This window comes from Bordetella muralis, assembly GCF_965139205.1.
Classification (GTDB): Bacteria; Pseudomonadota; Gammaproteobacteria; order Burkholderiales; family Burkholderiaceae_B; genus Bordetella_A; species Bordetella_A muralis.
On the sequence record NZ_CBCSIU010000004.1, the window covers coordinates 141,356 to 196,374 of the forward strand.

Genomic DNA, 55,019 nt, shown 5'->3' on the forward strand with positions numbered 1-55,019 from the left:
TGAAAGAACATGCGCCGGTCGCGGTCCGGGGAGCGCGACGTGGCCAACAGCTTCATGATTTGGCGTACGCCGGGCCCGCCATCGGACTCGTACTTCAGGTGCGGCGGGGTGCCCGTCGCCTGGCACATGTCTTCCTGGGGCAGGCGGATGAGCCAGCGCTTGCCTTCTTCGGTCTCCCACCACATCCGGTCGAACCGCTCGACTGCCAGCACCTTCATATCCTCGAACATCAGGGGCTTGGTGCGCGCCACCGGCATTTGGTAGGCGTGCAGGATTTCCGAGCATAGCCACTCGTTTTCGACCGAGTCGCGCATGTCGAACTTCATGTTCGCAACCAGGCCCAGAGGTAATTTAAAGATGTGGGTGGTCGGCGTCGAACCATGCGGCCGGCACCATCGGCCGTCGTACCAGAGCAGGGCTGACTTCTCCTGCGCGCCGGCGATGGAAATGCGGAAGTCATCATCGTCGGCGGCTTCTCGGCCGCCCAGCGGCGCTGACGCCAGGGTGTTGCGTAGCAGACGTGCGACCTCGGCATCGGTCATTGGAACCGCGTTCACTTCCTGCGTTCCGCCTGGTGCTTCCGTGCCGGGCATTACCTGTAGTGCGCCGACACAATCCCGGCCGACTTCGGCAAGCAGTGCGAACGCATTGGTCGAGCCGGCCTGAAACCGCCGGGCGACGCGCTCCCGGATTTCTTTACTGTCCGGCAGCAGGTTCTCGAAGTAGGTACGCACGGCATCGCCGCGGAGCAACTGATTGCCCGGGGTGAAGGGGAGGGAGAGCGACAGCGGGCGTCCTAGGCTGGAGGCCACCCAGGCGTCGTCGTACTGCAGGACCTCCCCGATATGAGGTTGCACGCTCCAGGTGCCGACGAATTCGCCGTTCATCCAGAGATTCAGGGAGCGTGTGTGCGAGCGTCGCCCCATGGCTCACCAGTTCGGGCTGGCTGGCGGCTTGATCGCCGCCGATTCGTTGGTCTTGCGCAGGACGAGCTCCACGCCCAGGATGCTCAGGAGTTCCAGCAAGCGGTCGGCGCTGACCTTTTCGGCGTTGCGTTCCAATGAGGAGAGTGTTTGCTGAGTGACACCCAGGCGCATGGCCGTAGCCGCCTGTGTCAAGCCGGCCTGCTTACGAAACGCCTGGAGCAGTGTGGGCAGTTGCTCTGCAGTGCGGACGGTGAAGTCGGGCATACAAACCTCGTGCTATATCGGTGTTTTACAAACTATAGGGTGTAAATACGAAATACGCAATGTGGTTTGTAAAACGAAAATACAAATTATGAACTGTATTTTTGATTTACAGCTTCTAGGCTGTGAAGCGATCGGGCAGTGAAGGCAGCGCGTGGCCGTAGGTAGATAGCAGACATCACTGGACGAAAAAAAGGCCGAAACACGAAGTTTTCGGCCTTTTTCAATCATCTATGAACTTTGGTGGGTGTTCATGGATAAAAATCTTGGAGCGGGAGACGAGTCTCGAACTCGCGACCTCAACCTTGGCAAGGTTGCGCTCTACCAACTGAGCTACTCCCGCATTTTGGTAACACCGGTGTCCGGCACCAAAGAAAAAAATTATAGCAGGATTTTTTCGGGTTGTGCAACTGTGACCATGCTGCGGGCGCCAGGTGCATAATTCTCCCGTTTTTAGATCTGACTTCATTGCTTCATGCCATATCTCGGACTTGGCCTTCATGTGGCCATCGCCCTGTTTTTCGCCGTTCATGCGGTGCGTAGCCAGCAAAACACCTATTGGTTGTTCATCCTGTTTTCATTCCCCGGGCTTGGCAGCATCGTGTACTTTTTCGCGATCTATCTGCCGGAAATGCGTCATTCCCGCGGGTTTCGCACGACGGCAAAGGCAGCGTCACGCTTGATCGATCCCAATCAAGCCGTCCGCAAAGCTCGGCAGGACCTGGAGCGTGCGCCGACGATCCAGCATCGCATGCGGCTGGCAGACTTACTGCTCGAGGCGGGGCAGGCTGCCGAGGCATGCGAGCAGTATCAACAGGCTGCCAATGGCCCGTTTTCGGATGACCCGGATTTGTTGAAGGGCTTGGCACAGGCGCAATATGCCATCGGCGACGTGGCGGGCGCGAAAGCGTCTTTGGAAAAGCTCTTTGTCGCGCAGCCTTCCGCGAAAGAGCAGTCAGGGCCCACATTGCTCTATGCCCGCGTATTGGCACAAACCGGCTCGGAGCAGGCGCGCGAGGCATTCGCTCGGGCTGTCACCTATGGCACCGACGCCGCGGCTCGTTGTCTGTATGCGGATTGGCTGGTCCAGCAAAACAACGAGGCGGATCGCAAACAGGCACACATGCTGTACAGCGATGTTTTGCAGGACGCAAAGCATGGTCCGCGATACGCGCGCCAACATAATCGCGAGTGGATAGATCGCGCCAAGACCGGTTTGGCCGAGATGACGCAGCGATAGCAGCGGAACCAAGCTCAGCAGACTGTCATGTGTCCCATGGAATAATCAGGCAAACGCTCGGCCGCCTTGCCCTGGAACGCAAGTGTTCTCTCGGAATCTGGCGCGGCCGTGCTGCGTGGTTTTCTTTAGGAACAACATGAGTTCAGGTGATTTTCAGCTGCTTGCGACGGCGCTTGCGAGTGTCTTGATTCTGGTGGCATTGATCGTCTCGCGCATCAAGATGCATCCGTTGCTGGCGCTGCTGGTGGTGTCTATCGGGGTCGGCCTCGTGACCGGTATGCCGATTGATCACCTGGTCAAATCGATCACCAATGGCGCGGGCAAGACCTTGGGCGCAGTAGGCCTGGTGGTCGCTCTGGGCGCCATGCTGGGCAAGGTCCTGGCCGATACCGGCGTGACCGAGAGTATTTCGAACTTCATCCTGAACCGTACGTCGGTGCGGGGCCTGCCCTGGGCGATGGCGTTGGTGGCTTTCATCATCGGCATCCCGATGTTTTTCGAAGTCGGCCTGGTGGTATTGCTGCCGCTGATTTTCAGCGTGGCACGCAAAGTCGAGGAAACCTCGACACGACGCGGTTCGGCCTATGTGTACGTGGGTGTGCCTGTCATCGCGGCGTTGGCGTCGATGCACGGCATGGTGCCTCCGCATCCCGGCCCGCTGACGGCGATTGCGACACTCAATACCAGTGTCGGCGCTACGTTGATCTATGGCTTTATCGCCGCCATTCCTGCGATTGTGCTGTCGGGACCGCTATATGCGGCGTTCATCGCGCCTCGTTTGACGGTGCGTCCGGACGAGTCATTGATTGCGCAGTTCTCGCCGCAAACCGATACCGCTGCGAATGCCTCGTCTCGCCCTGGGTTGGGTTTGGGGTTGCTGGCCGCGCTATTGCCGGCACTGTTGATGTTATGTCATGCGTTGGGTGAATTGTTGTTTTCCAAAACGTCGGCCGTCGCGCAGGTGACGGCGTTCTTGGGGAACCCAGTGATCGCCATGTTGATCGGCCTGTTGTTCGCCACCATTGCCTTGGTTTACGCCCGACGCGGCGACGCGGAACATCTGCAGAAATCATTGACCGCGAGTCTGAAGCCGATCGCGGGCGTGTTGTTGATCATCGCTGGCGGCGGTGCCTTTCAGCAAGTGCTGACCGATGCAAAAGTCGGCGATGCGATTGTCCATCTGACGCATCAGTTCGCGCTGTCACCGCTGATTCTGGGCTGGATCATTTCCATGCTGTTGTCCGTATCCACCGGTTCTGCGACGGTCGGGATTGTCGGGGCGGCAGGGTTGTTGGCGCCACTGGCTGGCACTGATGCTGCGTTGAATCTGCCGTTGCTGGCCTTGTCGATCGGTTGCGGTTCGTTGTTTTTCAACTATGCCAATCATGCCGGATTCTGGCTGGTCAAAGAGTCCTTTGGCATGACCATGGGCGAGGCGACCAAGACCATTTCGGTGGTGCAGTCGATTGTGGCGGTAGTGGGCCTGGTCATGGTGTTGTTGTTGAATCTATTGCCGCCGCTGGTGTGACGCGATCCGACGAGAGTGGAACCTCACGATCGCTTCATTACCAGATAGATTCCGGCCGCGGCGAGTGCCATGCCGGGGATCGCCAGCGCCGGCAGCGTTTCCCGCAAGACCACAAACGCAATGATTGCGGTCATCGGCGGCACGAGGAAAAACAGCGCGGACACGCGCGATGCCTCACCGCGCCGGATCATGGCCAGCAGCAATGAGATTGCCAGCAGCGAGTTGCACACGACCAGATAGGCCAGCGATCCGAACAGGCCCGCCGTCCATTGCACCTGCATGGGCTCGAGCCAGAATGCCAATGGAGCTGTGACGGCCAGGCCGACGCTGTACTGCACGGTGTTGGCCGTCAGCACATCGGCTTGCGTGCCAAAACGCTTTTCCCATAATGTGCCTCCCGCGAGGGTGAGCAACGCCAGGACCGCGAATCCCAGCCCCAGTGTCGACGTCAGCGCGATGGATGATTTAGAAAGGATCACAACGATTGCGCCGGTCACGCCCAGGATCAAACCGATCCATCTGCGTAGCCCCACGCTTTCTTTGGCGACCCAGGGCGCGAGCAGCCCGATCAGAATAGGTTGTTGCGAGGTGATCAGCGCAATCGTCCCGGCAGACGTGCCGAGTTTCAGGCTGAGGTACGTGAACGCAAAATAACCGGCCTGGATCAAGAGGCCGGTGCCGATCAGGCTGACCCATTCATGGGCTGTTAACCGAAAGCTCGGCCGGCGCCAGCAACACGCGACTAGAAGCAGCCCTACCACGCACACGTAACGCAATGCCAGAAAGGTCAGCGGGTCGGCATACTGCAACCCGGCCTTCAGGAAAACGAATCCACTGGACCAGAGCAAGAGAAAAAGCGCCGGTGAGGCGATCACCCAATAGGACGTCGATGGTGTTGCGGTTTGATTTCCGGTCTGTGGCACCGTCTTGTCCCAATGTGAATGGCTGTGTTCTCCGGCTATGAGATTAACAATCTTGCAGGGGAAAGGCCATTCACGCGAGATGGAGTGCGGTGAGCAATGCCTCTTGATCCGCTGCCAATTGCTCCGGTGTGCGAAACGCCGTTCCCTGCAGCGACAGGAACTGCACGCTGTTTAATCCCACGCATCCCAGTGCGGCGGATAGATATGGTGTCAGAAAATCCGGTTGTTTGGCGTTGTCTCCTGTGAAAAGCCCTCCGGACGCGATAGCAATATACACAGGACGATCCGGCAGCAGACCGATTTTTTCGCCGGTAGGTGCCGGCGCAAAACTGCGGCCTATGCGCACGATCTGGTCTATCCAGGCTTTGAGTACAGACGGCACCGTGAAGTTGTTCATCGGCGTGCCCATGACCAGGACATCTGCGTCTTCGATTTCCAGAATCAACTGTTCCGACAGACGTGTTGCGCCATTGGCTATGCCTATCGCCAATGTCTCGCGCGAGGCCAACGCAGTCGCGTAATCGGACTCGGCGTGCGGAATCGGATCACCGCCGAGATCGCGGCGCGTGATACGCGCATCAGGATGAGCGGCGAGCAACCGCGCCACAATCGCTGCCGAAAGCTGGCGGCTATGTGATGCGGCTCTCGGGCTGCAATCGATATGGAGAATGTTCATTGGCGCATTCCGATGGCCAGTCGATTGAATGCGCTCATCAAGGCAATCGCAAAGCATAGATCCGAGATTTCGGCATCGCTGAAGTGCGCCTTGAGCGGTTCGAAATCTGCATCGGGCGCATGCGTCAGATCCACATGCGTGAGCGATTCTGTCCATGCCAGTGCGGCGCGTTCGCGTTCTGTGAATCGTTCGCTCACGCGCCAACCCGCGACGCTATCGAGCTTGGCGGTGTCGATGCCGTCGCCGCGTAGCGATTTGCTATGCATTTCCAGGCAGAATGCGCAGCCGTTGATCTGCGACATGCGCAGCCAGATCAGTTCGATCAGCGATTTTCCCAGGCCGCTTTTTTCCAGGGCTTTTTTGGTGACCATGAAACCTTGATAGGCTTCGGGGGAAAGTGTCCAATAAGGAAGGCGTAGTGTGCTCATTGTCTGTTCCGATGAGGGATACTCAAGAATAAAAAGCAGCGATAAGAGAAATTTACAGCTGCTGACCGAAATGCAGCCCTGTGGCCAACAAGCCTTGACGAAAATAAAAGCGTTGCCCCAAAGCATTGGCCAGGCCAGTGTCCAGCACAAAATGCGCGCAACCTTGGCGGCGCGCTTCGTCGCGCACGCTGTCGATCAGCGTTGCGCCCACGCGATGCCGGCGCGAATTCCCTGTGGTGATCAGGTCATCGAGATAAAGAAAGCGTCCGTATATCAAGTTTTCCTGCAGGCGATACCCTGCCAACCCTTGAATCTGTTCGTCTCGCCAGGCTGCCAGCAGGCGGTAACCCTGTTCGGCTTGCCGGCGTACCTGGGCGGTAAAGGCACTGGCGCCGGTCAGATGCGGGCGCAATTCCCGCATGACTACAAAACCGGCTTGATAGTCTTGATCGCTCTCAAGATGTCGTAAATGAAGATCGGACATGAGATTTCCTTGTGGTGAGGCCTCTAATTTAGGAAAATCTTGACCTATCAGGTAGGTGCAAGATTTGAATAAATTAATAGGACATGATTTATGGACTGGCGTGACCTGAGGTTGAGCCGGAAGCAAGGAGGACCGGTTTATTTGCAGCTATATCGCCGATACCGAGAGGCGATCGAGTCAGGCAAGCTGTCGCCAGGTGATCGTGTTCCTTCTGTGCGCAGCCTTGCCAGCGAGTTGAACCTGGCGCGTGGAACCATCGAGACGGCGTATCAAATGCTGGTCGCCGAGGGTTATTTCGTGGCGCGCGGTGCGGCCGGGACAGTGGTGTCGCCGCGATTGGGAACGCTATCGGAGCCTGTTCACGTCAAGGCGTCCAGCTCTGGGACGCATACGTTGGCACGTCCGCTGGAGATGCTAGGAGACGATGTGCCCTTCAGGCTGGGGTTGCCTGCACTGGATGCCTTTCCACGTAAAACCTGGGCCCGCCTAGCGGGGCGCAGCCTGCGTACGCTGGAGACGGCGTCGATGCTGGCGCCCGATCCGGCGGGATACGAGCCCCTGCGGCGCGCTATTGCGGCTTACCTGGGTATTTCCCGCGGTATCGCTTGCTCGCATGAGCAGGTGTTTGTGACGGTCGGCTATCGAGGTGCGTTGGAACTGGTTTATCGCACCCTGTTGCAAGCCGGAGATCTGGGGTGGTATGAGGAGCCCGGCTATCTCTTTGCTCGACAGTGTTTACACCAACTCGGCTTGCGTTTGATGCCCGTTACGGTCGATGGCGAAGGCCTGAATGTGGATGTCGGAAAACGGCGCGCGGATCAAGCGCGTTTTGTGGTGGTGACACCGGCTCATCAGAGCCCCATGGGGATGGCGCTATCGCTGCCCCGCCGGCTGCAATTGCTGGAATGGGCCAGCCATCACCAGGCTTGGATCATCGAAGACGACTACGACAGCGAGTTTCGCTATCACGGGCGTCCCTTGCCGGCATTGAAAAGCCTGGATCGGGAGGGCAGCGTGCTCTATACCGGGACGTTTAGCAAAGTGCTGTTTCCCGGATTGCGATTGGCCTACTTGGTCGTGCCGGATTCGCAAGTACAGCGGTTCCGGGACATCGTGGAGCACATGCCGGGCGCAGGCTCAATGCTGCCGCAAGCCATGGTCGCCGATTTCATCGAGCAAGGACACTTTGCGCGGCATCTGCGCAGGATGCGTTCTCTTTATGCTGAAAGACGCACTTATGTCGTCGATGCGCTGCAACGTACGCTGGGCGATCGGCTATATGTCGAACCCCAGGCTGGAGGCATTCAAGTGATGGCGCATTTACAGGGGGAGTTTGACGACAGACACATCGCGACCCAGGCGCAGGCCAATGGACTGGCTGTCCAGGCATTGAGTCAATGGTGCATGCGTAAATCGCCGCTATCGGGATTGATCATGGGTTTTGCCAATTTCGCTACGCCCGAGGCCGCCCAGGCCGCCGTGCGGCGATTGGCGGAGTTGGTCGTCGAGCGGTAGGGTTCACACGGCCTCTCCGATTTCACGGCGAATCAGTTCTGCGATGGCGCGTTGGCGGGGGGCAGGCATTCGATCGAGAATGCACGAGACGCTGAGCGCCAACCGCGGGTACCCGGAACGGTCGCGCAATGCGACGCCAACGCCGAGTACGCCCGAGACGGCGGCATTGCCGACAGTTGCCCATCCTCTGTCACGCGTGGCTTCGACCAACAGTCTCATGTGGGCCATGGTCATGTTTCCGTATGAGCGCAACGCCTCACGGTTTTGCTGGATGACGGCTTCCGCCTCATCTGGGGGTAAAGCCGCCAGCAACGCCAGCCCTGCCGCGCCGACTCCCAAGGGCTGACGATGGCCGATGGTCACGGCCAATACCTGAACGGGGTAGCTGCCGATTTCCCGATGCAGGCACAACGAGTCGGAACCAACACGGCAGATCAAAAAAGACGAGTCGCCCGTGTGATCGCTGATGCGTCGCATGGCAGGAGCGAGCCGCGCCACTGACAGCGTCTGCTCGTCACCCAATTGCGGCCAGAGCGACGCTGCGCGGTACAGGCCCGTTTGCGGATCGCGAACGGCATAGCCTTCTTCGACGAGGACGGAGATATAGCGATAGACACTCGTGCGCTGCATGGACAGCGCCCGGGCAATCCCGTTGATGTCCAGCCCCTCGGGGGAGCGTCGCAGTGCTGCAAGGATATGCAGCCCCCGTCTCAGGGTGCTTGCGCCATGGCTACTGTTTTGGGAGTCTTTGTTCATTATTCAAACACAACATCTTTGCGAGATATCCGAGCGAGCACATCATAGATCGCACAGGACAAACCTATATTGTCCAAATAATAAACAACCCATTGGAGACTGCAATGCATTCTGTTATGCGACGTTTTGCCGGCTGCCTGACACTCGCCCTCGTGAGCATCGGCTTTGCGACTGGCGCTCAGGCGGCGGACAACTATCCTTCTCGTCCTATCACACTGGTCGTCGGCTATGCGGCCGGCGGCGCCACAGACATCGTGGCTCGTCTGATGGCGAAGTCTTTGTCGGACTCGCTGGGCCAGGCGGTGGTCGTCGAGAATCGCCCCGGCGCCAACAGCAACATCGGCGCCGAAGTGGTATCCCGCGCCAAGCCTGACGGCTATACCTTGTACGTCGGTTCGATCGCGAACACGATCAACCGCACGCTGTACGAAAAGCTGAACTACGATTTCAAGAAAGACTTCGCGCCTGTGGCATTGCTGGCCACCATACCGAACATCCTGGTGGTGCATCCCAGCCTGCCCATCAAGTCGGTGCAGGAATACATCGCTTACGCCAAGAGCCATCCCGGCAAGCTGACCTGCGCCTCATCGGGCAGCGGTTCTTCTATCCATCTGTCGTGCGAGCTCTTCAAAATGGCGACCGGCACGGATATTTTGCACGTGCCTTATCGCGGCAGCGGACCGGCGGTCGCCGATTTGTTAGGCGGGCAGGTGAACTCGATGTTCGACAACCTGCCGTCATCGCTACCGCAAGTCCAGGCAGGCAAGCTGCGTGTCCTGGGCGTGACGTCGCTTGAGCGAGTCCCCTTTGTGCCTGACGTGCCGACCTTGGCGGAATCTGGTTTGTCAGGGTTCTCTGTGCAGTCGTGGTTTGCGGTGATGGCGCCTGCAGGCACACCTGTTGCCGTCGTCGAAAAACTGAATGCCGCGATCAACAAAGGCCTGACGGGGAACGAGATGCGCAGTGCGTACGAAAACGGCGGGTTCGTGCTGCCCGCACAACCCAATACGCCGGCAACCTTGCAGGCATTCATCGATAGCGAGATCGCGAAGTGGGGCAAGGTCGTGACCTCGGCTGGCATCAAAGTGCAATAACCATCTCAGGAGCTGTTTGTGTACCCGATTGATTTTTTTCTGCGGGCGGCTGCTCGCTTTGGTGATCGCATCGCGTTGGATACGCCACAAGGTGCCTGGACCTACGACCGCCTGCGCCGCGAGTCGCTGGCACTGGCGACCGCGTTGCAGACGCTCGATCCTGCACCGCAAAGCCGAGTCGCTATTTGCGCGGGCAACACCGCACAGCATGTGGTGGCGTTGCTCGCTGTCATTGCTGCGGGAAAAATCTGGGTACCCCTGAACTATCGCAGCACCAAGTCGGAGATCGTGCGCATTCTGGATGCGACTGAGCCCAGTATCGTGATGACCGATGGTATGGGGGATGCGTTGGTAGATGTCGGTCAGGCCGTGCATATACGCCTGGATGCGCCGGCTGATGGGCTGGCTCTCGCCAGCCTGCTAAAGACTTACGAGGGCCGCGAACCGGTGCGTTGCGAGCCCGGGACCGACGCTACGCAAGCGATTAAATTCACGGGCGGCACGACGGGACTGCCCAAGGGCGTGATGCAACCCTATCGTGCCTGGACGGCGGTGATCGTCAATCAGATCCATGCATGGAAATTGACCAGCGATGATCGCTACGTCGTCGCCGCACCGGTGACACATGGCACCTCGACATATTTGTTGCCGGTGTTGGCACAAGGCGGCACGCATGTCTTTCTCGAGGAGTCTTCGCCTGCCACGATTACCGCAGCGTTCCGCGAGCGCGGGGGGACGTTGTCATTTATGCCGCCCACACTGATCTATATGATCATGGCGCAGCCCGGTGTGTCGCGTGCAGATTTTCCGCAGCTGCGTAATCTGATCTACGGCGGGGCACCGATGCCGGTCGAGAAATTTGAGCAGGTCCGTGAATTTTTCGGCCCTGTGATCGGTTCTACCTATGGCCAGACCGAGTCGCCGCAAATCGTGACTGTCATCACGCCAGAGGATTTTGCTGATCCCGCCAATGTGGGATCCGTGGGCTGCGCAACGTGGTTTTCAGCGTTCGCCATCATGAACGCCGAGGGACGGATTCAACCGGCAGGTCAACCGGGCGAGGTTGTCGTGCGCGGCGATTTGGTGATGACGGGCTACTGGAGGCTGCCGGAAAAAACAGCTGAGACGCTTGTCGACGGATGGCTGCATACGGGGGACGTCGGTGTCGTCGACGAGCGTGGTTTTTTATATATCAAAGACCGCTTACGCGACGTGATCATCACGGGCGGCTTCAACGTCTATCCCATTGATGTCGAGAACGCGTTGGCGCAACATCCCGCGGTCTATGAATGCTCGGTGTTCGGCATTCCAGACGATAAGTGGGGCGAGGCCGTGCAGGCCGCTGTGCAATTCCATCCCGGCCTCTCGGTCGATTCGCAGGAACTGATGTCATTCGTTCGCGATCGGCTCGGCCCGGTGCACACGCCCAAACGCATTCATGTGATCGATAGCCTGCCGCGTTCGCCGGTCGGCAAGGTCCTCAAAAACGTTGTTCGAGATTCCGTGCTGAAGGAGGCCGTATGAACCGTCCCGTTACCCATCTGTGCGCCCATCATCTCGAGGGCATGTCGTACCGTGATGCCGATCTGGTCGAGGATCTGATTGGCAAGAAGACATTTTCCGAAGTGATGTTTTCACAAATCATGGGCCGCGATGCGCGGCCGGTGGACTTGCGCATTGTCGATGCCGTATTGATCACGCTGATGGAGCATGGATTAACGCCCAGCGCGATCGCAACACGCGTGGTGTACATGAGTGCACCGGAGAATCTGCAAGGCGCCGTGGCGGCTGGCTTGATGGCGGTCGGCAGCAGTTTTGTCGGTACGATGGAAAACTGCTCTGTGCTGCTCGATCGGATTCTCAAGGCAGACGACGCAGAGGCCGAGGCGCGCGACATCGTGCAGGCGCATCGAGATACTAAAAAGCCATTGCCTGGATTCGGCCACCACTTGCACAAGCCGGATGATCCGCGTGCGCTCAAACTATTGGCTTTGGCAAAAGCGGAGCCGGATCTGCAAGGCAAGTGGGTTAGCGCATTGGAACTGCTCGCTCGCACCGTCGACGAGATCTACGGTCGGCACATCACCATCAACGCAACCGGAGCCGTGGCGGCGTTGTTGGGTGAGCTGGGTATTCCGACCAATTTGATGCGCGGATTTGCGGTGATTTCGCGGGCAGCAGGACTGGTATCGCATATTGCCGAAGAACAACAAGACCCGTCTGGACGATTTATCTGGGAAACGATTGACCGTGAGATTCCGTATGTCGGAGCAGGGAAATCGGCGCATCACCAAGCGGGGGATTGAAGATGAGCACTTTCGACGCCAAAGGCTCGTCGCCGCCTGCCGTGCTCGTGACGGGCGGCAGCGCGGGTATAGGCCGAGCGGTGATTGAACGCTTGCTGCAAGAGGGATACGAAGTCATCAACTTTGATGTCAGCGCGCCGGCCCAGTGTTTGCCAGGCGAGACGCACGTCTGCGTCGATCTCGCGAATGCGGCGGACACCCGTCAGGCGGCTGCGGCATTGGTGGCAGAACGTGACGTCCTGCGTCTGGTGAATAACGCGGGGACGGTGCGGCCCGCCTTGCTCGAGCATGCATCGACGGAGGACCTGGCGTTCGTGATGGCGTTGAACATCCAGACGCCGATGTTACTGATGCAGGCACTGTTGCCGACGATGCGCCGTCACCGGTTTGGGCGGGTCGTGAATATTTCCAGCCGTGCTGCCTTGGGCAAAACCGAGCGCACCGTCTATGCGGCTAGTAAGGCAGGCCTGTTGGGGATGACGCGTACGTGGGCTCTGGAGATGGGCGGCGATGGGATCACGGTCAATGCGATCGGGCCAGGTCCGATCGCGACCGAACTGTTCGAGCGGGTCAACCCTCCAGGCGCACCGCAAACTGAAAGAATCCGGGCAAGTATTCCAGTGGGGCGCATGGGCACCCCTGCGGATGTGGCCCACGGAGTGGCCTCTCTGTTGGATGACCGAGCCGGGTTCATCACTGGACAGGTGTTGTATGTATGCGGCGGTATGACCGTAGGCCTGGGGAACGCAGCATGAGCACAGATCTCGACTACCTGCAGACGGTGCTGCCCGCCCCGAGCGCCAGGCTGGCGGGGAAGGTCGTCCTGGTGTCAGGGGGAGGTTCCAGCGGCCCGGGGTGGAGCATAGGCAAGGCTTGTTGCGTCACCTTGGCTCGTCATGGCGCCTCCGTGTGCGTGTTGGATGCCAATCTCGATGCGGCCCGGGATGCGCTATGTGCCGTCAAGGCGTTGGGCGCACAGGGTATCGCGTTGCAGGCCGATGTCGCTGATGCGGCAGCGATGGAGCGCGCCGTGCAGGCGGTGATGTCCGCATACGGCCGGATCGATATCCTGCAGGCAAACGCCGGCATAGGCAAAGTCGGCGGGCCCGAAGACATCGCATTAGCCGATTGGGAGCGCATTCAGAAAGTCAACGTCGATAGCCTGCTGATCGCGAGCCGGTTGATCCTGCCCATTATGAGTAAACAGGGTCATGGGTCGATCATCACCGTCTCGTCGGTCGCCGGCATGCGCTATTTGGGCTATCCGCATCTGGCCTACAACGTCACCAAAGCCGCCATCATCCATTTTGCCCGCATGATCGCTCAACAGTATGCGGAGCAGGGCATCCGTGCCAATACGGTTGTGCCGGGTTTGATCGACACGCCACGCGTGCGCAACACCGTGGCAAAGATGTTTTCGGCTGACGATTTTGAGCAAGCCAAAGCCGCGCGGGATCGGCAGGTACCCATGGGGCGCATGGGCACGCCGTGGGAGGTCGCCAACGCGGTCGCGTTCCTGGCCTCGGACGAGGCCGCCTATATCACGGGTACCGAACTGGTCGTGGATGGCGGGTTGATCGGCAAATACGTGTGAATTCCTGAAGACCCCTGCACGCCTGCCGTGTGGCATGCGTGGCGGTGTGTCATCGACACAATCACAAACCATATCAGTGGTGTTTATCAAGGGAGTTTGAAATGTGGAATCGCCGCAGTATCAAATCGTTGGTAAGCTTGGCTGCCGTCACGGCAGGGTTGGCTTGTGCTGTACCGGTATTGGCAGACGAGCCGTATCCTCAACGGCCTGTCACGATCGTCGTGGCTTTTGCTCCGGGAGGAGCAACTGATGTACTGGCCCGCAAGTTAGCGCAAAAACTGGGGGATCATTACAAGCAGTCGTTTGTCGTCGAGAACAAGCCGGGGGCAGGGGGAAACATTGGTACCGCCTACGCGGGCCGGGCCAAACCCGATGGCTATACGCTGTATCTTGGTACGGTTGCATCGCACGGCGTCGCCCCCAATCTGTACAAGAACGTGGGCTATGACCCTGTCAAGGATTTCGCACCTATCGGCTTGATCGCCGCGAGCCCTCAAATCGTCGTCGTGAACAAAGACTCGCCGCTGCATTCGATCGGCGACTTGGTGCAACACGGTAAGAGCGGCAACGCCACCTATGCCTCGTCAGGTGCGGGGACCACGATTCATTTGGCTGGCGAGATGTTCAACATCAAAGCCGGCACCAAGATGGAACACGTGCCTTTTTCTGGCAGTGGGCCCGCCGTCAATGCTTTGCTGGGCGGACATGTGGACGTGATGTTTGATGACATGCCGTCGTCGGCACCCCATGTGAAAGCCGGCAGCCTGCGTGCCTTGGCGGTAACGGGTACGACACGCTCTGACTTGTTTCCCGATTTACCCACATTGTCGGAGGTGGGTAAACCGTATGGATTAGAGGGTTTCGATGTCTCTGCCTGGTTCTTTCTGGGAGCACCGGCGGGCATTCCGGACGATATTGCAGACTCCCTTAACCGGACGCTCAACACAATCTTGGTCGAGGATGATATGCGGCGTTATGCCGCTGAACGCGGCGCCGGGACCTTGCCCGGAACACGTGATGAAGCTCGGCAGTTTATTGCCAAGGAGCTGAAAAAATGGGACGACATCATCACCCTGGGCAATATTCCGAAGCTGTAGCTTCGGCATCGGGAGTCCTCGCGTATAACCAGGAGCGTGCGGTGAAAAGTATGGCCAGCGGACAGCTTGAAATAATTGAAAAGTGGCAAGAAATGGCAAATCGCCTGGCCGAGGCCGCGATGCCCAGCCTAGGTTTGACGTCGATCCCTATGGCACAGGCATTGCACGCCACCGCCCAGGTGGAGCCGAGCCGCGATGCGGTCAATATGCCAACTGCTGAACTGGGTTGGCACGATTGGTGGGAAAAGCGGGCAGGCCTTGCCGCGCGCGCTTTCAGCGTGCAAGACCTGGCGAACATATCGCTGGATCGTTTGGCTCGCGTGAATGACGTGACGATGGCGTGCGTTGAATTGCTTCGTGAGTCAGCGCTTGATCAGGCCCGCGCATTGGACAAGCGTTTGGCAAGTGGGCTAGCGCTGGGGCCGGTAGGTGGAATGCCGTTGGCACATAAGGACCTGTTGCACCGCACAGGCTATGAGACAGGCTACGGTATGGCGGGTCCAGCCGCGAAGGCTTCGTTCGATGCTACCGTGTTGCGTCGTTTTGACGAAGCCGGAGCATTGCACTTGGCTCGGCTGCATATGACGGAACTTGCGTTTGACCCGTCCGGCACCAACGAAATGGCGGGCCATTGCCGCAATCCCTGGTCGATCGATCACATTCCCGGCGGATCATCTAGCGGCTCGGCCGCTGTGGTCGCCGCGGGCGCTGTGGATGGGGCATTGGGCAGCGACACCGGGGGCTCGATCCGTATTCCTGCCGCATTATGTGGCGTGACGGGTTTAAAGCCTACCTATGGTTTGGTCAGCCGCGCAGGCGCGATGAGTTTGAGCGCTACGCACGATCATCTCGGGCCTATTGCGCGCAGTGCACGAGATTGTGCGCTGATGTTGCAGGCAATCGCAGGGTACGACGGTGCAGATGCGGGCAGTGTGCCGGCCCCGGAAAACAACCATTACGTTGACGGGATTGATAGATCGGTGGCGGGGCTGAGGATAGGCGTGCTGCAGGGGGGCTTCGCCGACGGCGTGGATTCACGAATACAAGCCGTCATGACGCAAAGCCTGGCGTCGTTGAGATCGCTCGGAGCCGACATTCGGGAGGTGCCGGAATTCCCCTACGATACGCTTAATGAAATGGCGATCTTGATGATTCGTGCCGAAGCCACGTCGTTGTATGAGCGCCTGATAAGGCCTGGGACTGACGCCGTCCTGGGCGACTTTACCCGCGCCAGGCTGCAGGAAGGCACGCCGATTCCCGCCTCCCTGTATCTGCAGGCGATGGCTCTGCGTGGTCCGTTATTGGTGCAGTTTGTGCGGACGGTCATGTCAGATGTGGATGTACTGATGGCGCCTGTTTTTCCCCTGCCGACACCACGTGTCGATGCGTTTGACACGATGAATGCCGAGTCACGGCGTTTGCGTGGCGAATTGACGCGCCTTACCCGGCCGTTCAACTACCTAGGCTTGCCCTCGTTGTCGTTGCCAGGAGGAACCTGTGTGCCTGACGACGAAACGGCCGCGCTTCCAGTAGGGTTCCAGTTGATTGGGCGCCCTTACAGCGAGTCATTGCTATTGAGGCTCGGGCATGCATTTCAGAAAAACACGGCATGGCATCTCCGCATGCCTGCGTTGGCCACGCTATAGGGTTTCCCTTGGGCATAAGTCGCCGCCCTGAATGGTTGCTGCCAGTCTTATATAAGACTGGCATAATAATACCTGCCGGCACCTATCCCTTTGTTTGTTCCTTGCCCGAGGAACGGCCGCCGGCTCTGGCCGTCCTTTACCCGACTTTATGTCTGCCCCGTCTCCCTCCAGCCGCTCTGCGCTATTTCATCAGCCCTCCGGTTTCCTGTCGTTTCTGCTCGCTCGTGTATTGGCCATGGTTGCTACGCAGGTGCAGGCAGTGGTGGTGGCTTGGCAGGTTTACGATCTGACGCGCGAACCCATGGCGTTGGCCTATGTGGGGTTGGCCCAGTTCCTGCCCATGCTGTTCTTGTTACTGCCAGCAGGAGACCTGATTGATCGATTGCCGCGCAAACACATTCTGGGAGTGAGTTGGGGTGTAGGCGCAGTCTGCAGCGCCTTGCTATGGTGGCTATCGGATCATGGATACGACGGCGTCTCGAATATATATGCCGTGCTGGTATTGTTCGGCGCTTCGCGCGCGTTCTCCGGGCCGGCGATGCAAAGTCTGCTGCCCCAATTAGTCACGCGCGAACAATTGCCTCAGGCGATTGCCACGAACACCATGGTGATGCGCAGCGCAGCGATCGGTGCTCCCATGCTGGGTGGTTTGCTGTACGGCGCAGGTGGCAGCCACGCGACGTATCCCATCTGTATGGTGGCGTTTGCTGCAGGGGCGCTGTTACTGCAAAAAGTGCGTGTTTTGTATTCGACGGCCCACCAGAACGGGGCCGCTACGTCGCAGGCGGGCAGCACCAATATCTGGCAGCGTTTTGGTATCGGCATTCGTTTTATTTTCCGCCGCCCCATGATTCTAGGAACGATTTCGCTGGATCTGTTTGCCGTGCTGCTGGGTGGGGTTGTGGCGCTGTTGCCTATTTATGCTCACGAAGTCCTGCAGGTAGGGCCGCAGGGGCTGGGCCTGTTACGCAGCTCCGCCGCAGTCGGCGAGGTGGTGGCGGGTATCTGCCTCAGCATGTTCCCCTTTAACGCCAAGGTGGGCCAACGGATGTTGCTGGCGGTGGCAGTGTTCGGCATTGCCAATCTGGTGTTCGCGTTATCGCACTGGATGTGGCTGTCGTGCCTCGCGCTAGCCGTCGCGGGCGCGGCTGATATGGTGAGCGTGTATGTACGAGGCGCCTTGCTCCAATTTGCGACACCCGACGAGATGCGCGGCCGGGTCAATGCCGTGAACATGCTGTTTATCGGTTCGTCCAATGAGCTGGGCGAGTTCCGCGCCGGCGCCAGCGCGGCCTGGATCGGCGCTGTGCCGGCGGCGATAGCGGGCGGTCTTTGTACCTTGGGCGTAGTGGGCCTGTGGAGTTATCTGTTCCCGCCATTGCGTACTGTCAATCGATTTGAGGATGCGCAAAACCGGGATTGATCCCGGCCCTGATGCGCGTATTACGTCAGGCAGCGAACGGTGCGAGGTGTTGATGAATACCCGGGTGATCCAATCATAGTCGGCGAAGACGTCTTCCCTGCCTCGCAGGAACGGTTGCGCGACTCAGGACGTTAGCGATCCTTGAGTCGCGTCATACGTGTTCACAAGATCGGAAACAGCGTTATCGCACCGATTTGAATGCGGCGCGCAGTTCCTCGGCAAACAGCTGCGGCTGTTCCCATGCTGCGAAATGGCCACCCTTGGCTGCTGTATGGTAGTAGTACAGAGAAGGATACGCCTGCTTGCTCCAGCTCTCCGGTGCTTGGTAGATCTCGTGCGGAAAGACGGTAATGGCTACCGGCACTTTGATGTCGCGTGTCTTTTGGGTTTCGGCGCTGAAATTATTGTTATTGTTTTCCCAGTAGAAGCGCGACGACGATGCCCCTGTATTGGTGAGCCAATACAGCGTAATGTCGTCCAGGATGGCATCACGGGATATCACTTGCTCCGGCCTGCCATTGCTGTCGCTCCATTCGGCGATTTTTTCATAGGCGAATGAGGCCAGGCCCAGGGGCGAATCCGTCAATGAATAGCCGATGGTTTGCGGACGCGTGACCATCATGGCGCCGTAGGCAGCATTGCGGCCAAAGAAAGTACTCAAGGTTTGGTAGGCCTTGCGCTCCGGGTCGGTGAGTTGGGCCGGTGCGGGGTCGCCGGCAAGGAGCGACTTCATCAGCGGACCAGGTACCGTGGCGGGCATATTCAAGTGAATTGCCTTGAGTCCTGGCGGCGCCTGGCGTGCGAGTGCGTCGGAAATGACGGAGCCATGGTCACCGCCTTGCGATACATATTCCTTATACCCAAGCCGTTTCATCAGGACGTCCCACGCGTGCGCGGTGCGATCGGGCCCCCAACCCAAATCCGTGGGTTTTTCCGAAAAACCATAGCCAGGAATTGACGGAATGACCACGTCGAATGCATCCTCTGCGCGGCCGCCGTAGGCGGTGGGGTCGGTCAGCGGCCCGATGGTCTTGATGAACTCGAAGATCGAGCCTGGCCAGCCGTGCGTCAGAATGATTGGCAAGGCGTTCGGATTGCGCGATTTGACATGAATGAAATGGATGTCGATACCATCGATCCTGGTCACGAATTGAGGCAGCGCGTTCAACTGAGCTTCGGCCTTGCGCCAGTCGTACTGGGTACCCCAGTATTTCAGGAGTTCCTGCATACGCGCGGTCTGGATACCCTGAGAATCATCATTGACGGTTTCCTTGTCCGGCCAACGCGTGGCAGCAATACGCCGGCGCAGGTCGTCGATCTGGGCCTGGGGCACGTGTACGTGGAACGGGCGAATGCTTTCGTCGGCGTTGGCATCGGCAGGTACCGTAGCAGTGGCCTGGGCCGTAGTTCCTGCGGCGCTGGCGGGCTGTATGTATCCAACCAGAGCGATCGTTGCCAGGGAGGCAGTAGCAAGCACACGTCGGATAGACTGGGAATTCTGAATCAGAGCATGAGGCATGATGGTTATCCAGGTTGACTCCAATTGATGCAGAGATCAGGAGCAAGGTTGAACGAGCCATCACAGTCTAGAAATGGAGTGTCGCTGATATGTGTCGGTGCGAATGCGTTTTGCGGTCGTTCTGTATCCGTTGTGTGGTGGTAGATACAGGGAGGTACATGGAATTGGATGTGCGCTGCCAATCCATTGTTCACCAAGGCAGGCTGACCCAGGTGGAGTGATATGTTCCCGCCATTGCGCGCACTGTCACTCGATTTGAGGATGCGTAAAGCCGGGATTGATTCCGGCCCGGGTTGTGTCAACGGCTGCGTTGCCGCAGATGTTGCGGCCCCAACTCTGACGGGTTCAGCACGCCCAGCAAGGCCATGTTGCGCGCCATTTCCGTAGCGAGAATACCGATGGCGTGCGTGACGCCTGCCTGCCCGGCCACGGCGCCGGCGTAATTGAACGGCCGACCGACGAACACGAATTTTGCACCCAAGGCCAACGCCATGAGGACATCGCTGCCTCGACGAAAACCGCCATCTATCATGACGGGATAATCCGGGCCTACTGCACGTACGACATCGGGCAGTGCGCGCAAGGGAGCGATCGCGCCATCGAGTTGCCTGCCGCCATGGTTCGAGACAATGATGCCGTCAGCGCCATATTGCCGTGCCATTTGCGCGTCTTCCGGGGCAAGAATGCCTTTGATGACGAGGCGGCCTTTCCAACGCTCGCGTATCTGTTGCACGTGCGCCCAGTTCAGATGATCGCGGGCGCCAAATTCGCGCATGACGTTCGACGCGATGATGGGCGCGCCGCGTGTGGCGTGGGAGTTTTCGAAATGCGGCACGCCATGACGCAGAATGGTTTTGAATGCGGTGCCGAACAGCCAACGGGGATGGGTGATGCCATCCCAGGCCAGACGCACACTGGGGCGCAGCGGCGTGGAAAAGCGCGCGCGGATATTGTTTTCGCGATTACCCGAAACTGGGACGTCGGCGGTGACGACGAGCGTTTTGAATCCCGCGGCCGCGACACGGTCCACCAAGGCGTCGATGCGTTCGGGTTCGCCAGGAACATAGGCCTGAAACCAGGCTTTAGGATTGGCGGCGGCGATGTCTTCCAGGCGGATGAGCGAAGACCCGCTCATGATGGCGGGGATCTGCGCTGCCGCGGCGGCCTGTGTCTGGATCAGATCGCCCCGGTAGGCTGACAACGCGCTCACGCCCATGGGGGCGATGCCGATGGGCGCGGCCCAGCGTTCGTCGAACAGCGTCGTGGCCAGTGAACGGCGCGAGGTGCTGATGAATACCCGGGGGATCCAATCGTAGTCGGCGAAGGCATCCTCGCTGCCGTGTAGCGCACGATCGGTTTCGCAGCCGCCGCTGACGTAGGCAAAGATGGGCGAGGGCAGATGGCGGCGAGCGGCTTCCTCGAAATCCGCCAGCGACAGCACGCGTCGCAAGCGTTGGGGCACCTGCCATCCACCCGTATTGGATTTGGTGGGAGAGGTGTGGCTGGCGATGGGGTAGTCCTGTAGGCGGAGTTCGTCTTGCATGAAAATTCCGGAATGAGCGAGTAAGGTCGTATGCTAGAGCGAAATAATCAAGTAATGGGCGATAATTCGTCGTTCCATAAGTAAGGAATTCTTGACAATAGCGCAGCTGCCTCAGAAAAGGCTGCCATCGCGCATTCTGGATAGCCAGGGGCTCGGACAACCTATGAAACTGCAGTATTTGGCCACGCTTTCCGCCGTTGTCGCGCACGGTAATCTGACCGCCGCCGCCGAACAGGTCAATCTGACACGCAGCGCCGTCAGCTTGCAGATGAAGCAACTGGAGGCGTATTTCGGGCAGTTGCTGTTCGACAGGTCCGGGCGTCATGTGCAGCCTACTGCCTTTGCGCGCGAGGTGGTGCGTACGGTAGATCGAGCCATGGCCGAAATCGAGGCGTTGCGCAGTCATGCGGCCCGTGCGCCCGGCGGACTGGTTCGGCTGGGCATCACTGATTCCGCGCAGACCACGCTTTTGCCATTGGCGTTCGCCGATCTGTTGCGCAGCGCGCCGCAGGTGGAGCTGCAAATCGAACGCGGTTCGACGCCCATTTTGCTGGACGAATTAAAAGCCGGCAGGATCGATGTGGCGGTGCTGATCCGGCCGCCTACCGGCGGATCGAGCCGGCTGTTGTGGACGGAGTTGCTGAATGACGAACTGGTGCTCGTGGTGCCCAAGGGATTGAGATCTGCACCGCCCGCTCAGATTTTGCGTGAGCAGCCCTGGATCCGATTTGACCGCCGTATGGTCGCGGGCCGCATGGCTGGGCAATTCGTGGAAAAGCTCGTGCCTCAGCGGCAGGCGTTGATCGATCTGCCGTCGATAGATGCGATTGTGGCCATGGTTGGCGCGGGTGTCGGCGTGTCGGTGCTGCCGCGATTACGCGTCGAGCATTTGCATGCACACGCCGTGCGTGAAGTGAGCCTGGGACCGAACGCGCCAGTACGCAAGCTCGCCATGGTGCGTCGCAAAGCCGAGTCGGATCATCGGCTGCTGGATATTGTGGAGACGTCTTTTGTGGCGGCGGCGCGGCAGTTAACAGAGGGCGGGCGTCACTCGGGATAGTCGCAGCGGCCTAACCCCGCCATTGCTGATAAGCCAGACGCGTCACGGTGGAGACCGAGTCCAGTACCTTCTGATGACTCACTTGGTGCCGTAGCATCAGCCGTGCATCGGCCACGTTGCGCGATTTGCAGTACCAGTGGCAGCTGTGCTGAAACAGATACAACTCTGCCGAGAGGTGATACGCGCGGGTTTTGGGATCCCAGCCATCGTTGTTGTCTACGACATGGCGCAAGCCCGCTGCGTGGATATGCAGCAGTTCACGAAAATCCCGCGTCATGCTGGGTAGAAAGCGCTCGATGTAAGGGACACAGAACGACAGCATGCACATGGGCGTGTCCTGGCGGCTTTCCTGTTGCATGGATTTGGCCAGTGACAGTACTTGTGCAGCCACGGAGCGCTCGGTGGGAGCAAAGGTCTCCAGCACCTGGAGCTGACGGGCTTCGGTGTCCGCCTTGATGGCGCGAATGTAGCCTTGTGTGAGGGTTTCCATGTGGCGCTCGAGTTGCAGGTTGGCCAAATGGCGTCCGAGCAAAACGATGTGCGTGCGCTGATAACGCACGCGCAATACCTGCCATACCACGACTACTGCCAACAACGTTAATGCGATGTCCATCGCTTGTGATCCTTCTATGTCCTACCGATACGCCGGCGCACAAGACAAAGGGCCTAAACCGAAGTCTGGCCCTTTTTCAAATTGGGAGAGAGACGAGATCTGCATTAGAACATTAAGTCGTTGTTCCTGAATGGATCCTTGGGATGAAAAAAGCGTATGCTTTCGGCGACCTATGCGCCGCCAAGCTCCATGCCATGCCGGAAAAACCCATCAAAACCTCGCAGCGGGTGTTCGAAATACTCGAGGCCTTCGAGACCGAGCAGCGTCCTATGGCGCTGAAGGATTTCACGCGTGGTTTCGGCTATCCGCCCTCCAGTGCCTCGGCGCTGTTAAAAAGCCTCGTGACGCTGGGCTACCTGGATTATGACCGCTTCTCGCGCACCTACATGCCCACGATGCGTATGGCGTCGTTGGGTACCTGGGTGCAACGCGCGCTATTCGGCCAGAACGAAGAGGTGCTGTGCCTGATGCAGCGATTATCCGAGGCCTACGGGGAAACTGTCACACTGTCCGCGCAAAGCGACTTGTATGTCCAGTATGTTTACCTGATCCCCTCGCGTCTGCCGATCTGGTACGCCGTGCCGATCGGCACGATCAGGCCCATCACGCGTTCAGGCAGCGGCTGGGCCATGCTGGGCGCGCGCAACGATGAAGAGATCGCCGAGCTCGTGCGGCGAGTCAATTTCCATGAGCCGGATCGGGCTCGCAAGACCTCATTGACCGAGCTGATGCTGCATGTCGAAAAGGGCCGGCGCGACGGCTACGTATTCAACAAGCACACGCTGGAGCAAGGCGCAGGAGGGATTTGCATGGTACTGCCCGAACGTCGCTTTGGCCGGCTGTTCGCGTTAGCGGTTTCCGGTCCCGTGCAACGATTGGAAGAAAAAGAAGCCGAGGTCGTTGCGGCCATGCGTGCAGGCATCGCCCAATTGGAAATCGCGAAATCTACGCAGGCAGGCGAGCCGGATTCGACTGCCTGAGGACCGGGGCTTCGGCTCCATCACAACTTGGCGCCGGGATTTTCACATATATGTAAATGCAGCCGGAATGCGGCTTTCCGGCCTGTTTTCCGGGGCTCGATGATAGAGTACCTGCAAGCTTTTCAAAGCGTATTGCAGTGTGCCCTTGTCCCCAATCAGCAGGAGGGTCATCATGCGTATCGAGCGTCTGCATCCGGACTTCGGCGCGGAAATTCACGGTGTGGGTTTGATCGAGGCAACATCCGACGCGGCGGTGTTTGCCCAAGTGTGCGCCGCATTCGAAGAGTATTCCGTACTGGTATGGCGAGACCAGCCCGTCACCGACGATGTACAGGCTACGTTCTCGCGCGGATTTGGGCCGTTGGAGTTGGTCAAGGTCGGTTCGGCGGGCCATGGCACGTTTTATTCGCGGATGAGCAACATCGGCCAAGACGGAAAGATCGTGCCGCCCAGTGACAAGTCGCTGATCATCGCGCGAGCCAACCAACTCTGGCATACCGACAGTTCATTCAAACAGATACCGGCCGTGGCGTCCGTCCTGTCTGCGCGCGTCATTCCCGAGCAGGGCGGCGAGACTGAATTCACCTCGACTCGCGCTGCCTGGGAACGGTTGAGTGCGGCTGAGCAGGCCGCGCTGCGCGACGCCGTGGTGATTCATAGCTATGCCACATCGCGCAACAAAATCGACCGCACCATGATGACACCCGAAGAGCATGCCGCCTTGCCGGCCGTGCGTCGCCGCATGACCTGGCGTAATCCAGTCAATGGCCGCTGTTCGCTGTACTTGGCATCGCATGCGGGCGCCATCGAGGGGATGGGTGACCAAGATGGCGCCGATATGCTGGCTGATCTGATCGAGCGTGCCACTGAGCCAGCCTATACCTACGTGCATAGTTGGCGGCCGAGTGATGTGGTCATGTGGGATAACCGTGCCACCATGCATCGTGGCAGGCCCTGGGGACCTAATCAACTGCGCTCCATCGTGCGCACGACCATCTCGGCCACAGAACAGTCCGGCCTGAACGATGTGCTGCCTGAGCGGTGGGAGCAACGCGCAGCGGCCTGAAGCAGCGCGCGGCGGAGCCGGAAAGGCCCGCACAAAAAATACAAGAGGAGGAGACTTTATGAAAATCAGGTCCTTGATGGCGGCCTGTCTGTTCGGGATGGTGGTCGCAACTCCGTTGACGGCCATGGCCGACGACGCGGGGGACTACCCCAATCGCGCTGTGCGCATCATCGTGCCATATCCCGCTGGCGGTTCCACGGATATCCTGACCCGCCTGCTGGCACAGGGTCTGACCCAGCGTTGGGGCCAGCCGGTAGTGGTAGAAAACCGCGGCGGTGCTTCGGGCATCATTGGCAACGAGGCCGCGGCACGTGCCGAGCCGGATGGCTACACACTGCTGATGAACGGTAGCGGTCCGCATGTCGTGAACATCAGCCTGTTTGACAAGCTGCCATACCATCCCGTCAAGGACTTTGTGCCCATTGTGCTGGGCATGACGATTCCTTTGTTGATGGTGGCACCGGCCGATGCACCCTACAGTGACGTCAAGTCCTTTATCGCCTGGGCCAAGGAAAATCCGAATAAGGCCAACTACTGTTCGATTGGTCCGGGCTCGCCATCGCATTTGGCGGGGGAGCTGTTCAAGTCCATGTCGGGGCTGACTCATCTCACGCACGTTCCATACAAAGGCAGCGGTCCTGCGATCATCGATACCATCGGCGGCACCTGCGACATGATGTTCGATGCTGCGTTGTCGTCCGGGCCGCAAGTAAAAAATGGCAAGATGAAACTGCTGGCCATCGGTACCGCGCAACGAGATCCCTCTTGGCCGGATACGCCGACGGTGGCCGAAAGCGGTCTGCCAGGCTTTAGTGCATACACCTGGAGCGGCCTGATCGCGCCCGCGGGAGTACCGCCAGCGATTGTCAAAAAAATCCAGGATGCTGCCAACGTGGTGTTGCGTAGTCCGGAGGTCAAGGACGCGCTGCAGAAACAAGGCGCACAGGCCGGTGGCGGAACATCTGAAGAGTTGGGGAAATTCGTCGACAGCGAAATCGCCAAATGGGCCAAGGTGATCAAGGACAGCAACATCACCGTGAACTGAGTGCGGCGCGGCGGTTCACTTCGTTGAATATATAGCGAGCTGCTCGGGGCCTTTTGCGATCGAGGCCGTTCGAATAGGCCTGTCATTAAAAAGAGTAGGGAATGAAACTGGCGATCGTTGGATGTGGTGTGGTCGGCTCGTCATGGGCATTGGTATTTGCGCGTGCCGGTCATGAGGTCGCGATTTATGATCGCTCGCTCGAGGCCGCTGAGGCCGCGGTGGCTTTCGTCGCATCTGAGGACGCGTCATATGCGGGGCGATGCCGGATAGCGGCCGATTTAGCAGACGTGTTGGCAGGGGCCGACTATGTCCAGGAAAGCGCGCCCGAGAGACTGCCGATCAAACAGGCCCTCTATCGGGAAATGGACGCGCTGTTGTCCGCTGACACAATTGTCGGCAGTTCGACATCCGGCTTTCCTGCCTCGAGCTTTACCGCGGAGTTGGCCAATGCAGAACGATGCCTGGTGGCGCATCCGATCAATCCGCCTCACCTGATTCCGTTGGTCGAGCTCGTTCCGGCGCCTGCCACGGCAACAACGACGGTGAGTTTCGTCCATGGCTTGATGTGCGAAATTGGCCAGAGCCCGATTCAACTGACTCGGGAAATCAACGGTTTTGTTGTCAACCGTTTGCAAAGCGCTGTGCTCGGTGAGGCCTTTCGTCTGGTGGAGGATGGTGTCTGCACTCCCGCTGAGGTAGATGCCGCGATGGCCGACGGACTGGGCCTGCGTTGGTGTTTCATGGGGCCGTTTGCGACCATAGACCTGAATGCAGCAAATGGCGTCGCACAATATTGCGAGAACCTTGGTCCGATGTATTACGGTCTGGCTAAAGAGCAAGCCGATCCGCGCGAGTGGGGGCCGGCATTGATTGCCGGCATCGAAGCGTGCATGCGCGAGGCCGTGCCCGCGCAGGCTTTAACGGAACGCCGCCGCTGGCGTGATCGTTTTCTGCGGCGTATTGTTGAAGCAAAGCGGGCCATTGGCAGGGAGCTCGGGCGAGGGTGAGCGGCCTTGCTTTACCCGAACGAGGGTGAACGCTTGTGTGTCCTGAGGGCATCCAGGCGATAAATGCATCGGCGAGTCGGCAGGGGCTATCACTGCCGTGATTCAATAACATGAGTCGAGGCAACGATGGTGAGAGCAAATGCGTCATGAACGGGTAGCGGCAGGCGTTCCGGCTGGTGGCATAACTATTCCGAACAAGGTCTTGGACCTTGCAGGGACCGATTCGGTCGAGGTGGTATGGCGTAATGAATTAGGAGGCCTGACTTTTCGTTGTCACGGCGAACGGGGAGCACGCTATATCAAGTGGCAGCCTTCGGTCGGTTTGAGTCCGGCCGAGCGGGCGGATGTGGACCTCGTCATAGAGGCCGAGAAGCTACGCTGGGCGGGCCAGTTCGTTGCGGTTCCCCGCGTCGTTGACTATGGCGAGGTTGATGGCGCCGCCTGGCTCGTTACTGAGGCCATTGACGCGATACCAGCTGTCGACCTGCGGTGGCACGGTAAAGCGGAAGTCGTGGTGCGTGCCATCGCGACAGGGTTACGGCGATTCCATGATGCGCTGCCAGTGCATAGTTGCCCATATCGCGGCACATGGGTCGGGGCAAGCGAGCTGGTGCCGGAGCCCGAGCGCTTGGTAGTCTGCCATGGCGATCCGTGCGTGCCGAACACGCTCCTCAATAGCGGCGGTGGATTTTCCGCGCACGTCGACCTTTCCAGACTGGGTATTGCAGATCGCTGGGCTGACTTGGCTATTGCGACCTATAGCATCAGTTGGGAAGTGAATTTTGGGCGGAGCTACGACGACCTCTTCTTTTCGACCTATGGCGTTGAGCCAGATATGACGCGGATTCAGTTCTACCGGGAGCTCTGGGATAGAGACTGACCAGGGCGGTTAAATGATCCGCATCGGCGGCTCGTGCGATTTCAGCTGTATTTCGGGTGCTATGGAAACGCTGCCGCCAGGGCAGCGAATATTCGAAAGCATGAAAAAAAGCCCAAACCGAAGTTTGGGCTTTTTAGAATCTGGAGCGGGAAACGAGACGTGTACTAGGACAGTAAGTCGTTGTTTCCCAAACACTTTCTTCGTTGGACTGGCCAGCGAAGACCTCAATTGTAGCCTTGTTTTTCGTCCTCGGCAACAAATTCGTCCAAAGAGTTCCACAGACGTCCAAAGAGCTGCACTCAGTACACCAGACCCACGATCGGTACATCGTCGTAGGCGACTGCCTCGAACTCATCATCCACGCCCGGTTGTCTGCCCCGCATCCATCATCGTGAAGACGATCAGGCAGATGGTTCTGGTGATGGCACAGGTCGGATGCTGGGAACGCCTGCACCACAACTCACAAGGACCTTCTGCTCAAGCTCCTTTGAAAGAACGCGCACGCTGGCCACCGCGTTTCCGCACACGATTCTTTGTCGATATATCAGGATGACGGGGCAAGCATGACAGACGCGGGTTTGCTGCGTCCGGCTGGACATTCGACGACGATTGCGGCCCCTTAACGCCTCCTGAGACCGCTGGCATATCAGGTCATACCTAGACGGTTTTGCAGAAACCGTAACTTCTCACGACCCTGATAGCGTGAGCGTCACTGTCGAGCCTACGTCCCGATGCTCGACCTTCTAATCGATGAATTTTTGCACATCGAGCACACGACGACTACCAGTTGCGCGAACTGGTGAGCAGTATTCAAACCACATGACGAAGCGGCCTTCGGTGCCCACTTCCTGCACAGACGACAGGCCGACCATGAGGTCGGTGACAAAGGAGTCGGTCATGTAGTTCTTCTCCTGGAAGGAGACGGAGCATGCACGAGAACAAGAATGATGCACCAACATCAAAGGTGTTCTATCGCCCGATCGAAGCGTCCATCCGCTGGGCCGGGCTGCTGCGATACGAGCAGGTGATCCTGGCTTCGATTTCGTCGCCAAGGCGCCTGCCGCAGTCGTTGGACTGCCCACGTTGCGCCGAGCTGAGACTTTGCACCGAACGTATCTTCGACGGCATCCTCAATGGAGAACTGCCCTTCGGGCAGAACGGCATCACGACGCGCGATTCCACGCTGATCGACTCCCCTGATCTGACGGTGCGCCACGTCGATCTGAAGCGCTGGATGCGCCAACACTATCCCGAGCAACGACCGGGCTTCCTCTTCTCCCGAAGCGAGCGCATCACCCATCCCTTCATCTCGCTGGAAACTGGGCAGGCGATGCTAGTCGAGCGCCTGGCCCTGAAATCCACCTTGGACCAGTACAAACGCCAACTGCATGAGTTGCAGGAAAAGCACGGGGCGCTTCTCAAGCAGATGGCGCCCTCTGCTGGCGCACAGTGCCTGATCAGTGATCGCGCCGAAGCCACCTACCTGAACATTATCGGCAGCATGCTGGACCTGATGCTCGGCCAGTCGCCTTCGGGCGTGCCGTACTCCAGCTTCAAGACGCAGGAGGCGGTGGTCAGTGCATTGGTCGCCCATCACAGCGGCGCCATGGGGATCGCGGAGCGGACGCTAAACGGCAAGTTCGCCACGGCCAGACGCCGGCTGCGTAGCGCGACAGTCTGAGGTTTTCCATCTTGTATGTGCAATCGCGGAGATTGCATTTGCAATGTCTTTTCCCATCCATGTCTATTGAATGGAGGTCACGCCAACAAACGCCACTGAGCGTTCAGGAGTGACCGCCATGTCGCAAACACCTGCACTGCCCGCAAGCGAGCGCCGCATCCTGCGGCTTGATGAAGTCGAAACCAAGTCCGGTTTCAAACGCGCCCACATCTACAACCTGATGCGCAAAGGCTTGTTCCCGAAGGCGCTGCGCCTGGGCGTGCGCGCGGTCGGCTGGGACTCCATCGAGATCGATCAGTGGATCGCCGAGCGCGTCAACAACCGGGCCTGACCCGTTCTCCAGCGGACTTCCCATCCTCACACGGAGAACGCCATGCAGGTCGTATCCATCATTTCAACAAAAGGTGGCGTCGGCAAGACCACCACGGCCGCGAACCTCGGCGGGCTTGCCGCCGACGCGGGGCTGCGTGTGCTACTGCTCGACCTCGACGTGCAGCCCACCTTGTCCTCGTACTACGAGCTAGGTCACCGCGCACCTGGTGGCATCTACGAGTTGCTGGCCTTCAACGAGCGCGACCTCGGGCTGCTTGTGTCCCGCACGATCGTCGCGGGCCTGGACTTGGTGCTCTCCAACGACCACCGAGGCGAGCTGAACACCTTGCTGCTGCACGCGCCGGATGGCCGCCTGCGGTTGCGCCATCTCTTGCCGGTCCTGGCGCCTCTCTATGACCTGGTACTGATCGACACCCAAGGCGCGCGATCGGTGCTGCTGGAGATGGCGGTACTCGCCTCCAACCTCGCGCTGTCGCCCGTGACCCCGGAAATCCTCGCGGCGCGCGAGCTGCGGCGCGGCACCATGCAGTTGCTCGAAGACATTGCGCCCTACCGGCACCTGGGCATCGAGCCTCCACCTCTGCATCTGCTCATCAATCGCGTCCACCCTGTGTCAGCCAATGCACGGCTGATCCAGCAGGCCCTGCGCGATCTTTTCCAGGACCATGCCGGCATCCGCGTGCTGGCCACCGACGTGCCGGCCATCGAGGCGTATCCGCGTGCAGCTACGCGCGGATTGCCAGTGCATCGGGTCGAATACCGCCAGCCGCCGGGCAGAGTCGCCCCCGCCGCGCTCGACACCATGCGCGGCCTCGCAGACGAACTATTTCCGCAATGGCGGCACCGATTTGCCATGGTGTCCGGCCGTCCGCCACACCCTCTTGATGCCGGGAGGTTCCATGGCGAACGCACATGAGCTTGCCCGAGGCCACAAGCGGCTTCGCGCCCTGATCGAGTTCGCGGTTGGCGAAGGTTGGCACGTCAAACGCACGCCTGGCGGCCACCTCAAGTTCACCAAGCCTGGCTGCGCCGCGATCTACACCAGCTCGACGGCCAGTGACCACCGGGCGACCCTGAATGCCCGTGCGCAAATCCGCCGCGCCGAGCGCGAGGCCCGATACCAAGCGCAGGGAGGCGGCCATGGCTGAGATCACCTCCCAGCAGATGGCTGGCAAGCTGCTCGCGGCCGGGTTCGAGCGCAGCGGCCCGTCAGCCTCGACCTTGAGCGACCCGATCGCCGACACACCCATGGTCGTGACCCTAGATCAGTTGCGCCCCTACGACCACGATCCCAGGAAAAAACGCAACCCGGCCTACGAGGAAATCAAGGCGTCCATCCGCGAGCGCGGTCTGGACGCGGCGCCGGCCATCACTCGCCGACCAGGTGAGGACCACTACATCATCCGCAACGGCGGAAATACGCGGCTGGCGATCCTGCGCGAACTATGGTCAGAGACCAAGGACGAGCGGTTTTTCCGTATATCGTGCCTGTTCCGGCCGTGGCCCAGCCGCGGCGAAGTCGTCATGCTGACCGGCCACCTGGCCGAGAATGAATTACGCGGGGGCCTCACGTTCATCGAGCGCGCCCTCGGCGTCGAGAAGGCACGCGAGTTCTACGAGCAAGAAAGCGGCACTACCTTGAGCCAGTCCGAGCTGGCCCGCCGCCTCGCTGCCGATGGCTTCCCGGTACAACAGTCGCACATCAGCCGCATGAACGACGCGGTGCAGTATCTCCTGCCCGCGATCCCCACCGTGCTCTATGGCGGCCTCGGTCGCCATCAGGTCGAACGCCTGTCGGTCATGCGCAAAGCCTGCATGCTCGCGTGGGAGCGCTACGCCAAGGGCCGCTCCCTGGTTCAGGACTTCGACGAATTTTTCCAGGAAGCGCTGTCGCAATTCGACGTCCAGGCCGACGAGTTCTCCGCGCAGCGCGTACAGGACGAGCTGATCGGCCAGATGGCCGAGTTGCTGGGTGTCAATTACGACGTGCTCGCCCTGGACATGACCGAATCCGAAAGCCGGCAGCGCGCCTTGATCAGCGACCCAACGCCGCCCTCGACGCCGCCTGCGTTGCCGGAGCCGGAGTCGGAAACCATCGCGCGCCCAACTGCCAACACCGCGCCACCCACCGCAGGGGCTGCATCGGCAGCGCCGCCTGCAGGCCGACCTGCGCGCGAGAGCGACACGGATACCAGTCAGGCGGGTCCGGCCAGCCCTGCGGCGGGGAGCGATCTGCTTCGGGAGCACATCGTTTCGCCGGCACCGACGACCGAACGGCTCCAGTCCATCCAGCGCATGGTCGCCGATCAGTTGGGCGATGCGCTGCCTCCCGACTTCTCGGCGAGCGTCTTGCAGTCCATCCCCGTGCAGGCTGGCGGGCTCTATCCGATCTCCGATGTCTGGTACATCGATCCCGGCTTGGATACTGCCGAGCGCTTGCGCATCCACATCGCACAGTTCGCCCGCGAAATCGCGAGCGAGGCAGACCTGGACGAGTGCATTGATGACCGTGCAGAGGGTATCGGTTTCGCCTGCCGGGCCCGCACCCAAAGTCCGGCGCCGCTGGGCCGTTCCGTCCTCGCATTGTTGGCGTGCCTGGCCGGTCAGCGGCCCGCCGACGTCGGTCTGCACGACGGGCAAATCGTCATCGACCTGCCGGCATTGCTGCACGGCCAGGGTGATGCGGCCCAGCGATTGAGCGACACCGCGCTGGTCAAGCTGTTCCGGCTGCTGCGGCTGGCCCGGCGCCTGCTCGATCTTGAAGCCGGCGCTGCGGACCTTGGAACGTGAGCGAGGGAGGCCAGCATGTCCGCACCACACCCACTCAACCAGGCCGTCATCGCGCAGGCCCTCTATGACCTGCGCAATGGGCAACTGCGCCGGTGCAAACTGATGGGGTTTGGTGAGGAAGAACTGGACGCCCTCAAGCATCCCGCGCTGATCAGCGTGCTCGCCAACGCCAACGTCTCCTGGTGCTCGGTGACGGTCAACCGCGAAGTGCTCCGGCGACTACTCAAGCAGGCGCAGGACGTGGAGAAGGAAATCGCCACGGTCGATCGCATGCTCAGGCTGGGTGCGAGCACCGAGATGGTCAGTCGGTTCTATGGCCTGACCCACCAAGAGGTGGCGCTTCGCCGCGAAATCCTCGGCCTGCCCAAGCGCAAGGGCCGCCACCCCGTGCTGGACGAGAAACAGGACACGGATCTGTGGCGGCAATGGAAGGCCGTGACCGGCAGCAGGAATGTCGATCTCGAAGACGAAACCTCCATTCTCGACGCCGCCATGGACTTGGCCGAAGGCATGTCGCTGCCTCTGTCGGTGGTCTGGGCCTCGATCAAGAGCTGGGTCGATCAAGGATTGGGTTGAGCCATGGCCGTGGACGACACCGCACCACGCCGTGGCCCCGTCGCACTCGCGGACCTGTTCGACGCCGCCTTGAAAGACCTCGTGCCCAAGCCCAGTGCGCCAGCACCTATGCCTGCGCCGACGCCCGCCACGTCCGGCGATGCCTTCCTCTTCAGCGGCAACCGGCATGAGACCGTGCCGCGGCGACTGTTCCTCGACCGTCGCCTTACGCCGCTGGAGCGCAACGCCTGGCAGGTGTTCCGGCTGATGCTCAACGACGATGGCGTGACAGCCTTCCCGACGTATGAGCAGCTTCGACCCTGGCTGGCATCGATGCCCTGCGCCGGGCAGGCCTCGCATGAAACCGTGGCCCGAGCGTTGACGCTGTTGCGCCTCACCCGATGGTTGAGCCTGGTGCGGCGACGGCGTGACCCCAAGACCGGCCGCATCCTCGGCAACCTCTACGTTCTGCACGATGAACCGCTGACGCCCTTCGAGGCCATGCAGCTCGACGCCGACTACCTGGCACTGGTCAGCCAGTCCCTCGGCCATTCGGCCAAGGCCGTCCAGATGGTCGGCCTGAACACCCTTAAGGAGATCGCGGAAGATCCGCTGCTCTCCGGGCGCACATTGCCGTCGCGGCTGCAGGTTCTGGCAGAACGCCTCGCCAGCCAAGGCATCACGGCCGCCGCAAGTTATCCACAGGAGGACGCCGCCCACGATTCCGAAGAAGGAGTATCGAGCCTTCTTCGGAATGCGGATGACCCATCTTCGGAATCCGAAGCAGGGGCGAAACCCGTGCCAAACGCCTCTCTTCGGAATCCGAAGCAGGCCCGTACAGTACGTAGTAGTCGTATTAATGAAGTACGTACTACCGCGCAGGCGCGCGCGCTGGGCGATCTGCAATGGCCCAAGCGCTTCACGGAACTGAAGGCAGAGCAGCAGACAGGTGCCAGGGTGGCATTGCAGCAGGTTGATGCCGCGCTGAGACAGGCCGTGCTGGACGAATGGGCCACACGATGCAGCAGTCATGGCATACGCAATCCTGCGGGGTATCTGTTCGGCATCATCCAGCGCGCCATCCATGGCGAGTTCAATGCCTGGGCCAAGAAAGACGCGCCATCGGCATCCGTCCCACCAAACGAGCGACCACCACCAGCACCGCCACCTCAGCCGCAGGGTAAGCCAGTGCCGCCAGAAGTCGCCAAGCAGCACATCGAGCGGCTACGCAATCTGCTCGCCAGCAAATGAGTCGGCATGCCAGGCGGTGAAACTAGATGCCCATGGCCGCCAGTAGAGCTATCCCCTGGGGATAGTTCCGCTGCTGGGCACAACGCCAAGCTGTCGCAGGCCTGGGATCGACCATCTGCCGCAGCATCGGCGTTGTCCCCCCTGATCTCGGCGTGCAGCGTTCGTTAGCGCTCCATGGAGCTATCCCCTGGGGATAGCTCGCGCCGCATGCAACCGCCACGCCCTAAACCGGGGCCCGCCGGGATTCGGATTCTTGACTGACTGCCTTCCGCTTCCTGTCGAAGCTGGCCGCTCCTTTTCCAACAACGAGCAGACACCATGGCAACCAATGAACCTCTGCAACTGAATCTCGGCTCCCTGCGCAGTGCGATGTCGCTGACCCTGCACACCCATCACGCTTCCCGCATCTGGCATGGCCGCGCCGCCGCCGAGGGGCGACCGGGCATCGTCGGCCTGAATGGCTATATCGCTCAGATGAACAAGATGCGGCGGGGCTCAGAACAAGACGATCCGTACTCGGACTGGTGGATGCTGCGCATCGAGGACAAGCTCGACCACACCAAGGTCACGCTGCAATCGCTGCGCGAGCAGGTGGACCAGGCGCTGGCGAGTGTGCCGCCGGCGCTCAGCCTGGGCGAAAACCTCAACGTGCAGCCGGTCAAGCTCCCGCTCTTCGTCAACGCGCAGCTCGGCTTTGCCGCGGTCTATCTCCTGGCCGACTACGACGACATCGCCCGCAAGCTGATCCTCGCCCATCACACCGCGCTCATTGACCGCAGCACCTTGGAACGCTGGCTCAACGAGGGCGCACATTCATTGCGCAGCCTGTTCTCGCTGGCCCAGCAGTATCGCTATTCGGGCTGCACACGCGATGACTTCGCGTCGAAGAATGCCGCAGCGCGGGCAGCGCTGGAGAAGTATGGCGAACTGCCGCAGGACGTGCTGGAAGGCACGCGCCGGTCGAAGTTTGCGCCGCCCATCGTGCGCCGTGGCCTGAAGCAGCGCGGCGACGGTCCTGCCGAAGCATCACTGCTCGGCGATGAAACCACCACCGCAGAGTCGCCCGAAGCCGCAGCCGGCGAGGACGAGCCGGCATGAGCGATCCGAACCCACCGACCCGCTACTTCCGAGGCCTGCAACAGGGTGCCTTCATGCGGCTGGAACACGCGGCCTATCTAAAAGGCCTTTTAAAGCCTTTTAAGGGTAAAGGGGACTTCGAGGCCTGGGCCAGCCAGTGCTTCGCCATGCGCGACGAGTTGATTGCCCTGGCACAGCGACAGGTACTGGAGCAGGCATGCGGGCACCCCTTCCACCTGCTGCCCATCGAACTGGCCCAACAGACCACTGGCGCAGGAACCGTCTTCTTGCGCTGGCGCAGACACGACAGGTCGGCCATGGGCGTGGCGCTGTGGCGGGAGCTGGTCGCCAGCAGCAGCACACCCGTCAACCTGCTGGCCGACCTGCACGCGATCGAGCTGCAGCGCATCACGTTGAACATGCAGATCAGCCTGCTGCACACCTTGGGCAGGCAGGCGCAGGAATGCGCCAGCAAGGCGGCCGAGGCGGACGACGCCTACCTGCGCCGGCTCACGCCCATTCCCGCCGCAATGCGCGATCGGTGATTGCGCCGGGCACCCAGCACGCTCCCGGCGCCGACGAGGCACGGGTATTTCAACCACCACGGAGATCACATCATGAGCACGCATTTTTCCGGCGAAGGCAACATCGGTTCGCCACCGGAGTACCGCGAATTCCCCAACGGCAACGACGAACCCAGTCGCCTGCTACGCCTGAACGTCTATTTCGACAACCCTGTGCCGAAGAAGGATGGCACGTTCGAGGACCGGGGCGGCTTCTGGGCGCCGGTGGAAATCTGGCACCGCGACGCCGAGCACTGGAAGGACCTGTACCAGAAAGGCATGCGCGTGCTGGTCGTCGGCCGCATGGAGCGCGAACCCTGGACGGATAACGAGGATCAGCCGCGCGAGACCTGGCAGATCAACGCGCGCAGCGTCGGCATCCTGCCGTACCGCATCGAATCCGTGACCCTCAGCCCGAAGCCGCAAGAGGCAGAGCCCAAGCCCCAGGCCGCGCAGGAACCGGCTGCGCCGAAAGAATCCAAGCGCAGGAAGTGAACCGGCATGGAGGGCGGTCGCACGTCTTCGCCGCCCTCCATGCGCTCGCGAGCTATCCCCAGGGGATAGCTCCACCAACGTCCACCGACTTTCACGCGCTCCCTCATATCGCGGCTCCCGGTCCGCACACCTGCGGCCACGCGCCACCCCCGCACAAGCCATTCCATCCCGTGAAAGCGGTCACCGCCGCATGCGGCTTGTTTGCTGCTGCCCCAGGTGGCGCTCGGCATCCTCGATTCCAGCAACTCCATGAACAACGGGAATCGGGATGGACGGACATGCGGCTGTTCTTGTGCGAGAAGCCCTCCCAGGGCAAAGACATTGGCCGGATTCTCGGTGCCACGCAGCGCGCTGAAGGCTGCCTCAACGGTTCCGGCGTCACCGTCACCTGGTGCATCGGCCATCTCGTAGAAGCCGCAGCGCCCGAAGCCTACGACGAGCAGTTGAAGCGCTGGTCCATCGAGCAGTTGCCCATCATTCCTCAGCACTGGCGGGTCGAGGTCAAACCGAAGACCGCCACGCAGTTCAAGGTCGTCAAGGCGCTTCTGGCTAAGGCGACCCAGCTTGTCATCGCCACAGATGCCGACCGCGAGGGCGAGTTGATCGCCCGCGAGATCATCGACCTGTGCGGCTACCGCGGCCCCATCGAACGGCTGTGGTTGTCGGCGCTCAACGATGCTTCCATCCGCGCGGCACTCGGCAAGCTCCGGCCATCGGCCGAGACGTTGCCGATGTACTACTCGGCGCTGGCACGCTCTCGGGCGGACTGGCTCGTCGGCATGAACCTCAGCCGCTTGTTCACGGTGCTGGGACGACAGGCTGGCTACGACGGCGTGCTGTCGGTCGGCCGCGTCCAGACCCCCACGCTCAAACTGGTCGTGGACCGCGACCGCGAGATCGCCGCCTTCGTGTCCGTGCCGTACTGGGCCATCGACGTGTCCCTGTCCGCTGGTGGCCAGGCTTTCACCGCGCAGTGGGTTCCCCCGAACACATGCACCGACGACGCCGGCCGCTGCCTGCAGCAGCCCATCGCGCAGCACGCCGCGCAGCAGATCCGCGCCGCGGACAGCGCCCAGGTGGTGGCGGTCGAAACCGAGCGCGTGCGGGAAGGCCCGCCGCTGCCGTTCGACCTGGGGACCTTGCAGGAGGTGTGTTCCAGGCAGCTTGGGCTCGATGTGCAGGAGACCTTAGACATTGCTCAGGCCCTATACGAGACGCACAAGGCCACGACGTACCCGCGCTCCGATTCGGGCTACCTGCCCGAAAGCATGTTCGCCGAGGTGCCAACGGTCCTCGACAGCCTGGTCAAGACCGATCCCTTGCTGCGACCGATCATGGACCAGCTCGACCGCACTCAACGCTCACGCGCCTGGAACGACGCGAAGGTGTCTGCTCACCACGGCATCATCCCGACGCTCGAACCGGCGAACCTCTCGACCATGAGTGAGAAAGAACTGGCAGTGTATCGGCTGATCCGGGCGCATTACCTGGCGCAATTCCTTCCTCACCACGAGTTCGACCGCACTGTGGCGAACCTCTCCTGCGGCCAGCAGACGCTGGCGGCCACCGGCAAGCAGGTCGTCGTCAAGGGTTGGCACCTGGTGCTGGCCGAACCGCAATCCGAGGAGGATGGCGACCCTGCGGCGCGCAGCCAGGTACTGCCCGCGCTGCGCGAGGGCCTGGCATGTCAGGTGGCCGACGTCGATCTGAAGGCGCTCAAGACGCTGCCCCCTCGACCCTATACGCAGGGCGAGTTGGTCAAGTCCATGAAGGGCGTCGCCAAACTGGTCTCGGACCCGCGCCTGAAACAGAAGCTCAAGGATACGGTCGGCATCGGCACCGAAGCGACGCGGGCCAACATCATCAGTGGCCTGCTGACGCGGGGCTACCTCGTGAAGAAGGGCCGCGCCATCCGTGCCTCGGATGCGGCCTTCACCCTGATCGACGCGGTGCCCACAGCGATTGCCGACCCAGGGACAACCGCCGTCTGGGAACAGGCGCTGGACATGATCGAAGCTGGACAGCTCACGCTGGACGTATTCATCGGCAAGCAGGCTGCATGGATCTCACAGTTGATCGCGCAGTACGGCAGCACGTCCCTGTCCATCAAGGTTCCCCACGGACCGCCTTGCCCACAGTGCGGCGCACCGACGCGCCAGCGCACCGGCAAGAGCGGCCCATTCTGGTCGTGCAGTCGCTACCCCGACTGCAAAGGCACGCTGCCGGTCGAATCCGGCACGTCCAGGCGTGGTGCCTCGCGCCCGCGCCGCAGCGGCCGCAAAGGCTCCTGACCGACCCCGTTCCCCGTGAGCCGTGCCCGCCATCGGCGGCGCGGCCTGTGTTCCGCACGCCCTGCGGGACGCCCAGCGCGCAACGCCTTCTTGTCCGTGTGCGCGTCCCGCCTGGCCGTCCCCGGCCGCGGGACCTGAAGGTAGCTTCTCCGCGAACCGCCTCCTGCGCGTTCTGCTGATCTGCATTTCTCCCGCCTCTGCGAAGGGTCCCCCGGTGGCTTGCCAAGCTGCGCGAGCCACCCGGAGACCCTTCGTGGTCAGCGGTATTCGGTGCCGGTGCCCGCCGGCGCAAAAACGGGCTCCCTTTGTGCGCGGATGTGCGCCAGACGATGCCGGCGCGAACCACGACATGCGCCGGGTGTGATTGCTGATGAGCAGACGGTTCTAGCGACGACCGGGCCTGCACCAGCCCACGGGTGGTTCTGTCCTCCCGAGCCGAAGGCCGCAGGGCCTTCGGCGCCTTTCTCCTGCCTATCAACGTCCCGGCCCGCCCCGGGCCACACGAACAGGAGACCCGACATGAACCCGCAACCTTGCACCCTTCGCGGTGCGCCCCAGGCCGCGCCACTGCTGTACGGCAGCGTGTGCAGCGGCATCGAGGCCGTGAGCCTCGCATGGCAACCCCTCGGCCTCAAAGCCGCGTGGTTCGCCGAGATCGAGCCGTTCCCGAGCGCCGTGCTCGCCCACCGTTACCCCCATGTGCCCAACCTGGGCGACATGACCGCGATCGCCCGTCAGGTGCGCGCCGGCATCGTGCCGGCNCCCGACATCCTGGNCGGCGGCACGCCGTGCCAGTCGTTCAGCGTTGCCGGCGCGCGCCAGGGGCTGAACGACCCGCGCGGCGCCTTGACCCTTGCCTATGTGGAGCTTGCAAATGCCATCGACCAAACCCGCCACCAAGACCGCCGCCCGCCGGCAACGCTCGTCTGGGAAAACGTCCCCGGCGTCCTCAACGACCGCAGCAATGCCTTCGGGCATTTCCTGGGAGCACTGGCCGGAGAAAGCCGTGCGCTCCAGCCGCCAGGGGAAAAATGGGCGCACGCTGGTTGTGTGTCTGGACCCCGCCGCCGCATCGCCTGGCGCGTGCTCGACGCTCAATATTTCGGTGTCGCCCAACGCCGCAAGCGCGTGTTTCTTGTGGCATGTGGTGGTGATGACCTCGATCCCTCCGAAGTACTTTTTGAGCGCACAGGCCTGCGCGGGGATTCTTCTGCGGGCCGCGCGCCGTGGCAAGAAGCTGCCCGCGCTGCTGGATCGGGTGCTGCTGCAGCAGGCGGATACGCAGGATTCGCTGGACTGAACCAGCCCTACGGCAAGGTCACGACGACGTTCGGATTCAGCGGCGGCATCGGCCCCGTCGATGTTGCGGCATGCCTGATGGCCGCGGGTCCCAAGCACGACATCCGCACCGAGACGTTCATGGTGCAGTCCATCGCCGGCAGCATCGCCCACACCCTCGACACCGCCAACAACGGCAAGGGCAGCAGCGAGGACGGTACGGGAAAGGGCGTGCCGATCATCGCCTTCACCGCCCAGGGCAGCGGCGCGGACGCCACGATCGACCTGACGCCGACGCTGCGTGCCGGCGGGCATCGCAACAGCCATGCGAACGCAGGCGTCGTACCCGCCATCGCCTTCGCGCAGAACAACCGCGGCGAAGTGCGCTTCGAGTCGGGGCATGGACAGGTGTCTTGCACCGTCCTGTCCAACGGCAAGCCGGGCTACGGTGTGCCGATGGTGGCCTGCGTTGCCCTGCGGGGACGGACGCAGGGTCTTGCCGCCGAACTGGGCGGAAGCGTTGCAGCGGCGTTGCGTACCAGCGGCGGCGGCGCAGACAAGCCCCATGTCCTGGCCCCCGACTTCGAGGCACATTTCCGCTACGACTGGAATGAATCCGGTGCAGCGGACTGGTCGCAATGGCGGGTGCGGCGGCTGATGCCCATGGAGTGCGAGCGGCTGCAGGGCATGCCCGACGACTACACGCTGATCCCGTATCGCGGCAAGCCTGCCGCAGACGCTCCGCGCTACAAGGCGATTGGCAACTCCATGGCCGTCCCGTGCATGGCTTGGCTGGGCAACCGGCTGGTGCAGTGCCTGCACAAGACGGACTTGACCGATTCGGATTGATCGACGACGCAGCCTGCCGGCCGCGCCATTCTCTCCCTGCATTGCCGATGTATCGGCAGCAGCCCGCAGCCAGGGTGTCAAGGCTGCCGTGGGTTCCGCCCACGCCACCCACCAGTTCGCTTCGGCATCTCACCGGCGAACGCTGCCCACCGGGGCATCGATGCCTCCTTTCTCCAACCCACGGGATGGTCGCCACGTCCCGTTAGGGGCATGTCGCCACCCGGTCGATTTCAGGATCTCCCATGGAAACCATCACCAAGCAAGACCGCATCACGCTGAAGAACCTCAAGGTGGCCGACTTCGCCAGCGAGGAAACGCTGTGCTTCACCGCGACCATCGTGTTCGACGGCATTCCCATCGCCGAGGCCCGCAACGACGGCCACGGCGGCTCGACGTTCCTCCACGCACTCAACGGCAAGGCGGCGCTGCTGGCGCAGGCCGAAGCCTTCGCCAAGGGCCTGCCGCCTGCGCCGCTCGACCTGGGCCACGAGGGTGAAGACCCTCATTACATCGCCATGACGCTCGACTTCCTGGTCGATGAGCTGGCCGATGCCATGCACGCGGAACGCAAGGTGCGAGCCGCGTTCAACCGCGACATCGGCAACAAGGTGCTGTTCATCAAGGACCGCAAACTGCTGTTCATCAAGGGCATCAAGCTCAAGGCCATCGCCGACCGCAAGTCGTACTTCGCTTCGCTGCGCGCCCGGCAGGCCCAGCCCATCGTCATCCTCGCCGAGCTGCCGCCCGAGCAGGCATTCGACCTGTGGAAGCAGCATGTCCTGGGCGACAAGCCCGACTGACCCAGCACCACCGCACCCTCCTGACAGCCCCGCACTCGACGCGGGGCTTTTCTTTTCTCTGAGCCCATCAATCGGGGCTGTGCCGGATGCGGTTTTCCAACTGACGCAGCACGGCCCTCGCAAGAAGCTGCCCGCATGTTCGCTGATTCGTCAGCACATGCCAGCAGCCAGGGTTCCAGGCTGCCGCGGGTCTCTCCCGCGTCACCCACCAGTCCGCATCGCATCAATTCTGCGGATGAGCGTCCCCGTGACGCTGATGCTTTTTATCAACCGCGTGCGGGAGCTGCCATCCCGTGAGGGACAAGGCCCCGCTTTTCCAAGGAGCCCGTCCATGTCCCAGCAAGCCTCTTTCGGCCAGTTGGCCCTGACCTACTGCGGCAAGTTCCTGCCGCTCGAAGTCTTGCAAAGCGCCGCCGGCCACTACATCGGCACGCGCGATACCGAAGGTCCCGTTTCGCGGGAATCCCGCGAGTACTTCCGCAGCTATGCCGCGGCTCAACGCGCCCTCGAAAGAGGCGGCTGGTCCCAGCTCGCCATTCCCTGATCCAACTGGAGAAATCACATCATGAACCAGCTACTGCCGCGGGAAGTCGTCGATCAGATCATGCGGGAAGAGCAGCATTTCGCTGCCGCGCCCCAAGCCTTCTTCGAGGCCTGGAAGCGCGGTGTCGAGATTGCTGGTCCCGAGTGGTTCGGCGACGGCACCCGTGAAGGCCTGAACCGGGCCAACACCAAGTGGGATTTGCGTCCCGACATGCTGCGGCTCAACGATGCCCTCGGCGTCCTGAGCAGCGGCGAACGCATGTTCCTGTCCGCCATGGTCAGCTTCTACAACGCGCGCGAGGGCGGTGCCATGCTCAAGCGCTGCCACTTCCACGGGCTGTCGGACTTCGACGGTCTCGATCTGGAACGCCGCAAGGTCATCGCCGACCTGCTGGTGAACTACAGCGGTTGGTGAGTCGGTCTCCGGCACGCCACTGTCTTCTCGATCCTCCCGTGAGGGACATGCGCTCATAAGGCCATGTCCCTCAATTTTTCTTCCCCATCGCCCGGCGCCAACGGCCCTGGGCTATTCCCTGCGGATGCCATCGTCCGCAGGGGCTGGCTCCGCTCTTCTCGAAAGGAGCCAGCATGGCAAACAACTACTACGAAGGCACGGGCGTTCTCGTGCTCGACCGCGTTACTCCCGTCATCAAGGCACTGTTCGATGCCTTCGCGCTCGACGAAAACCATCCCGGCAATGGGCAGGCCTACATCGCCCAGATCGCCGAGACCAATGATCCACGCTGGACAGATGTGCTGGACGGTCTGGAAAACCTGGCCACACAACTCGGAATCCCCATGCCCGACGACGAAGAGTTGTCGATTCCGCCTCTGCTTGAACGGCTGGCCGCGCACTTCGGTGCTGACCAGGACGGGGAGCTGGAGAACCTGATAGAGCACCACCACTTCGAGGACAGCGCGGACCTGGAAGCCCTGCTTCTGATCGCTACCCGCTTCGATGATGGCCATAACCTGACCGCCATACAGTTTGAGGGCTGCTGGTATTGCAGCAAGCCAAGGCTATTCGAGTTCGGCGGCAACGGCTGCTACCTGAGCCGCGAGGTCCAGGTCTTCAGAACGTCCTCGCAGGCGCTTCAACTCGGCGATCAACTGCGCAACACCATCCTGGCCGCCGACATCGAAGAGGCCTCAGCGTTGATCGCGCTGGAGGCCGCCAACCTGCTTGCCGGCATCACCGATGAGCAATTTCGCCTAAATGTGCGCCATCGCATCGCCGAACGGCTGGCTCAGACGTCAACGATCAGCGCCGACTGACGCATTTTCCACTTTCAACCCACCGGGTCCAATTCCCGGTGGCGGGGATTGGCTCCATTATTCAAATCTGGAGAGTTCCCATGTCCCTGAAACCCAATCCCTTTCTCCGCGGATACTGGAATCTGAAAATCGTCCGCACGCTGTGCATCAGCTACGAGGATGGAAGCCCGCATGTCTGGCGAATCATCCACCCGAGCCAAAAGCACCTTTCCGACGAGGAAATGATTTCATCCTCGTGCATCGTCACCAGCGATTTCGCCGTAGTCAGGAATGGTCCCGAACCCGTGAGTGCCGAGGTACTGGCCGAATGCGATGCCGGAGAAGGTGTCAGCGGCGAAGGCGTAATCGGCGCCGTGGTCTATGCCATCCATGGCGATGACTTCGACGGCCGCCCCATCCACGTCGGCGACGCCTATTCGGCAGAGGCAGCGCGGGAGGTCGTACAGCGCCTGAGTTTCGAGACCGGCTATTACAGCCGGTGCTGGGAAATCAGCAGCGCGCACATAAGCGAGGAAACCAGCCAATACCTCGCCAACCTGGCAGACCTCGCCACGCCGGAGGCCTTCCTGTTCATCGCGTTCCGGGTTCCGTACAGCCCGGCGATCGGCATCAAGCTGATCTCCACCCCCTGGACGGACAAGAACCTGGACCACGCCGAGGGCATCAGTGCGGAGCAGCTTCGCCAGGAGCACCGAAGCAAGGGTATGCCGGATGACCTGGCGAACGTCATTGAACTGGCTGGCCAGGCCGATGTGCGCATCCTGATTCTCGACGCCGACGCACCCGTGCTGTTGGGCCTGCCGTTGGCCGAATCCTAGCAGCCGCTCGACGCAACATCCTTCCTCTTTGTTCTCCCCCATACCGGCCCGTCTCCCTCCCGGAACCGGGCTGATCCATTTTCATAGGAGCAACCTCATGTTCCCCGACCTCATCTCGCGCACGCCAGACTTCGAGCACCAGCTCGGCGCCTGCGTCAATGCCATGGGCCAGGACGACGCCATCGGCCAGATCCTGGTATTCGAGCGCATGAGCGGCACGCTGCACATGCGCCATATCGCCAGCGCCGACCTGGTGGACACCGACATTGACGACTACGAAATGGTCGTCTTCGACGGTGGCAACACCAGCGGCGATACATGGAAGCATGTCTTCTTCCCACGTCAGCGCGAGCACTACTTCGTGTACGAAGCCTGACCCAACCAAGCCCCTTTCGAGGGGCTTTTTCTTGTCCGCAGCGCAGGAAAGCGGGTGCGACGCTGTGCGATTTCTTGCGGGCAGGCCGCCCATTCCAGAGCCATCCTTGCTCCATGTTCGTCGGCGTTGCCGACACATGCCCTGGCAGCCGAGACCTTCAAGGCTGCAAGTGCGGGAAACCGTGCTGGTCGTTTCTTCCTATGGACGTACCCCGTCCGTTCACGCCACCCACAAGGGACCTCTCCCTTGCGGGCGGGGAATCCCTTGTTCTTCCTCAAGGAGATTCCCATGGACCGTTCCCTCATCAAATCCATGATGCCTTCGCTTGTCGCGGGCCATATGCCTCGCAACGTGCGTTCGTTCAAATACCGCGTATTCGATGATCAGCCGCAGTCCTCGACGTTGGGCTTCGCCATCGACCCTCAGCCCTTCAACGGCAAGGTGGTCTCCGCGACCGACGATGCCATCGTCGTCAAGCTCAAGCCTTCCGAGTTCGCCGTGCTCGATCCCAACCTGGTGACCACCGTTCCCAGCGAGGGCGCCAAGGTCCATGTCCAACCCTACGCCCGGCGACGTTTCGACGGGCTGCGCGCGGACACCCCGGAAGTCGTCACCGAGAAGACTTCGGATGGCACGCCTTACACCATCACGAGGCATATCCTTGGCAAAGCACCCGCCAAGCTGCCAATTCCCGAGCCGCAGTGCATGGAGCTGGGCCAACTCATCGAGCAGTTGGAGGAGATGCCCGCGCCCGACGGGTTCCGGTGCATCACCCACATGCTGGTCGATGCAGGTGCCCGCGACTTCGCCTGGGTCGATCCCAAGCCCTCCAAGATCATCGAGACCCCGCCGGCGATCAGCTTCACGGTCTCAACCACCAAGTTCGAGGGTCAGGTGACGATCCTCTACGACCGTGGCGGCGACACCTACGTGGTGGAGCTGCACCGCGACGGTGAGTTGATCGATAGGCACGACGAGGTGTATTTCGACATGCTCGGTGAAGTGCTGGAGCGGCTCATCGACGACGGGCGCTGGCGCCTGATCGGCGTGAGCGTGATCGACGCCAAAGCCTCTCGTCAACGTCAGGCGGTTCCAGCCTGACGCGCCAGACAGGAAGCCTAGCGGCACGACTGATCAGTCCACAGCCTACCGGCGACTGCCCCACAAGCCTTCCATCCGTTTCGGTGGAGGGCTTTTTTCTTCATCCATACAGGAGATTTCAACCATGTCACTGCGATTCAGAGGCTCCGACCTGCGCCCCGTGCTTGCCGAGGCCATCGCCAACCAATGCCGCGTCGCCCTGGCCAAGGACCAGGGCGTGTACTTCCTCGCCGAGCGCGGAGAGCGCCGCCCCGATGGCCGCGTGAAGCTGCTGGCCTATGCCGTCGGCTGCAACCCGGATACCGACCCGTTCGATGACTGGTGGGAACTGGCACGCGCCGAGCTTGGCGGCGACGATTTCGGCGAGTTCTTCGACCCGAAAGACAGCGTTTTCACTCGCATTCTGCAAAGCTCAGATGATCTGGAGCTGTCCGCCACCGCTACGTATCTGTCACTGGCGGCGGTGGAATCGGCGTAGTCCAAAAATGTCCGCATACCCCTTGAAGCCCCCATTTCGGGGGCTTTCTTTTGGGCGGAACTGGGCAGCCTGGAAAAAATGGGAAGCGCCCGGATGCCGATTGATTGCTGTCGCGCGCGCGAGGCCCGGCCATGCTGACCCCATGCCTGCTGACGTTGTCAGCGACATGCCAGGCAACCATCGGTCTTCGAGGTTGCGTCGCAGTTCCCACTGCGTGACCGAGCCAGCTCGCACCGCATCCATCCGCGAGCGGCCACCAGTCTCTGGTGGCGGATGCTTTCGCCTTATCGACCCACCGCGGGGTTACGCACCTTTCCCCGCATGCGTGGGGCTGGTGTGTCTCCGCTTCTTCCCTATGGAGATTCACCATGAACACCACGTCCAACGAGAAATCGTATTTCGACCTCCACACCTCGGGCATCGGCTACATCCAGCGTGTCCGTGAAGTGCCTGTCCGGGGCGGCCGCCGTGCGCAGCCTTTCCTGGCATGCACCGTTGCCGCGCTGGTCGGCCCCGCCAGGGACCCCAGCTACCGCTACTTCGACGTCAAGGTCTCGGGTGCCGAGGCCAAGAACCTCGTCCAGCGCTACATCGGCGTTGACGATCCCAAGCAGCGCCCGCTGGTGCGCTTCCGCCTCGGCGACCTGTGGGGCGATGCGTACATCCGCGACAAGGGCGAGCGCAAGGGTGAAGCCGCCGCGTCCCTCAAGGCGCGACTGCTCAAGGCCGAGCCGCTTGACCGGGCCGAACTGGCTTCCATCAAGCAGCACGAGCTGATCACCCGCGGCATCGGCTACCTCAGCCGTCCGAAGGACGTCACCCCCAAGGATGGCGATCCGTTCCTGTCGTGCTGCGTCGCGGCTCTGGCCGGGCCTGTCGGTGAACCGGACTATCGGTACTTCGACACCATCGTCGCCACCCCTGAAGCCGAGCACCTGGTTCGCCGGTGCGTGCAGGCCATCGAAGGGGACCGCAAGGTGCTGATCGCCTTCAAGTTGAACGACATGAAGATCGATCCGTACATCCGCACCAAGGGTGAGCGCGCCGGGGAGCCGGGAGCGAGCCTGGAATCGACGCTGATCCACATCGGTCTGATCAAGATCGACGGCACCCAGGTCTATCCGACGAGCCAGGCGCAAGCCGAGGCGCCGCAGGCCGAGGACGCACCCGCGCCCGAAGCCGAGGATGCCGCCGACACCGCTGCCGACCAGCCTATCGAGTCCGCCGAGCGCGAGCCCGCAGGTGAAGTCGAAGAGCAGGAGCCGGCATTGGCTGCTTCGTTCTGATCCGGCATGGCCCCTCACGGGGCCTTGCCTTTTTCCTATTCCTCAAGGAGAAGCATCATGGCAGTCACATCGGCACCCGAGAAATCGGCCACGCCCATCATCGTCCCGGGCCAGCTCGCGCTGCGCACCATTCACGGCCGCAACGGAAAGTTCAACGTTGGCAAGCTCGAATGCCAACTCGGCAAGTTCACGATTAAAGACGCGGAGTTGGAGCAATACCCCGAGGGCAAGTACCAAGGGGAATTCGTTCTTCGCTACATCTTCCTCAAAGGCTATCCGATCAGCGACGGCAGCATGCGTTTCGAGATGCGCGCCAACCTGGACGGTATGACACTTTTCGGCATCGACAAGCTGAGCAAGGCCGAAGCACATAGCTTTGCTCCGCAGGAAGTCGATCCGCTCGATGAAGAGCAAGGGACACAGCCTGCGACAACGCCGGCCAAGCCCGCCAAGGCATCCAGGTCCGCCAAACCTGCACCCGTGCAGACGTCCGCGGACCCGCTGGTCGATACCACGCCCTTCGGCGTGGACGCGCCGCCTGCTGCGGCTGCTGCCCCCGGCAGCACCGAGGATGGCGACGCCGCGCTGTTCGGCCTGTTGTGGCCGCTGGGCGAGTCTGTGAAGCTGGATTCGACCATCGACCGCCGCACCCTGCGCGCGCAGATCGCCCGCCTGGGCGAACTGGGCTACGCGCTGGACTTCAAGACGCAGGAGTGGAGCCGCCAGGCCGAACTGCAACCTGCGTGATTGCAGACACCGCATCCGCGGTGTTCTTCATCCACCCGCCGGGGTTCCTTCCCCATGCGGGGGTGGCCTCGGCTTTCTTCTGGAGGTCTCCATCATGTCCATCATCACTTGCGATACACCCCGTTCCGCGCTGGACGAAACCGCGTGGCGCGCCGTTTGCAAGACGGCCGCCGAGCATGCCCAACGTGGTTGCGGCCTGTCCTGGGATCACTGGGTCACGCTTTTCAGCTCGGAGATCGACGCGCAAGCCAGTCGATTGCCGGAAAGCCAGCGCGTTCATGCGCTGGAAATCGCGACCCAGGAATGGGACTACGCAACACCCGCCGAACGGCAGGAAACCCAGGACTGGCTCGCTGAAAACGGCTGCTGTTCGCATGGGATCACGCTGGGTTGCTGCCCGGCCGGTTGCGGTTCCTAGCCCGCACTGCATTCCATCGCCGCACACGCGGCATTCCATCACCCGCTGGGGGTTCTTCCCCACGGGGAGGCCTCTGGCTCTACATTCTTCAGGAGGCCTCTCATGGGCTGGTATTTCTCTCCCCAATCGCGGTCTGAACTGATCGCGGAACTGATCGCACCGCAGGAGACCGAGCGCGCCAGCGTGAAGGTCATCGCCCACACGCTGCGCGGCAACGTCCTCTGGTCCGTCGCGGAAGTGACGGCCAGGGCCGAAGGCGTGCATCGTGATCTCGCACCGGGCCAGTCCCTGCGCTACATCCGCTGCGATCTTCTGGAGCGCAGCGGCAGCCAATGGGGCTACAAGCCCTTGGACGAGTCCATGCACCCGTACTACTACTCGTGCCCGTTGAGCTACCTCGACATGACGCCGGAGCAGTCCGCCGACTGGCGTGCAGGCGTTCGCGCCTACCACGCGCGGCGGCGCACCCCCACGGCATCCACGGCACCCGCCGCGGCGCTGTTGGCCTGAGTCAGGAGGAACCGACATGGACCCGATCCTGGCTGCGCTCCCCGCCTCACTGTTGAAACTCGTTGAAGGCAGTTTGTCCAACGACGAAGTGTCTTCCGACGAGGAAATGCAGGAGTACTTCATCAGCAACGGCCTTACCGAGGAACAGGCGCGGCAGGCGCTGACCTACCGCGACCAGTACCTCAACAACATCTACCTGGACGGCTTCACGCCGATCACCGCGGTGGACGAGGCGCTTCACTTCAACCCGCACACCCGGCAGTTCGAGCCGGACTGAGCGATTTTCTTCCACCCCCTGGGGCAGTACTTGCCCCGGCGGGCGGTGCTGTTCCCGTTCATCCGAGGACACCACCATGCCCGCAAACACTTCTTCCACGCTGTACCGCATCGACGAATGCCCGGACGTGATGGCCGACGCCTGCGTCGGCGATGACCAGGGCAACCTGATCTTCCTGTCCATCTGGGCGCGCGACACCGCCGTCCAGCAGTTCCTCGCTCGCCTGACCCTCGGGCGCGACGAGCAAGGACTGGACCAGTTCCACGTCATCACCGACCAGGGCGGCAGCGTCCCGGTGTTCGTCGGCAACGTCGATCGCCTGGAAAAGCGCATGACCCGCGCCTACCGGCGAACGCTGTTCGGTTCGCTGTCCAACGTGTGGCTGTTCGACCGGCGTTGCGTGAAGCCCGACAAGGCCAACGCCAGCGCGCTGGCATTGCTGCCACGCGACAGCTCCCACCGGCTTGACCGCCTGTGGATGCTGGTGCGGGACACCTGCCCGTTGCCGCTGCTCGACCACTGGCGCGAGACCGTGCTGGAACTGCTGCAAACCCGCGAGATGCTGGCCCGCCTTCCGTTCGCCCTCGGGCCGTTGGAAGGCCATCGGCTCGCCATCGACGTGCCGGCGCTGACCCTGGCGCTGGGTTCCCTGATCCGAAGTGACGTACTCACCGCCTATCCGTATCCGGCCAAGATTTGGACGCCGGAAGCGGTAGCGGCTTGACCCACCTGCGGAGGCACGCCTTGGCGTGCTTCCGCCATTCCTCCCCGCCAACCAGGAGACTTCCATGGCCCTCATGTTCCCGCGGCTTGCCCGCAATTTCGCCAAGAACGGTTACTACCCGACCGACGAACCCACGCTCGAAAGAGCCCTCAACGCACTGATGCCCAGCGACGGGCCGATGTGCATCCTCGATCCCTGCGCCGGCGAAGGCGTGGCGATCGCCGAAGCCGCCCATGCCCTCGGGCGCGAGCAGGCCAAGGCGTTCGCCGTCGAGTTCGACCCGGAGCGGGCACGTCATGCCCGCGGCCTGGTCGATCACTGCCTGCACGCGGACCTGATGGACACGATGGTCTCCAAGCAATCCTTCGGGTTGCTCTGGCTCAACCCGCCGTATGGCGACCTGTCCAAGGACGTCAACGGCAACATCGGCTACCAAGGCCAGGGCCGTGCCCGCCTCGAAAAGCTGTTCTATCAGCGTTCGCTGTCGCTGTTGCAGTACGGCGGCGTGCTGGTCTTCATCGTCCCCGGCTACGTGCTCGACGCGGAGTTGGTCGGTTGGCTGACACGCCACTACACGGACCTGCGCATCTACCGAGCGGTGGAAACGCAATTCAAGCAGGTGGTGATCTTCGGCCGAAGGGTGCGACAGCGTGAACAGGCTCCCGATGGCGTCAAGGCCGTGCGCAATCTGCTGCTGCAGGTTGGGCTTGGCGAAGTCGAAGCCGAGGAGCTGCCGAGCGATTGGCCGTTCCTGCCGTACATCGTCCCCGCCAGTCCGGCCGAGCCGGAGCATTTCTTCCGCGTGACGATGGAGCCCGAGCAGTTCGCCGACGAGGTTGGCAGGCTGCAAGGCCTCTGGCCGTCGCTGGACACGCACCTGGGGGCCGCGCAGCAGTCGCTGCGTCCACCGGCGCGGGCTTTGTCCCACTGGCATCTCGCCCTGGCTCTGGCCGCGGGCGCGATCTCGGGGGTTGTGCGCTCCAAGACCGGGCGCGTGCTCGTCGTCAAAGGTGACACCCACAAGGACAAGACGCTCCAGCGTGAATTCACCGAACGCGAAGACGGCTCGATCGCCGAGACCCGCATCCTCACCGACAAGTTTGTGCCCGTCATCCGCGCGTGGGACATGACGCCTGGCTCCGCGACACGGGGCGAGGTGTTGACCATCCGCTGACTCACCGGACGCGCTGCCGTCCTGCTATTCCCACATCGAAGGAGAAACACCATGTTCGCAAACCCGTTCAAGCGGCCCGCGCCGCAGAAGCAACCGTTGTTCGCACCGGGTACGCTGAAGTTGAGCGAGAAGGTGCATTGGTTGGCACGCAAAGGCCTGATCGACCCCTTGGCCTATGTCCAGCGCCACGTGCGCGGTGACTGGGGCGAGATCGACGAGGCCACCCGCCAAGCCAACAACGTCGCAATCCAACAGGACAACCTAATGATCTCGCAGTTCAGGATCACGCCGGACCTGGCACTGATCGTCAAGACCAGCGAGGACCATGAAACCACGGTGGTCCAGCTATCCGAGGAGCAAGATCTGATTTGACGGCCCCACATCGTCATTCTCATCCACCTGACGGAGCCACTTCACTCCGCCAGGGGTGTCGTGGCTCAATAACCTTTCAAGGAGGAGCCCATGGCATCACATCGCATCGAAACCTACTGCCAGAGGCTGGCGTTCCCCATCGGGGCGCTTATCTTCAGCAAAGGCATTGACCGCCTGGTCCGCTCGGGTCGCCTCGACCCGATCCCGTACTTCAGGCGCCACACCCGTGGTGACTGGGGCGACGTCAACGTCCAGCAATGGCAGGCCAACAGCACCGCGCTTCAATCAGGTGCTTCGCTGGCATCGCACTACGTGATCCACCCGGGGCTGGCCATTCGCATCGTTACCGACGCGGAGCGCCGCGCCACCGTCATCGTTCTGCCGTCCGAGGACTGAGCACGGTTCACCCGCTGGCCATCCAGGCCAGCACCTTCAACCACCTTCGGCCACGCGCCGATTTACTTCCCACCACGGGGCATGCCACTGCCCCACTGGGGGTGGTGCATGCCCCATTTTCTTTGGAGCATCACCATGTCCCTCGATCTCGAAACCAATGCCGCTGAAGCCGCGCCCGTACAGGGCGAACTGCTCGATGCGGAATCTTCCCCTCTGACCCTGAGCCTTCAGGATTTCGTCGGCGAGTTCGGCGACGAACTGCTCGACGCCCTCAACAGCGCTAATCCGCCGGTCTATACCGGCCAACCGCAGGCACATCGCCAGCTCATCGTCGCCAGCCTCAAGCGCAAGCTGTTCCAGGCCCAGGCCGAAGTCGTCCATGCCGCCGCCGAGCTGCTGATTGACCGTGGCGAACATGCCGCGATCGTCAATGGCGAAATGGGCTGCGGCAAGACGACCGTCGGCATCGCCACGGCCGCCGTGCTCAACGCCGAAGGCTACCGCCGCACCTTGGTTCTTTCGCCGCCGCACCTTGTTTACAAGTGGCGGCGCGAGATCCAGGAGACGGTAGCAGGCGCCAAGGTGTGGGTGCTCAACGGCCCCGATACCTTGGTCAAGCTCATCAAGCTACGCGAGCAGTTGGGCGTGCAGCCCACGGGCCAGGAGTTCTTTGTCCTGGGGCGCGTCAGGATGCGGATGGGGTTCCACTGGAAGCCTGTCTTCACTCAGCGGCGTACCCGCCACGGCAACGTGGCAGCGTGCCCGGACTGCGGCACGGTCATCACCGATCTCGACGGCGAGCCGGTCAACCCGGTCGAACTCGAAGCCGAGGAATCCCGCAGGAAGTGCAGCCACTGCGCCGCCCCCCTGTGGACGCTGATCCGCCCGAGAAGCCTGTCCGGCAGCGATCAGTCCTCGGCCGTCCTCAAAGCCTTGAAGCGCATCCCGACCATCGGGGAAGTCACCGCGCAGAAGCTGATGCAGAAGTTCGGCGACGGCTTCCTGGCCTCGATGCTCGGCGACAACATCCATGAGTTCATCAACCTCATGGACGGCAACGGCGAACTGGTGTTCTCCGACCGTCAGGCCACGCGCATGGAACGCGCGATGGCCAACATGGAGTTCGGGTTTGGCGAGGGCGGCTATCAGCCGTCCGAGTTCATCAAGAGATACCTGCCGCAAGGCACGTTCGACCTGCTCATCGCCGACGAGGCACACGAGTACAAGAACGGCGGCAGTGCCCAGGGCCAAGCCATGGGCGTGCTGGCGGCGAAGGCTCGCAAAACCTTGCTGCTGACCGGCACGTTGATGGGCGGCTACGGGGACGACCTGTTCTACCTGCTGTTCCGAGCCCTTCCCGGGCGGATGATCGAAGACGGCTACCGCCCGACCACGAGCGGCAGCATGACCTCGGCCGCGATGGCGTTCATGCGCGATCACGGGGTCTTGAAGGACATCTACTCCGAGAGCGCCGGCACGGCGCACAAGACGGCCAAGGGCACCAAGGTATCGGTGCGCACGGTCAAAGCCCCGGGCTTCGGCCCCAAGGGCGTCTTGCGCTGCATCCTGCCGTTCACGATCTTCCTCAAGCTCAAGGACATCGGCGGCAACGTCCTGCCGCCGTATGACGAAGAGTTCCGCGAAGTCGCGATGGACACGGCGCAAGCCGCGGCCTACCGCGATCTGGCGGGCCGGCTGACCGCGGAGCTGAAACAGGCTCTGGCGCGACGCGATACGACTCTGCTGGGTGTGGTCCTCAACGTGCTGCTGGCCTGGCCGGATTGCTGCTTCCGGTCGGAAACCGTGGTGCATCCGCGCACGCGCAACACCTTGGCGTTCGTCCCGGCTCAGTTCAACGAGTTCGAGATCAGCCCCAAGGAGCGTGAGCTGATCGATATCTGCAAACAGGAGAAGGCGCAGGGCCGCAAGGTCCTCGCCTACACGGTCTATACCGGCACGCGCGACACCACGTCGCGCCTGAAGGTACTGCTGGAGCAGGAAGGTTTCAAGGTGGCGGTGCTGCGCGCGAGCGTGGATGCAAGCCGCCGCGAGGACTGGATTGCCGAGCAACTGGATCGTGGCATCGACGTGCTCATCACCAACCCCGAGTTGGTCAAGACGGGATTGGACCTGTTGGATTTCCCGACAATCGTGTTCATGCAGTCGGGCTACAACGTGTACTCGCTCCAGCAGGCGGCCCGCCGCTCCTGGCGCATCGGGCAGAAGCACCCCGTGCGCGTGATCTATCTCGGCTACGCCGGTTCCTCGCAGATGACATGCCTCGAACTGATGGCCAAGAAGATCATGGTCTCGCAGTCCACCTCGGGCGATGTACCCGAATCGGGGCTGGATGTCCTGAACCAGGATGGTGATTCCGTCGAGGTCGCACTGGCCCGGCAACTGGTCGCCGCCTGATTCCCACGCCACAAGCCGGCCTAGCGCCGCCGGCATTTCTGTTGTTCCCACCTTGCAGCCACGCCCACGTTCTCCGTGGACGTGGCTGCGCTTTTTTCATCCCAAGGAGATTTCCATGAATACCAACACCCAACCGTCCGAAGCCATCGACACCCAACGGAAGCTGGAAGCCGAGATTGCGGATTTCCTGCGGCAGCGCATCGAAGATGGGAACCTCGATGCGGAGGACATCCCTGTGCGCCTGGCACGCTATGGTCTGATGGCCCCCGAGGCGTTCCTCGCCGAAATGCGTGAGCGCATGGGCATCGACGACGAGAAATAAGAGACCCATTTTCACAGGCCCCAACTTGGGGCCTTTCTTTGGTGAAGGCGCTGCCGGCAAATCGGGCGCTGTCTGGTTCGCATTGTTTGCTGCCGCTCGTAGCCCGAGCGGCGATGGTGAGGGCTCGATGTTTCAGGACGCCGAGCTATGTGCCCCTCTCCACCCTGGTTTCACCATCCCGAACGCCGCCTGCTGGCGGGATTTTTCGGCCTGC

At 61.4% G+C, this 55,019-nt stretch carries 59 protein-coding genes, 1 tRNA gene and 2 pseudogenes (2 of these 62 running past the window's edge); 50 read left to right on the forward strand and 12 right to left on the reverse strand.

The window, feature by feature from the left end:
- The 3 genes from ACNA0I_RS09095 to ACNA0I_RS09105 all read right to left on the reverse strand — a co-directional run.
- Positions 1-926, reverse strand: the 5' portion of a protein-coding gene (locus ACNA0I_RS09095) for a type II toxin-antitoxin system HipA family toxin (RefSeq protein ID WP_415805753.1). The gene continues 430 nt to the left of window position 1, outside the view; only the first 926 of its 1,356 coding nucleotides appear in the window; its start codon is at positions 924-926; its stop codon lies beyond the left edge, outside the window.
- A gap of 3 nt (positions 927-929) precedes the next feature.
- A complete protein-coding gene (locus tag ACNA0I_RS09100; protein ID WP_415805754.1) occupies positions 930-1,190 on the reverse strand; it encodes a helix-turn-helix domain-containing protein in 261 nt (86 codons plus the stop codon).
- Between the two features lie 264 nt (positions 1,191-1,454).
- Positions 1,455-1,530: transfer RNA gene (locus ACNA0I_RS09105), tRNA-Gly, on the reverse strand.
- Positions 1,531-1,662: 132 nt separating this feature from the next.
- On the opposite strand from ACNA0I_RS09105, the gene ACNA0I_RS09110 reads away from it, so the two are divergent.
- Both ACNA0I_RS09110 and ACNA0I_RS09115 read left to right on the forward strand, forming a co-directional pair.
- Entirely contained in the window at positions 1,663-2,427 is a 765-nt protein-coding gene (locus ACNA0I_RS09110) for a hypothetical protein (protein ID WP_415805755.1), read from the forward strand.
- Between the two features lie 136 nt (positions 2,428-2,563).
- Positions 2,564-3,955 (forward strand): GntP family permease, encoded by a 1,392-nt coding sequence (locus tag ACNA0I_RS09115; RefSeq protein ID WP_415805756.1) that lies wholly within the window; start codon positions 2,564-2,566, stop codon positions 3,953-3,955.
- Between the two features lie 23 nt (positions 3,956-3,978).
- Here ACNA0I_RS09115 and ACNA0I_RS09120 read toward each other — a convergent pair whose 3' ends face one another.
- The 4 genes from ACNA0I_RS09120 to ACNA0I_RS09135 all read right to left on the reverse strand — a co-directional run bounded on the left by ACNA0I_RS09120 (position 3,979) and on the right by ACNA0I_RS09135 (position 6,466).
- Positions 3,979-4,878, reverse strand: coding sequence for a DMT family transporter (locus ACNA0I_RS09120; protein WP_415805757.1), 900 nt, complete (start codon positions 4,876-4,878; stop codon positions 3,979-3,981).
- Positions 4,879-4,948: 70 nt separating this feature from the next.
- A complete protein-coding gene (locus ACNA0I_RS09125; RefSeq protein WP_415805758.1) occupies positions 4,949-5,554 on the reverse strand; it encodes an FMN-dependent NADH-azoreductase in 606 nt (201 codons plus the stop codon).
- The gene (locus ACNA0I_RS09130; protein ID WP_415805759.1) at positions 5,551-5,982 is read right to left on the reverse strand and encodes a carboxymuconolactone decarboxylase family protein; all 432 of its coding nucleotides are present in this window, start codon (positions 5,980-5,982) and stop codon (positions 5,551-5,553) included. Before ACNA0I_RS09130 ends, ACNA0I_RS09125 begins: the two co-directional genes overlap by 4 nt.
- A gap of 52 nt (positions 5,983-6,034) precedes the next feature.
- Entirely contained in the window at positions 6,035-6,466 is a 432-nt protein-coding gene (locus ACNA0I_RS09135; RefSeq protein WP_415805760.1) for a GNAT family N-acetyltransferase, read from the reverse strand.
- 90 nt (positions 6,467-6,556) lie between these two features.
- On the opposite strand from ACNA0I_RS09135, the gene pdxR reads away from it, so the two are divergent.
- A complete protein-coding gene (gene pdxR, locus ACNA0I_RS09140; RefSeq protein WP_415805762.1) occupies positions 6,557-7,981 on the forward strand; it encodes a MocR-like pyridoxine biosynthesis transcription factor PdxR in 1,425 nt (474 codons plus the stop codon).
- Between the two features lie 3 nt (positions 7,982-7,984).
- Here the strand turns inward: pdxR and ACNA0I_RS09145 are convergent, their stop codons facing one another.
- Positions 7,985-8,737: an IclR family transcriptional regulator gene (locus ACNA0I_RS09145; RefSeq protein ID WP_415805763.1), complete on the reverse strand. Its 753-nt coding sequence runs from the start codon at positions 8,735-8,737 to the stop codon at positions 7,985-7,987.
- A gap of 104 nt (positions 8,738-8,841) precedes the next feature.
- Here ACNA0I_RS09145 and ACNA0I_RS09150 point away from each other — a divergent pair, with 104 nt between their 5' ends.
- The 8 genes from ACNA0I_RS09150 (at position 8,842) to ACNA0I_RS09185 (ending at position 17,897) form a co-directional block, all read left to right on the forward strand.
- A complete protein-coding gene (locus ACNA0I_RS09150; protein ID WP_415805764.1) occupies positions 8,842-9,831 on the forward strand; it encodes a Bug family tripartite tricarboxylate transporter substrate binding protein in 990 nt (329 codons plus the stop codon).
- A gap of 18 nt (positions 9,832-9,849) precedes the next feature.
- Entirely contained in the window at positions 9,850-11,355 is a 1,506-nt protein-coding gene (locus ACNA0I_RS09155; RefSeq protein WP_415805765.1) for a class I adenylate-forming enzyme family protein, read from the forward strand.
- Entirely contained in the window at positions 11,352-12,137 is a 786-nt protein-coding gene (locus tag ACNA0I_RS09160; protein ID WP_415805766.1) for a citryl-CoA lyase, read from the forward strand. The genes ACNA0I_RS09155 and ACNA0I_RS09160 overlap by 4 nt, the downstream gene beginning before the upstream one ends.
- A 2-nt stretch (positions 12,138-12,139) precedes the next feature.
- Positions 12,140-12,892: an SDR family oxidoreductase gene (locus ACNA0I_RS09165; protein ID WP_415805767.1), complete on the forward strand. Its 753-nt coding sequence runs from the start codon at positions 12,140-12,142 to the stop codon at positions 12,890-12,892.
- Positions 12,889-13,731 (forward strand): SDR family NAD(P)-dependent oxidoreductase, encoded by an 843-nt coding sequence (locus tag ACNA0I_RS09170; protein ID WP_415805768.1) that lies wholly within the window; start codon positions 12,889-12,891, stop codon positions 13,729-13,731. Before ACNA0I_RS09165 ends, ACNA0I_RS09170 begins: the two co-directional genes overlap by 4 nt.
- Positions 13,732-13,832: 101 nt before the next feature.
- Complete coding sequence (locus tag ACNA0I_RS09175; RefSeq protein ID WP_415805769.1) at positions 13,833-14,828, forward strand: Bug family tripartite tricarboxylate transporter substrate binding protein; 996 nt, start codon at positions 13,833-13,835, stop codon at positions 14,826-14,828.
- A gap of 92 nt (positions 14,829-14,920) precedes the next feature.
- On the forward strand, positions 14,921-16,474 hold the full coding sequence (locus ACNA0I_RS09180; RefSeq protein WP_415805770.1) for an amidase: 1,554 nt from the start codon (positions 14,921-14,923) through the stop codon (positions 16,472-16,474).
- Positions 16,475-16,622: 148 nt separating this feature from the next.
- Positions 16,623-17,897, forward strand: coding sequence for an MFS transporter (locus ACNA0I_RS09185; RefSeq protein WP_415805771.1), 1,275 nt, complete (start codon positions 16,623-16,625; stop codon positions 17,895-17,897).
- Between the two features lie 181 nt (positions 17,898-18,078).
- Here the strand turns inward: ACNA0I_RS09185 and ACNA0I_RS09190 are convergent, their stop codons facing one another.
- Complete coding sequence (locus tag ACNA0I_RS09190; RefSeq protein WP_415805772.1) at positions 18,079-19,416, reverse strand: epoxide hydrolase family protein; 1,338 nt, start codon at positions 19,414-19,416, stop codon at positions 18,079-18,081.
- A 298-nt stretch (positions 19,417-19,714) separates the two neighbouring features.
- The gene (locus ACNA0I_RS09195; protein WP_415805773.1) at positions 19,715-20,959 is read right to left on the reverse strand and encodes an alpha-hydroxy acid oxidase; all 1,245 of its coding nucleotides are present in this window, start codon (positions 20,957-20,959) and stop codon (positions 19,715-19,717) included.
- 163 nt (positions 20,960-21,122) lie between these two features.
- On the opposite strand from ACNA0I_RS09195, the gene ACNA0I_RS09200 reads away from it, so the two are divergent.
- Positions 21,123-22,019, forward strand: coding sequence for a LysR substrate-binding domain-containing protein (locus tag ACNA0I_RS09200; protein WP_415805774.1), 897 nt, complete (start codon positions 21,123-21,125; stop codon positions 22,017-22,019).
- A gap of 10 nt (positions 22,020-22,029) precedes the next feature.
- Here ACNA0I_RS09200 and ACNA0I_RS09205 read toward each other — a convergent pair whose 3' ends face one another.
- Entirely contained in the window at positions 22,030-22,632 is a 603-nt protein-coding gene (locus tag ACNA0I_RS09205; RefSeq protein ID WP_415805775.1) for a hypothetical protein, read from the reverse strand.
- A 143-nt stretch (positions 22,633-22,775) separates the two neighbouring features.
- Between ACNA0I_RS09205 and ACNA0I_RS09210 the strand changes: the two genes are divergently transcribed.
- From ACNA0I_RS09210 to ACNA0I_RS09230, 5 genes are all read left to right on the forward strand, one after another.
- Positions 22,776-23,612, forward strand: coding sequence for an IclR family transcriptional regulator (locus ACNA0I_RS09210; RefSeq protein ID WP_415805776.1), 837 nt, complete (start codon positions 22,776-22,778; stop codon positions 23,610-23,612).
- 172 nt (positions 23,613-23,784) lie between these two features.
- Positions 23,785-24,678, forward strand: coding sequence for a TauD/TfdA dioxygenase family protein (locus tag ACNA0I_RS09215; protein WP_415805777.1), 894 nt, complete (start codon positions 23,785-23,787; stop codon positions 24,676-24,678).
- A 58-nt stretch (positions 24,679-24,736) separates the two neighbouring features.
- Positions 24,737-25,723, forward strand: a complete 987-nt coding sequence (locus ACNA0I_RS09220; RefSeq protein WP_415805778.1) for a Bug family tripartite tricarboxylate transporter substrate binding protein — start codon at positions 24,737-24,739, stop codon at positions 25,721-25,723.
- A gap of 101 nt (positions 25,724-25,824) precedes the next feature.
- Entirely contained in the window at positions 25,825-26,730 is a 906-nt protein-coding gene (locus ACNA0I_RS09225; protein ID WP_415805779.1) for a 3-hydroxyacyl-CoA dehydrogenase, read from the forward strand.
- 139 nt (positions 26,731-26,869) lie between these two features.
- The gene (locus ACNA0I_RS09230; protein WP_415805780.1) at positions 26,870-27,610 is read left to right on the forward strand and encodes a phosphotransferase; all 741 of its coding nucleotides are present in this window, start codon (positions 26,870-26,872) and stop codon (positions 27,608-27,610) included.
- Positions 27,611-28,353: 743 nt separating this feature from the next.
- Here the strand turns inward: ACNA0I_RS09230 and ACNA0I_RS09235 are convergent.
- Positions 28,354-28,509, reverse strand: a complete 156-nt coding sequence (locus ACNA0I_RS09235) for a hypothetical protein (protein ID WP_019726331.1) — start codon at positions 28,507-28,509, stop codon at positions 28,354-28,356.
- 29 nt (positions 28,510-28,538) lie between these two features.
- On the opposite strand from ACNA0I_RS09235, the gene ACNA0I_RS09240 reads away from it, so the two are divergent.
- The 33 genes and pseudogenes from ACNA0I_RS09240 to pilL2 all read left to right on the forward strand — a co-directional run.
- Positions 28,539-29,291, forward strand: coding sequence for a hypothetical protein (locus tag ACNA0I_RS09240; RefSeq protein WP_019726332.1), 753 nt, complete (start codon positions 28,539-28,541; stop codon positions 29,289-29,291).
- A 118-nt stretch (positions 29,292-29,409) separates the two neighbouring features.
- Positions 29,410-29,622 carry an AlpA family transcriptional regulator gene (locus ACNA0I_RS09245; RefSeq protein ID WP_009459729.1) on the forward strand — a complete coding sequence of 71 codons (213 nt, stop codon included), beginning with the start codon at positions 29,410-29,412 and terminating at the stop codon, positions 29,620-29,622.
- Positions 29,623-29,664: 42 nt separating this feature from the next.
- A complete protein-coding gene (locus tag ACNA0I_RS09250) occupies positions 29,665-30,540 on the forward strand; it encodes a ParA family protein (RefSeq protein WP_009459727.1) in 876 nt (291 codons plus the stop codon).
- Entirely contained in the window at positions 30,524-30,772 is a 249-nt protein-coding gene (locus tag ACNA0I_RS09255) for a hypothetical protein (protein ID WP_019726333.1), read from the forward strand. The genes ACNA0I_RS09250 and ACNA0I_RS09255 overlap by 17 nt, the downstream gene beginning before the upstream one ends.
- Positions 30,765-32,414 (forward strand): ParB family protein, encoded by a 1,650-nt coding sequence (locus ACNA0I_RS09260; protein ID WP_009459725.1) that lies wholly within the window; start codon positions 30,765-30,767, stop codon positions 32,412-32,414. The genes ACNA0I_RS09255 and ACNA0I_RS09260 overlap by 8 nt, the downstream gene beginning before the upstream one ends.
- A gap of 15 nt (positions 32,415-32,429) precedes the next feature.
- A complete protein-coding gene (locus ACNA0I_RS09265; protein WP_009459723.1) occupies positions 32,430-32,990 on the forward strand; it encodes a DUF2857 domain-containing protein in 561 nt (186 codons plus the stop codon).
- A gap of 3 nt (positions 32,991-32,993) precedes the next feature.
- The gene (locus ACNA0I_RS09270) at positions 32,994-34,220 is read left to right on the forward strand and encodes an STY4528 family pathogenicity island replication protein (protein WP_009459721.1); all 1,227 of its coding nucleotides are present in this window, start codon (positions 32,994-32,996) and stop codon (positions 34,218-34,220) included.
- Between the two features lie 318 nt (positions 34,221-34,538).
- Positions 34,539-35,318, forward strand: a complete 780-nt coding sequence (locus ACNA0I_RS09275; RefSeq protein WP_009459719.1) for a PFL_4669 family integrating conjugative element protein — start codon at positions 34,539-34,541, stop codon at positions 35,316-35,318.
- Positions 35,315-35,842: a DUF3158 family protein gene (locus ACNA0I_RS09280; protein WP_009459718.1), complete on the forward strand. Its 528-nt coding sequence runs from the start codon at positions 35,315-35,317 to the stop codon at positions 35,840-35,842. The genes ACNA0I_RS09275 and ACNA0I_RS09280 overlap by 4 nt, the downstream gene beginning before the upstream one ends.
- Before the next feature lie 72 nt (positions 35,843-35,914).
- Positions 35,915-36,355 (forward strand): single-stranded DNA-binding protein, encoded by a 441-nt coding sequence (locus ACNA0I_RS09285; RefSeq protein ID WP_019726334.1) that lies wholly within the window; start codon positions 35,915-35,917, stop codon positions 36,353-36,355.
- A 278-nt stretch (positions 36,356-36,633) separates the two neighbouring features.
- A complete protein-coding gene (locus ACNA0I_RS09290; RefSeq protein ID WP_009459717.1) occupies positions 36,634-38,646 on the forward strand; it encodes a DNA topoisomerase III in 2,013 nt (670 codons plus the stop codon).
- 519 nt (positions 38,647-39,165) lie between these two features.
- Positions 39,166-39,407, forward strand: a pseudogene (locus ACNA0I_RS09295) (DNA cytosine methyltransferase); the annotation flags it as partial.
- 15 nt (positions 39,408-39,422) lie between these two features.
- Positions 39,423-40,773: pseudogene (locus ACNA0I_RS09300) on the forward strand (DNA cytosine methyltransferase); the annotation flags it as partial.
- Positions 40,774-41,015: 242 nt separating this feature from the next.
- Positions 41,016-41,573, forward strand: a complete 558-nt coding sequence (locus ACNA0I_RS09305; protein WP_009459715.1) for a hypothetical protein — start codon at positions 41,016-41,018, stop codon at positions 41,571-41,573.
- A gap of 331 nt (positions 41,574-41,904) precedes the next feature.
- Entirely contained in the window at positions 41,905-42,117 is a 213-nt protein-coding gene (locus tag ACNA0I_RS09310) for a hypothetical protein (protein WP_003290186.1), read from the forward strand.
- Positions 42,118-42,138: 21 nt separating this feature from the next.
- Positions 42,139-42,531 (forward strand): hypothetical protein, encoded by a 393-nt coding sequence (locus tag ACNA0I_RS09315; RefSeq protein WP_009459709.1) that lies wholly within the window; start codon positions 42,139-42,141, stop codon positions 42,529-42,531.
- Positions 42,532-42,704: 173 nt separating this feature from the next.
- Positions 42,705-43,391, forward strand: coding sequence for a hypothetical protein (locus ACNA0I_RS09320; protein ID WP_009459708.1), 687 nt, complete (start codon positions 42,705-42,707; stop codon positions 43,389-43,391).
- Between the two features lie 80 nt (positions 43,392-43,471).
- Complete coding sequence (locus ACNA0I_RS09325; protein ID WP_009459707.1) at positions 43,472-44,209, forward strand: DUF5983 family protein; 738 nt, start codon at positions 43,472-43,474, stop codon at positions 44,207-44,209.
- Positions 44,210-44,306: 97 nt separating this feature from the next.
- Positions 44,307-44,585 carry a hypothetical protein gene (locus ACNA0I_RS09330; protein ID WP_009459701.1) on the forward strand — a complete coding sequence of 93 codons (279 nt, stop codon included), beginning with the start codon at positions 44,307-44,309 and terminating at the stop codon, positions 44,583-44,585.
- A 288-nt stretch (positions 44,586-44,873) separates the two neighbouring features.
- Positions 44,874-45,686, forward strand: coding sequence for a hypothetical protein (locus ACNA0I_RS09335; protein ID WP_019726335.1), 813 nt, complete (start codon positions 44,874-44,876; stop codon positions 45,684-45,686).
- A 124-nt stretch (positions 45,687-45,810) separates the two neighbouring features.
- Positions 45,811-46,164: a DUF3085 domain-containing protein gene (locus ACNA0I_RS09340; RefSeq protein WP_009459699.1), complete on the forward strand. Its 354-nt coding sequence runs from the start codon at positions 45,811-45,813 to the stop codon at positions 46,162-46,164.
- A 368-nt stretch (positions 46,165-46,532) separates the two neighbouring features.
- Complete coding sequence (locus tag ACNA0I_RS09345) at positions 46,533-47,450, forward strand: DUF3577 domain-containing protein (protein ID WP_009459698.1); 918 nt, start codon at positions 46,533-46,535, stop codon at positions 47,448-47,450.
- Positions 47,451-47,507: 57 nt separating this feature from the next.
- Positions 47,508-48,197, forward strand: a complete 690-nt coding sequence (locus ACNA0I_RS09350; protein ID WP_009459697.1) for a DUF3275 family protein — start codon at positions 47,508-47,510, stop codon at positions 48,195-48,197.
- Positions 48,198-48,291: 94 nt separating this feature from the next.
- Positions 48,292-48,615, forward strand: a complete 324-nt coding sequence (locus ACNA0I_RS09355; protein ID WP_009459695.1) for a hypothetical protein — start codon at positions 48,292-48,294, stop codon at positions 48,613-48,615.
- 102 nt (positions 48,616-48,717) lie between these two features.
- Complete coding sequence (locus ACNA0I_RS09360; protein ID WP_009459693.1) at positions 48,718-49,125, forward strand: hypothetical protein; 408 nt, start codon at positions 48,718-48,720, stop codon at positions 49,123-49,125.
- A gap of 16 nt (positions 49,126-49,141) precedes the next feature.
- On the forward strand, positions 49,142-49,402 hold the full coding sequence (locus ACNA0I_RS09365; protein WP_009459691.1) for a hypothetical protein: 261 nt from the start codon (positions 49,142-49,144) through the stop codon (positions 49,400-49,402).
- Positions 49,403-49,478: 76 nt separating this feature from the next.
- Entirely contained in the window at positions 49,479-50,126 is a 648-nt protein-coding gene (locus ACNA0I_RS09370; protein ID WP_019726336.1) for a hypothetical protein, read from the forward strand.
- A 25-nt stretch (positions 50,127-50,151) separates the two neighbouring features.
- A complete protein-coding gene (locus ACNA0I_RS09375; protein ID WP_219805742.1) occupies positions 50,152-51,300 on the forward strand; it encodes a DUF6094 domain-containing protein in 1,149 nt (382 codons plus the stop codon).
- Between the two features lie 51 nt (positions 51,301-51,351).
- Complete coding sequence (locus ACNA0I_RS09380) at positions 51,352-51,672, forward strand: hypothetical protein (RefSeq protein WP_009459687.1); 321 nt, start codon at positions 51,352-51,354, stop codon at positions 51,670-51,672.
- Between the two features lie 90 nt (positions 51,673-51,762).
- Positions 51,763-52,068, forward strand: coding sequence for a hypothetical protein (locus ACNA0I_RS09385; RefSeq protein ID WP_009459685.1), 306 nt, complete (start codon positions 51,763-51,765; stop codon positions 52,066-52,068).
- A gap of 135 nt (positions 52,069-52,203) precedes the next feature.
- Positions 52,204-54,483 (forward strand): helicase-related protein, encoded by a 2,280-nt coding sequence (locus ACNA0I_RS09390; protein ID WP_019726337.1) that lies wholly within the window; start codon positions 52,204-52,206, stop codon positions 54,481-54,483.
- A 115-nt stretch (positions 54,484-54,598) separates the two neighbouring features.
- Positions 54,599-54,805 carry a hypothetical protein gene (locus ACNA0I_RS09395; RefSeq protein WP_009459683.1) on the forward strand — a complete coding sequence of 69 codons (207 nt, stop codon included), beginning with the start codon at positions 54,599-54,601 and terminating at the stop codon, positions 54,803-54,805.
- A 147-nt stretch (positions 54,806-54,952) separates the two neighbouring features.
- On the forward strand, positions 54,953-55,019 hold the 5' end (the start) of the coding sequence (pilL2, locus tag ACNA0I_RS09400; protein ID WP_009459682.1) for a PFGI-1 class ICE element type IV pilus protein PilL2. The gene runs 533 nt beyond the window's last position; the window shows 67 of its 600 coding nt (coding positions 1-67); it begins with the start codon at positions 54,953-54,955; its stop codon lies off the right edge, out of view.

Coding starts and splice junctions, on each gene's coding strand:
- ACNA0I_RS09370 (WP_019726336.1), top strand. CDS start 49,479: ATGCCCGCAAACACTTCTTCCACGCTGTACCGCATCGACGAATGCCCG.
- ACNA0I_RS09325 (WP_009459707.1), top strand. CDS start 43,472: ATGTCCCTGAAACCCAATCCCTTTCTCCGCGGATACTGGAATCTGAAA.
- ACNA0I_RS09235 (WP_019726331.1), bottom strand. CDS start 28,509: ATGACCGACTCCTTTGTCACCGACCTCATGGTCGGCCTGTCGTCTGTG.
- ACNA0I_RS09205 (WP_415805775.1), bottom strand. CDS start 22,632: ATGGACATCGCATTAACGTTGTTGGCAGTAGTCGTGGTATGGCAGGTA.
- ACNA0I_RS09215 (WP_415805777.1), top strand. CDS start 23,785: ATGCGTATCGAGCGTCTGCATCCGGACTTCGGCGCGGAAATTCACGGT.
- ACNA0I_RS09315 (WP_009459709.1), top strand. CDS start 42,139: ATGAACCAGCTACTGCCGCGGGAAGTCGTCGATCAGATCATGCGGGAA.
- ACNA0I_RS09170 (WP_415805768.1), top strand. CDS start 12,889: ATGAGCACAGATCTCGACTACCTGCAGACGGTGCTGCCCGCCCCGAGC.
- ACNA0I_RS09130 (WP_415805759.1), bottom strand. CDS start 5,982: ATGAGCACACTACGCCTTCCTTATTGGACACTTTCCCCCGAAGCCTAT.
- ACNA0I_RS09345 (WP_009459698.1), top strand. CDS start 46,533: ATGAACACCACGTCCAACGAGAAATCGTATTTCGACCTCCACACCTCG.
- ACNA0I_RS09255 (WP_019726333.1), top strand. CDS start 30,524: ATGGCGAACGCACATGAGCTTGCCCGAGGCCACAAGCGGCTTCGCGCC.
- ACNA0I_RS09180 (WP_415805770.1), top strand. CDS start 14,921: ATGGCAAATCGCCTGGCCGAGGCCGCGATGCCCAGCCTAGGTTTGACG.
- ACNA0I_RS09220 (WP_415805778.1), top strand. CDS start 24,737: ATGAAAATCAGGTCCTTGATGGCGGCCTGTCTGTTCGGGATGGTGGTC.
- ACNA0I_RS09125 (WP_415805758.1), bottom strand. CDS start 5,554: ATGAACATTCTCCATATCGATTGCAGCCCGAGAGCCGCATCACATAGC.
- ACNA0I_RS09240 (WP_019726332.1), top strand. CDS start 28,539: ATGCACGAGAACAAGAATGATGCACCAACATCAAAGGTGTTCTATCGC.
- ACNA0I_RS09340 (WP_009459699.1), top strand. CDS start 45,811: ATGTCACTGCGATTCAGAGGCTCCGACCTGCGCCCCGTGCTTGCCGAG.
- ACNA0I_RS09380 (WP_009459687.1), top strand. CDS start 51,352: ATGTTCGCAAACCCGTTCAAGCGGCCCGCGCCGCAGAAGCAACCGTTG.
- ACNA0I_RS09175 (WP_415805769.1), top strand. CDS start 13,833: ATGTGGAATCGCCGCAGTATCAAATCGTTGGTAAGCTTGGCTGCCGTC.
- ACNA0I_RS09145 (WP_415805763.1), bottom strand. CDS start 8,737: ATGAACAAAGACTCCCAAAACAGTAGCCATGGCGCAAGCACCCTGAGA.
- ACNA0I_RS09210 (WP_415805776.1), top strand. CDS start 22,776: ATGAAAAAAGCGTATGCTTTCGGCGACCTATGCGCCGCCAAGCTCCAT.
- ACNA0I_RS09355 (WP_009459695.1), top strand. CDS start 48,292: ATGTCCATCATCACTTGCGATACACCCCGTTCCGCGCTGGACGAAACC.
- ACNA0I_RS09280 (WP_009459718.1), top strand. CDS start 35,315: ATGAGCGATCCGAACCCACCGACCCGCTACTTCCGAGGCCTGCAACAG.
- ACNA0I_RS09335 (WP_019726335.1), top strand. CDS start 44,874: ATGGACCGTTCCCTCATCAAATCCATGATGCCTTCGCTTGTCGCGGGC.
- ACNA0I_RS09305 (WP_009459715.1), top strand. CDS start 41,016: ATGGAAACCATCACCAAGCAAGACCGCATCACGCTGAAGAACCTCAAG.
- ACNA0I_RS09260 (WP_009459725.1), top strand. CDS start 30,765: ATGGCTGAGATCACCTCCCAGCAGATGGCTGGCAAGCTGCTCGCGGCC.
- ACNA0I_RS09250 (WP_009459727.1), top strand. CDS start 29,665: ATGCAGGTCGTATCCATCATTTCAACAAAAGGTGGCGTCGGCAAGACC.
- ACNA0I_RS09115 (WP_415805756.1), top strand. CDS start 2,564: ATGAGTTCAGGTGATTTTCAGCTGCTTGCGACGGCGCTTGCGAGTGTC.
- ACNA0I_RS09185 (WP_415805771.1), top strand. CDS start 16,623: ATGTCTGCCCCGTCTCCCTCCAGCCGCTCTGCGCTATTTCATCAGCCC.
- ACNA0I_RS09135 (WP_415805760.1), bottom strand. CDS start 6,466: ATGTCCGATCTTCATTTACGACATCTTGAGAGCGATCAAGACTATCAA.
- ACNA0I_RS09385 (WP_009459685.1), top strand. CDS start 51,763: ATGGCATCACATCGCATCGAAACCTACTGCCAGAGGCTGGCGTTCCCC.
- ACNA0I_RS09100 (WP_415805754.1), bottom strand. CDS start 1,190: ATGCCCGACTTCACCGTCCGCACTGCAGAGCAACTGCCCACACTGCTC.
- ACNA0I_RS09390 (WP_019726337.1), top strand. CDS start 52,204: ATGTCCCTCGATCTCGAAACCAATGCCGCTGAAGCCGCGCCCGTACAG.
- ACNA0I_RS09290 (WP_009459717.1), top strand. CDS start 36,634: ATGCGGCTGTTCTTGTGCGAGAAGCCCTCCCAGGGCAAAGACATTGGC.
- ACNA0I_RS09330 (WP_009459701.1), top strand. CDS start 44,307: ATGTTCCCCGACCTCATCTCGCGCACGCCAGACTTCGAGCACCAGCTC.
- ACNA0I_RS09320 (WP_009459708.1), top strand. CDS start 42,705: ATGGCAAACAACTACTACGAAGGCACGGGCGTTCTCGTGCTCGACCGC.
- ACNA0I_RS09225 (WP_415805779.1), top strand. CDS start 25,825: ATGAAACTGGCGATCGTTGGATGTGGTGTGGTCGGCTCGTCATGGGCA.
- ACNA0I_RS09265 (WP_009459723.1), top strand. CDS start 32,430: ATGTCCGCACCACACCCACTCAACCAGGCCGTCATCGCGCAGGCCCTC.
- ACNA0I_RS09200 (WP_415805774.1), top strand. CDS start 21,123: ATGAAACTGCAGTATTTGGCCACGCTTTCCGCCGTTGTCGCGCACGGT.
- ACNA0I_RS09160 (WP_415805766.1), top strand. CDS start 11,352: ATGAACCGTCCCGTTACCCATCTGTGCGCCCATCATCTCGAGGGCATG.
- ACNA0I_RS09270 (WP_009459721.1), top strand. CDS start 32,994: ATGGCCGTGGACGACACCGCACCACGCCGTGGCCCCGTCGCACTCGCG.
- ACNA0I_RS09365 (WP_009459691.1), top strand. CDS start 49,142: ATGGACCCGATCCTGGCTGCGCTCCCCGCCTCACTGTTGAAACTCGTT.
- pdxR (WP_415805762.1), top strand. CDS start 6,557: ATGGACTGGCGTGACCTGAGGTTGAGCCGGAAGCAAGGAGGACCGGTT.
- ACNA0I_RS09310 (WP_003290186.1), top strand. CDS start 41,905: ATGTCCCAGCAAGCCTCTTTCGGCCAGTTGGCCCTGACCTACTGCGGC.
- ACNA0I_RS09350 (WP_009459697.1), top strand. CDS start 47,508: ATGGCAGTCACATCGGCACCCGAGAAATCGGCCACGCCCATCATCGTC.
- ACNA0I_RS09275 (WP_009459719.1), top strand. CDS start 34,539: ATGGCAACCAATGAACCTCTGCAACTGAATCTCGGCTCCCTGCGCAGT.
- ACNA0I_RS09245 (WP_009459729.1), top strand. CDS start 29,410: ATGTCGCAAACACCTGCACTGCCCGCAAGCGAGCGCCGCATCCTGCGG.
- ACNA0I_RS09230 (WP_415805780.1), top strand. CDS start 26,870: ATGCGTCATGAACGGGTAGCGGCAGGCGTTCCGGCTGGTGGCATAACT.
- ACNA0I_RS09195 (WP_415805773.1), bottom strand. CDS start 20,959: ATGCAAGACGAACTCCGCCTACAGGACTACCCCATCGCCAGCCACACC.
- ACNA0I_RS09395 (WP_009459683.1), top strand. CDS start 54,599: ATGAATACCAACACCCAACCGTCCGAAGCCATCGACACCCAACGGAAG.
- ACNA0I_RS09190 (WP_415805772.1), bottom strand. CDS start 19,416: ATGCCTCATGCTCTGATTCAGAATTCCCAGTCTATCCGACGTGTGCTT.
- ACNA0I_RS09360 (WP_009459693.1), top strand. CDS start 48,718: ATGGGCTGGTATTTCTCTCCCCAATCGCGGTCTGAACTGATCGCGGAA.
- ACNA0I_RS09150 (WP_415805764.1), top strand. CDS start 8,842: ATGCATTCTGTTATGCGACGTTTTGCCGGCTGCCTGACACTCGCCCTC.
- ACNA0I_RS09285 (WP_019726334.1), top strand. CDS start 35,915: ATGAGCACGCATTTTTCCGGCGAAGGCAACATCGGTTCGCCACCGGAG.
- ACNA0I_RS09110 (WP_415805755.1), top strand. CDS start 1,663: ATGCCATATCTCGGACTTGGCCTTCATGTGGCCATCGCCCTGTTTTTC.
- ACNA0I_RS09165 (WP_415805767.1), top strand. CDS start 12,140: ATGAGCACTTTCGACGCCAAAGGCTCGTCGCCGCCTGCCGTGCTCGTG.